The sequence below is a fragment of the Neorhizobium sp. NCHU2750 genome (genome assembly GCF_003597675.1).
In the GTDB taxonomy this organism is placed as follows: Bacteria; Pseudomonadota; Alphaproteobacteria; order Rhizobiales; family Rhizobiaceae; genus Neorhizobium.
The window spans coordinates 3972501-4029461 of record NZ_CP030827.1; the positions used below are offsets into that span (position 1 = coordinate 3972501).

Annotated in this window: 48 protein-coding genes, 1 tRNA gene, 2 rRNA genes and 1 pseudogene (1 of these 52 cut by a window edge); 26 read left to right on the forward strand and 26 right to left on the reverse strand. The window is 61.4% G+C overall.

The window, feature by feature from the left end; all coding sequences use genetic code 11:
* Nucleotides 1-250: 250 nt before the first annotated feature.
* The 12 genes and pseudogenes from NCHU2750_RS19085 (at nucleotide 251) to NCHU2750_RS19140 (ending at nucleotide 14061) form a co-directional block, all read left to right on the forward strand.
* Nucleotides 251-3049: ribosomal RNA gene (locus NCHU2750_RS19085) — 23S ribosomal RNA — on the forward strand.
* A gap of 239 nt (nucleotides 3050-3288) precedes the next feature.
* Nucleotides 3289-3403 (forward strand): 5S ribosomal RNA (gene rrf / locus NCHU2750_RS19090).
* A 254-nt stretch (nucleotides 3404-3657) separates the two neighbouring features.
* A tRNA-Met gene (locus NCHU2750_RS19095) sits at nucleotides 3658-3734 on the forward strand.
* A 448-nt stretch (nucleotides 3735-4182) separates the two neighbouring features.
* Nucleotides 4183-4362 (forward strand): annotated as a pseudogene (locus NCHU2750_RS31305) (helix-turn-helix domain-containing protein); the annotation flags it as partial.
* A gap of 452 nt (nucleotides 4363-4814) precedes the next feature.
* Nucleotides 4815-5804: a sugar phosphate isomerase/epimerase family protein gene (locus NCHU2750_RS19105; RefSeq protein ID WP_119942172.1), complete on the forward strand. Its 990-nt coding sequence runs from the start codon at nucleotides 4815-4817 to the stop codon at nucleotides 5802-5804.
* 47 nt (nucleotides 5805-5851) lie between these two features.
* Nucleotides 5852-6916 (forward strand): sugar ABC transporter substrate-binding protein, encoded by a 1065-nt coding sequence (locus tag NCHU2750_RS19110; RefSeq protein WP_119942174.1) that lies wholly within the window; start codon nucleotides 5852-5854, stop codon nucleotides 6914-6916.
* A gap of 177 nt (nucleotides 6917-7093) precedes the next feature.
* Entirely contained in the window at nucleotides 7094-8626 is a 1533-nt protein-coding gene (locus tag NCHU2750_RS19115; protein WP_119942176.1) for a sugar ABC transporter ATP-binding protein, read from the forward strand.
* Nucleotides 8619-9593, forward strand: coding sequence for an ABC transporter permease (locus tag NCHU2750_RS19120; protein WP_119942178.1), 975 nt, complete (start codon nucleotides 8619-8621; stop codon nucleotides 9591-9593). The genes NCHU2750_RS19115 and NCHU2750_RS19120 overlap by 8 nt, the downstream gene beginning before the upstream one ends.
* Before the next feature lie 11 nt (nucleotides 9594-9604).
* Nucleotides 9605-10480 carry a MurR/RpiR family transcriptional regulator gene (locus tag NCHU2750_RS19125; protein ID WP_119942180.1) on the forward strand — a complete coding sequence of 292 codons (876 nt, stop codon included), beginning with the start codon at nucleotides 9605-9607 and terminating at the stop codon, nucleotides 10478-10480.
* Nucleotides 10477-11358, forward strand: a complete 882-nt coding sequence (locus NCHU2750_RS19130; RefSeq protein WP_119942182.1) for a ribokinase — start codon at nucleotides 10477-10479, stop codon at nucleotides 11356-11358. Before NCHU2750_RS19125 ends, NCHU2750_RS19130 begins: the two co-directional genes overlap by 4 nt.
* Nucleotides 11359-11402: 44 nt before the next feature.
* A complete protein-coding gene (locus tag NCHU2750_RS19135) occupies nucleotides 11403-13166 on the forward strand; it encodes an alpha/beta hydrolase (protein WP_119942184.1) in 1764 nt (587 codons plus the stop codon).
* 235 nt (nucleotides 13167-13401) lie between these two features.
* Nucleotides 13402-14061: a peroxiredoxin gene (locus tag NCHU2750_RS19140; protein WP_119942186.1), complete on the forward strand. Its 660-nt coding sequence runs from the start codon at nucleotides 13402-13404 to the stop codon at nucleotides 14059-14061.
* Between the two features lie 91 nt (nucleotides 14062-14152).
* Here the strand turns inward: NCHU2750_RS19140 and NCHU2750_RS19145 are convergent, their stop codons facing one another.
* The 7 genes from NCHU2750_RS19145 to NCHU2750_RS19175 form a co-directional block, all read right to left on the reverse strand.
* Nucleotides 14153-14932, reverse strand: coding sequence for a siderophore-interacting protein (locus NCHU2750_RS19145; RefSeq protein ID WP_245480287.1), 780 nt, complete (start codon nucleotides 14930-14932; stop codon nucleotides 14153-14155).
* Between the two features lie 212 nt (nucleotides 14933-15144).
* Nucleotides 15145-15978 carry a GNAT family N-acetyltransferase gene (locus tag NCHU2750_RS19150; RefSeq protein ID WP_119943550.1) on the reverse strand — a complete coding sequence of 278 codons (834 nt, stop codon included), beginning with the start codon at nucleotides 15976-15978 and terminating at the stop codon, nucleotides 15145-15147.
* 8 nt (nucleotides 15979-15986) lie between these two features.
* Nucleotides 15987-16733, reverse strand: coding sequence for an aspartate/glutamate racemase family protein (locus NCHU2750_RS19155; protein WP_119942188.1), 747 nt, complete (start codon nucleotides 16731-16733; stop codon nucleotides 15987-15989).
* Nucleotides 16734-16742: 9 nt separating this feature from the next.
* The gene (locus NCHU2750_RS19160; RefSeq protein WP_119942190.1) at nucleotides 16743-17561 is read right to left on the reverse strand and encodes an ABC transporter permease; all 819 of its coding nucleotides are present in this window, start codon (nucleotides 17559-17561) and stop codon (nucleotides 16743-16745) included.
* A gap of 1 nt (nucleotide 17562) precedes the next feature.
* Entirely contained in the window at nucleotides 17563-18471 is a 909-nt protein-coding gene (locus NCHU2750_RS19165; RefSeq protein ID WP_119942192.1) for an ABC transporter permease, read from the reverse strand.
* 163 nt (nucleotides 18472-18634) lie between these two features.
* On the reverse strand, nucleotides 18635-19924 hold the full coding sequence (locus NCHU2750_RS19170) for an ABC transporter substrate-binding protein (RefSeq protein WP_119942194.1): 1290 nt from the start codon (nucleotides 19922-19924) through the stop codon (nucleotides 18635-18637).
* A gap of 33 nt (nucleotides 19925-19957) precedes the next feature.
* Complete coding sequence (locus tag NCHU2750_RS19175; protein ID WP_119942196.1) at nucleotides 19958-21049, reverse strand: ABC transporter ATP-binding protein; 1092 nt, start codon at nucleotides 21047-21049, stop codon at nucleotides 19958-19960.
* A gap of 237 nt (nucleotides 21050-21286) precedes the next feature.
* Between NCHU2750_RS19175 and NCHU2750_RS19180 the strand changes: the two genes are divergently transcribed.
* The 6 genes from NCHU2750_RS19180 to NCHU2750_RS19215 all read left to right on the forward strand — a co-directional run bounded on the left by NCHU2750_RS19180 (nucleotide 21287) and on the right by NCHU2750_RS19215 (nucleotide 27658).
* Complete coding sequence (locus tag NCHU2750_RS19180; protein WP_119942198.1) at nucleotides 21287-22003, forward strand: GntR family transcriptional regulator; 717 nt, start codon at nucleotides 21287-21289, stop codon at nucleotides 22001-22003.
* 370 nt (nucleotides 22004-22373) lie between these two features.
* Nucleotides 22374-23462 carry an ABC transporter ATP-binding protein gene (locus NCHU2750_RS19195; protein ID WP_119942200.1) on the forward strand — a complete coding sequence of 363 codons (1089 nt, stop codon included), beginning with the start codon at nucleotides 22374-22376 and terminating at the stop codon, nucleotides 23460-23462.
* Nucleotides 23463-23528: 66 nt separating this feature from the next.
* On the forward strand, nucleotides 23529-24674 hold the full coding sequence (locus NCHU2750_RS19200; RefSeq protein WP_205583868.1) for an ABC transporter substrate-binding protein: 1146 nt from the start codon (nucleotides 23529-23531) through the stop codon (nucleotides 24672-24674).
* A 292-nt stretch (nucleotides 24675-24966) separates the two neighbouring features.
* On the forward strand, nucleotides 24967-25788 hold the full coding sequence (locus tag NCHU2750_RS19205) for an ABC transporter permease (RefSeq protein WP_119942202.1): 822 nt from the start codon (nucleotides 24967-24969) through the stop codon (nucleotides 25786-25788).
* A 14-nt stretch (nucleotides 25789-25802) separates the two neighbouring features.
* Entirely contained in the window at nucleotides 25803-26636 is an 834-nt protein-coding gene (locus tag NCHU2750_RS19210; protein ID WP_119942204.1) for an ABC transporter permease, read from the forward strand.
* Between the two features lie 5 nt (nucleotides 26637-26641).
* Complete coding sequence (locus NCHU2750_RS19215; protein ID WP_245480288.1) at nucleotides 26642-27658, forward strand: LacI family DNA-binding transcriptional regulator; 1017 nt, start codon at nucleotides 26642-26644, stop codon at nucleotides 27656-27658.
* 12 nt (nucleotides 27659-27670) lie between these two features.
* Here NCHU2750_RS19215 and scpA read toward each other — a convergent pair whose 3' ends face one another.
* On the reverse strand, nucleotides 27671-29842 hold the full coding sequence (gene scpA / locus NCHU2750_RS19220) for a methylmalonyl-CoA mutase (RefSeq protein ID WP_119942206.1): 2172 nt from the start codon (nucleotides 29840-29842) through the stop codon (nucleotides 27671-27673).
* Nucleotides 29843-30380: 538 nt separating this feature from the next.
* On the opposite strand from scpA, the gene NCHU2750_RS19225 reads away from it, so the two are divergent.
* Entirely contained in the window at nucleotides 30381-30650 is a 270-nt protein-coding gene (locus NCHU2750_RS19225; RefSeq protein ID WP_119943556.1) for a ribbon-helix-helix domain-containing protein, read from the forward strand.
* Here the strand turns inward: NCHU2750_RS19225 and NCHU2750_RS19230 are convergent.
* The 5 genes from NCHU2750_RS19230 to NCHU2750_RS19250 form a co-directional block, all read right to left on the reverse strand.
* Entirely contained in the window at nucleotides 30645-31331 is a 687-nt protein-coding gene (locus NCHU2750_RS19230; protein WP_119942208.1) for a DUF2161 domain-containing phosphodiesterase, read from the reverse strand. The two genes, NCHU2750_RS19225 and NCHU2750_RS19230, sit on opposite strands and share 6 nt — an antisense overlap.
* A gap of 225 nt (nucleotides 31332-31556) precedes the next feature.
* Complete coding sequence (locus NCHU2750_RS19235) at nucleotides 31557-33575, reverse strand: acetyl-CoA carboxylase biotin carboxylase subunit (protein ID WP_119942210.1); 2019 nt, start codon at nucleotides 33573-33575, stop codon at nucleotides 31557-31559.
* Between the two features lie 4 nt (nucleotides 33576-33579).
* Nucleotides 33580-34005 (reverse strand): hypothetical protein, encoded by a 426-nt coding sequence (locus tag NCHU2750_RS19240; RefSeq protein ID WP_245480289.1) that lies wholly within the window; start codon nucleotides 34003-34005, stop codon nucleotides 33580-33582.
* A gap of 95 nt (nucleotides 34006-34100) precedes the next feature.
* Complete coding sequence (locus tag NCHU2750_RS19245) at nucleotides 34101-35219, reverse strand: NnrS family protein (protein ID WP_162939681.1); 1119 nt, start codon at nucleotides 35217-35219, stop codon at nucleotides 34101-34103.
* The gene (locus tag NCHU2750_RS19250; protein WP_119942214.1) at nucleotides 35212-36774 is read right to left on the reverse strand and encodes a UbiD family decarboxylase; all 1563 of its coding nucleotides are present in this window, start codon (nucleotides 36772-36774) and stop codon (nucleotides 35212-35214) included. The genes NCHU2750_RS19245 and NCHU2750_RS19250 overlap by 8 nt, the downstream gene beginning before the upstream one ends.
* Nucleotides 36775-36884: 110 nt before the next feature.
* On the opposite strand from NCHU2750_RS19250, the gene ubiT reads away from it, so the two are divergent.
* From ubiT to ubiV, 3 genes are read left to right on the forward strand one after another with little or no spacing between them, the layout of a single operon-like run.
* Nucleotides 36885-37424: a ubiquinone anaerobic biosynthesis accessory factor UbiT gene (gene ubiT / locus NCHU2750_RS19255; RefSeq protein ID WP_119942216.1), complete on the forward strand. Its 540-nt coding sequence runs from the start codon at nucleotides 36885-36887 to the stop codon at nucleotides 37422-37424.
* A complete protein-coding gene (ubiU, locus tag NCHU2750_RS19260) occupies nucleotides 37415-38392 on the forward strand; it encodes a ubiquinone anaerobic biosynthesis protein UbiU (RefSeq protein WP_119942218.1) in 978 nt (325 codons plus the stop codon). Before ubiT ends, ubiU begins: the two co-directional genes overlap by 10 nt.
* A gap of 5 nt (nucleotides 38393-38397) precedes the next feature.
* Nucleotides 38398-39336, forward strand: coding sequence for a ubiquinone anaerobic biosynthesis protein UbiV (gene ubiV, locus NCHU2750_RS19265; RefSeq protein ID WP_502703806.1), 939 nt, complete (start codon nucleotides 38398-38400; stop codon nucleotides 39334-39336).
* 27 nt (nucleotides 39337-39363) lie between these two features.
* On the opposite strand, the gene NCHU2750_RS19270 is transcribed toward ubiV, so the two are convergent.
* Entirely contained in the window at nucleotides 39364-39741 is a 378-nt protein-coding gene (locus NCHU2750_RS19270; RefSeq protein ID WP_119942222.1) for a hypothetical protein, read from the reverse strand.
* Nucleotides 39742-39752: 11 nt separating this feature from the next.
* The gene (gene yghU, locus NCHU2750_RS19275) at nucleotides 39753-40658 is read right to left on the reverse strand and encodes a glutathione-dependent disulfide-bond oxidoreductase (protein WP_119942224.1); all 906 of its coding nucleotides are present in this window, start codon (nucleotides 40656-40658) and stop codon (nucleotides 39753-39755) included.
* Between the two features lie 269 nt (nucleotides 40659-40927).
* On the opposite strand from yghU, the gene NCHU2750_RS19280 reads away from it, so the two are divergent.
* Nucleotides 40928-41170: a hypothetical protein gene (locus tag NCHU2750_RS19280; protein ID WP_162939682.1), complete on the forward strand. Its 243-nt coding sequence runs from the start codon at nucleotides 40928-40930 to the stop codon at nucleotides 41168-41170.
* A 136-nt stretch (nucleotides 41171-41306) separates the two neighbouring features.
* On the opposite strand, the gene NCHU2750_RS19285 is transcribed toward NCHU2750_RS19280, so the two are convergent.
* Nucleotides 41307-42839 (reverse strand): acyl-CoA carboxylase subunit beta, encoded by a 1533-nt coding sequence (locus tag NCHU2750_RS19285; RefSeq protein ID WP_119942228.1) that lies wholly within the window; start codon nucleotides 42837-42839, stop codon nucleotides 41307-41309.
* A gap of 246 nt (nucleotides 42840-43085) precedes the next feature.
* Between NCHU2750_RS19285 and NCHU2750_RS19290 the strand changes: the two genes are divergently transcribed.
* Complete coding sequence (locus NCHU2750_RS19290; RefSeq protein ID WP_119942230.1) at nucleotides 43086-44123, forward strand: NAD(P)-dependent alcohol dehydrogenase; 1038 nt, start codon at nucleotides 43086-43088, stop codon at nucleotides 44121-44123.
* Between the two features lie 5 nt (nucleotides 44124-44128).
* On the opposite strand, the gene NCHU2750_RS19295 is transcribed toward NCHU2750_RS19290, so the two are convergent.
* The 10 genes from NCHU2750_RS19295 to NCHU2750_RS19340 all read right to left on the reverse strand — a co-directional run bounded on the left by NCHU2750_RS19295 (nucleotide 44129) and on the right by NCHU2750_RS19340 (nucleotide 54311).
* A complete protein-coding gene (locus NCHU2750_RS19295; RefSeq protein ID WP_119943560.1) occupies nucleotides 44129-44848 on the reverse strand; it encodes a ParA family protein in 720 nt (239 codons plus the stop codon).
* A 113-nt stretch (nucleotides 44849-44961) separates the two neighbouring features.
* A complete protein-coding gene (locus tag NCHU2750_RS19300; RefSeq protein WP_119942232.1) occupies nucleotides 44962-46044 on the reverse strand; it encodes a protein-glutamate methylesterase/protein-glutamine glutaminase in 1083 nt (360 codons plus the stop codon).
* Between the two features lie 10 nt (nucleotides 46045-46054).
* Nucleotides 46055-46927: a CheR family methyltransferase gene (locus tag NCHU2750_RS19305; protein ID WP_119942234.1), complete on the reverse strand. Its 873-nt coding sequence runs from the start codon at nucleotides 46925-46927 to the stop codon at nucleotides 46055-46057.
* The gene (locus NCHU2750_RS19310) at nucleotides 46924-47412 is read right to left on the reverse strand and encodes a chemotaxis protein CheW (protein WP_119942236.1); all 489 of its coding nucleotides are present in this window, start codon (nucleotides 47410-47412) and stop codon (nucleotides 46924-46926) included. Before NCHU2750_RS19310 ends, NCHU2750_RS19305 begins: the two co-directional genes overlap by 4 nt.
* Nucleotides 47413-47416: 4 nt before the next feature.
* Nucleotides 47417-49207, reverse strand: a complete 1791-nt coding sequence (locus tag NCHU2750_RS19315) for a methyl-accepting chemotaxis protein (RefSeq protein ID WP_119942238.1) — start codon at nucleotides 49205-49207, stop codon at nucleotides 47417-47419.
* A 147-nt stretch (nucleotides 49208-49354) separates the two neighbouring features.
* Nucleotides 49355-51058 carry a methyl-accepting chemotaxis protein gene (locus tag NCHU2750_RS19320; protein ID WP_119942240.1) on the reverse strand — a complete coding sequence of 568 codons (1704 nt, stop codon included), beginning with the start codon at nucleotides 51056-51058 and terminating at the stop codon, nucleotides 49355-49357.
* 1 nt (nucleotide 51059) lies between these two features.
* Nucleotides 51060-51599 carry a chemotaxis protein CheW gene (locus tag NCHU2750_RS19325; RefSeq protein WP_119942242.1) on the reverse strand — a complete coding sequence of 180 codons (540 nt, stop codon included), beginning with the start codon at nucleotides 51597-51599 and terminating at the stop codon, nucleotides 51060-51062.
* A complete protein-coding gene (locus NCHU2750_RS19330; protein WP_119942244.1) occupies nucleotides 51596-53620 on the reverse strand; it encodes a chemotaxis protein CheA in 2025 nt (674 codons plus the stop codon). The genes NCHU2750_RS19325 and NCHU2750_RS19330 overlap by 4 nt, the downstream gene beginning before the upstream one ends.
* A complete protein-coding gene (locus NCHU2750_RS19335) occupies nucleotides 53617-53985 on the reverse strand; it encodes a response regulator (protein ID WP_119942246.1) in 369 nt (122 codons plus the stop codon). The genes NCHU2750_RS19330 and NCHU2750_RS19335 overlap by 4 nt, the downstream gene beginning before the upstream one ends.
* Nucleotides 53982-54311 (reverse strand): STAS domain-containing protein, encoded by a 330-nt coding sequence (locus tag NCHU2750_RS19340; RefSeq protein WP_119942248.1) that lies wholly within the window; start codon nucleotides 54309-54311, stop codon nucleotides 53982-53984. Before NCHU2750_RS19340 ends, NCHU2750_RS19335 begins: the two co-directional genes overlap by 4 nt.
* Nucleotides 54312-54679: 368 nt before the next feature.
* Between NCHU2750_RS19340 and NCHU2750_RS19345 the strand changes: the two genes are divergently transcribed.
* The gene (locus NCHU2750_RS19345; RefSeq protein WP_119942250.1) at nucleotides 54680-56380 is read left to right on the forward strand and encodes a methyl-accepting chemotaxis protein; all 1701 of its coding nucleotides are present in this window, start codon (nucleotides 54680-54682) and stop codon (nucleotides 56378-56380) included.
* A 198-nt stretch (nucleotides 56381-56578) separates the two neighbouring features.
* A protein-coding gene (gene rbfA, locus NCHU2750_RS19350; protein ID WP_119942251.1) for a 30S ribosome-binding factor RbfA crosses the window boundary here: on the forward strand, nucleotides 56579-56961 show its 5' portion. The gene runs 22 nt beyond the window's last position; 383 of the gene's 405 nt are visible here — the first part of the coding sequence; its start codon is at nucleotides 56579-56581; its stop codon lies beyond the right edge, outside the window.

Consider the following 56961-nt stretch of genomic DNA (forward strand, 5'->3'; position numbering starts at 1 on the left):
TTGAACCTTCGGGTTCATCTGATGACTTATTGATGTCCGGTTGCTAACCGCACGGACCCGGATTTAATCTCGAGAAGCTGGTCTTATGATCAGACGCAAGTAGGTCGCTCGGCGTGACCTCGATAAAGCGATCTGATCGAGAAGAACACGTCGATGTCATCATGAGATGGCGGGGTTGTAAAAGGTAGCCCTGCTGCTGCTCGTTTCTGACGAAACGGCAGCTAGACTGATGAGCATTGGCAATGAGAACGATTAAGTGTCGTAAGGGCATTTGGTGGATGCCTTGGCATGCACAGGCGAAGAAGGACGTGATACGCTGCGAAAAGCCGTGGGGAGCTGCGAATAAGCTTTGATCCATGGATCTCCGAATGGGGCAACCCACCTTAAATACCTAGAAAGTTTAAGCCGTGTTTAGGCACGGTTTAGGTTTCTAGGTATTGTTATAAGGTATCTACACCTGAATACATAGGGTGTTAGAAGCGAACGCAGGGAACTGAAACATCTAAGTACCTGCAGGAAAGGACATCAACCGAGACTCCGCAAGTAGTGGCGAGCGAACGCGGACCAGGCCAGTGGCAATCAGGAATAAAGCCGAACAAGTTGGAAAGCTTGACTATAGTGGGTGACAGTCCCGTAGGCGTAGAACACTGATTGTCCTTGAGTAGGGCGGGACACGTGAAATCCTGTCTGAACATGGGGAGACCACTCTCCAAGCCTAAGTACTCGTGCATGACCGATAGCGAACAAGTACCGTGAGGGAAAGGTGAAAAGCACCCCGACAAGGGGAGTGAAATAGAACCTGAAACCGGATGCCTACAAGCAGTCGGAGGGCGCAAGCCTGACGGCGTACCTTTTGTATAATGGGTCAACGACTTAGTGTAACTAGCAAGCTTAAGCCGGTAGGTGTAGGCGCAGCGAAAGCGAGTCTGAACAGGGCGTTCAGTTAGTTGCATTAGACCCGAAACCGAGTGATCTAGCCATGAGCAGGCTGAAGGTTGGGTAACACCAACTGGAGGGCCGAACCCGCATCTGTTGCAATAGATTGGGATGACTTGTGGCTAGGGGTGAAAGGCCAATCAAACTCGGAGATAGCTGGTTCTCCGCGAAATCTATTTAGGTAGAGCGTCGACCGAATACCCCAGGGGGTAGAGCACTGGATGGGCTATGGGGACTCACCGTCTTACTGATCCTAACCAAACTCCGAATACCTGGGAGTACTAGTCGGCAGACACACGGCGGGTGCTAACGTCCGTCGTGAAGAGGGCAACAACCCTGACCTCCAGCTAAGGTCCCCAAGTCATGGCTAAGTGGGAAAGGATGTGAGGATCCCAAAACAACCAGGATGTTGGCTTAGAAGCAGCCATCATTTAAAGAAAGCGTAACAGCTCACTGGTCTAAATAAGGGTCTTTGCGCCGAAAATGTAACGGGGCTAAAGCCATGCACCGAAGCTGAGGATGTGGATTTATCCACGTGGTAGCGGAGCGTTCCGTAAGTCTGTGAAGGGGGACCCGTGAGGGCCCCTGGAGATATCGGAAGTGCGAATGTTGACATGAGTAACGACAAAGAGGGTGAGAGACCCTCTCGCCGAAAGACCAAGGGTTCCTGCTTAAAGTTAATCTGAGCAGGGTTAGCCGGCCCCTAAGACGAGGCAGACATGCGTAGTCGATGGGAACCACGTTAATATTCGTGGGCCTGGTGGTAGTGACGGATCGCGTAGCTTGTTCATTCTTATTGGATTGATTGGGCAGGGAAGCGGTTCCAGGAAATAGCTCCACCGTTATAGACCGTACCCGAAACCGACACAGGTGGTCAGGTAGAGTATACCAAGGCGCTTGAGAGAACTATGCTGAAGGAACTCGGCAAATTGCACGCGTAACTTCGGAAGAAGCGTGACCCCTTTTTACGCAAGTGGATTGGGGTGGCACAGACCAGGGGGTAGCGACTGTTTATCAAAAACACAGGGCTCTGCGAAGTCGAAAGACGACGTATAGGGTCTGACGCCTGCCCGGTGCTGGAAGGTTAAGAGGAGGGGTGCAAGCTCTGAATCGAAGCCCCAGTAAACGGCGGCCGTAACTATAACGGTCCTAAGGTAGCGAAATTCCTTGTCGGGTAAGTTCCGACCTGCACGAATGGCGTAACGACTTCCCCGCTGTCTCCAGCATAGACTCAGTGAAATTGAATTCCCCGTGAAGATGCGGGGTTCCTGCGGTTAGACGGAAAGACCCCGTGCACCTTTACTATAGCTTTACACTGGCATTCGTGTCGGCATGTGTAGGATAGGTGGTAGGCTTTGAAGCGGGGACGCCAGTCTTCGTGGAGCCATCCTTGAAATACCACCCTTATCGTCATGGATGTCTAACCGCGGTCCGTCATCCGGATCCGGGACAGTGTATGGTGGGTAGTTTGACTGGGGCGGTCGCCTCCGAAAGAGTAACGGAGGCGCGCGATGGTGGGCTCAGACCGGTCGGAAATCGGTCGTCGAGTGCAATGGCATAAGCCCGCCTGACTGCGAGACTGACAAGTCGAGCAGAGACGAAAGTCGGTCATAGTGATCCGGTGGTCCCGCGTGGAAGGGCCATCGCTCAACGGATAAAAGGTACGCCGGGGATAACAGGCTGATGACCCCCAAGAGTCCATATCGACGGGGTTGTTTGGCACCTCGATGTCGGCTCATCGCATCCTGGGGCTGGAGCAGGTCCCAAGGGTTTGGCTGTTCGCCAATTAAAGCGGTACGTGAGCTGGGTTCAGAACGTCGTGAGACAGTTCGGTCCCTATCTGCCGTGGGTGTAGGAATATTGACAGGATCTGTCCCTAGTACGAGAGGACCGGGATGGACATATCTCTGGTGGACCTGTTGTCGTGCCAACGGCATAGCAGGGTAGCTATATATGGAAGGGATAACCGCTGAAGGCATCTAAGCGGGAAACCCACCTGAAAACGAGTATTCCCTATCAGGGCCGTGGAAGACGACCACGTTGATAGGAGGCGTGTGGACGTGCAGCAATGCATGAAGCTTAGCCTTACTAATAGCCCGATTGGCTTAATCGCTCTCATTGATCAATGCTCATCATCGCCGCTTCCGCGGCGACGATAAGCCTTAAACCTTGTCCTGACGGCGTACGCATCCTTCGGATGCTGCCTGCGGACGGCCCGCCGAACGATCGGCGACGGCCTGAAGGCCTGTATGGGTGCCAAAAGCATCGATGCAGACTGCAAAGGTTCATCTGACGTGTTCAATCAATCACTCTTCGAGTGAACCAGCTTCTCTTCACATTGCCCTTAAATGACCTGGTGGTTATGGCGGGGCGGCCGCACCCGTTCCCATTCCGAACACGGCCGTGAAACGCCCCAGCGCCAATGGTACTCCGTCTTAAGACGCGGGAGAGTAGGTCGCTGCCAGGTCTTTTAAAGGCAATGAATGCAACACGCATGAAAACAATCTTCTCAACACATCTCGGCCCAAGCCGAAACTCCGATTGGGCCGCCTAAAGCGGCCCTTTATTGTTTGCAGAACGAAATAAATGAAGGTTGGCCCACAGGCTTCGGCCGGTGCCCACCTTACAGGAGACAACGAGCTCACCTCGTTGCTTCGGCAGAAAGCATCACAGCATAGCTGTGACGCTACCGCGATAAATCCCATAGGGATTTACGCTTGGCGCGGGGTGGAGCAGCCCGGTAGCTCGTCAGGCTCATAACCTGAAGGCCGCAGGTTCAAATCCTGCCCCCGCAACCAATCTTTCCCCAAAGACTAGTCATCGCCAGCGCGACGACTCATCCGCGATGACTTTCCAAAAGCTCGGAACTGAAGAGATATCGCACCTCGATGCTGACGATATCCCCCGAGGGCAAAATCGTCCGCTCAGCCGCCAGACCGCGTTTGGGGGCTAATATGTCGTCAACACGGGGAGCCGCGCCGCCGTATAGCGGAGGATGAAGTCGGGAATGTCAGCCGCTCTTCATGTGATATCTAGCGAAACTCGCAGCCGATTCCGAGAACGAACAGGCCATCGACACCACCTGCTACCAGATGGTCGATTGACCGCAGCCATCCCCATCTCGTCGAGCTGCCTTCGTCGGTTAAAATGGTTTGTACCGCGGAATGATGTGCCCGACCTTGAAGATTGGTGACATTTCGTGCCGATGGCATGGGTTACACTTTTCGGTTTTATCGGGAGGTGTCGATGCCGTGGAGAGAGACTTCGGTCATGGACGACCGCCTTCGATTTGTCGTCCGCTTGCTGGAAGGCGAGCGCATGAACGATGTGTGCCGTCCATTCGGCATTTAGCGCAAGAGCGGCTGCAAGATCTTCAACCATTACAAGGATGAGGGGCCGGAGGCGCTTGCAGATCGGCCTCCACGAGGCTCTTGAGTGATCGAGCCGGGCGCTCTCCCCTTGGTCTCGTTCGCCCGGTCTCCGCACTGGCCGGGCCGCAGACGATGGAGCACAGCGTCGCGGAGGGTGCCTTGGGCCCAAGGCGCATCGCAGGAATGCGAATGAGCGTCCATTCCGAGCGGTTTTCTTGTCGGCAGATGTCTATTTCTATCCTTGCGCGCTGTGCACGCCCGGCAGCGCCCGTTCATCCGGGCTATGCCGAGAAGGAAGGTCCGCCGGGTTACTAATGGATTTAAATGTGCCCGCGGCCGCGGTTTCTTGCCTAAATTTCGCGCACGTGTGGGCTAGCCATGCGCCTTTCGCATGCAGGTATGAAGTCCGCCGCTCAGTTTTGATGCAGCGTCGGAACTTTTTTAGTTTACAAATATAGATATTTTTGTGAAGTTCGCGGCCGACGCTCATTGTATAAGGTCAGAACATTGTCCAGCCCCCGTTTCGCCACCCGCCTGAACTCCTTCGCCTCCAACGCCCAGGCCGAGTGGCCGGACCTCAAGGGCAAGCCGACGGTCATGCAGATGGCGGCTCGCGCCGCCAAGATAGCGGGCCTGACTGATCTCGACCTCAACTACCCCGATCATGTATCGGAAAATCCGAAGGAAATCGCCGCCAAGCTCGGCGATCTCGGTCTTGCGATTAATGGCTTTGCGATGCGCTACTACACCAATCCGGCGTTCAAGCTCGGCGCTTTCACCCACCCGGATGCCAAGGTCCGCCGCGAGGCGATCGACCTGACCAAGGCGGGCATTGACGCAGCACGCGAGGCCGGCACCAACCTGATGACCATCTGGCTCGGTCAGGATGGCTTCGACTACGCTTTCCAGGCTGACTATGACCGTATGTGGCAACACGAAATCGATGGCATCCGTGAAGTTTGCGAACACGATGCGGATTGCCTGATTTCGATCGAATACAAGCCAAACGAGCCGCGCTCCTATAGCCTCATGCCAGACTGCGCCACCACGCTTCTGGCCATCAGGGATGTCGGTGCCAAGAACCTCGGGGTCACGCTCGATTTCGCCCATGTTCTCTATGCCGATGAACAGCCGGCCTTTGCTGCTGCCATGATCGCCCGCCACAGCCGCGTGCTCGGCGTCCATCTGAACGACGGTTATGCCAAGCGCGACGACGGCCTCATGGTCGGCGCCGTCCATTCCGTCCAGACGATCGAACTGCTGCGCCAGATCAAGCGCGACGGTTATGAAGGTGCCATCTATTTCGACACTTTCCCCGATATGACCGGCCTCGATCCGGTTCACGAATGCGAGGTCAACATCAAGACCGTCCAGCGGATGCTGAAGGTAGTTGATCGCCTCGAGCAGGATAACCGACTGTCCGGCGCCATCGATCGCCAGGACGCCGTGTCCGCACAGGCCATTCTCCAGGAAATCATGCTGGGCGAAGTGGCTTGACCCCCACCAACGAGAAACCTTTCAAATATCCATCCGGGAGGAACCGAATGAATAAGTTCATCGCATCGGCAGTTGCCGCCGGTCTCGCCGCAACGCTTTGGGCAAGTGCCGGCTTCGCACAGGATCTTGCGCCCCTGAACTCGGACACCGAAAAGGACCGCATTGACTGGTCTCAGCTGGAAGCCAAGTTTGGTGCCGTGCCCAAGCTGCCGGCCGATACCCGTATCGGCGGCGTGTCCAAGACGCTGACCAACGAATACTGGCGCTCTCTCGGTGATGGCTACAAGGCTTATGCCGACAAGGCCGGTGTCTCGGTCGCCTACCAGGCTGCCCAGAGCGAAGGTGACCAGCTCGGTCAGCTGACGATTGCCGAAGGCATGATCACGACCGGCGTCAACGCCCTGCTCGTCTCCCCGCAGACCGATGCCAATCTCGAGCCGGTCATGGAACAGGCCAAGGATGCCAAGATCCCGGTCGTCAACGTCAACGACGCCGTCATCCCCTCGGTCGAGCATTATGTCGGCACCGTGCAGCGCGACAACGGTGTGCGCGTCGCCAAGTGGTTCATCGAGAAATACCCGAACGGCGGCAAGGTGGCGATCATCGAAGGTCAGGCCGGCGTTTATGCTGCCGTACAGCGCACCGATGGCTTCAAGTCGACGATTTCCGCCGACAACAAGTTCCAGGTGGTCGCCAGCGTTCCCGGCAATTGGGATCGCCAGCAGTCCTATGACGCCGCAACCAACATTCTGCAGCAGCATCCCGACCTGATCGGCTTCTACTGCAACAATGACGGCATGGCGCTTGGCGTTGTCGAGGCGGTCAAATCCGCCGGTCTGCTCGGCAAGGTCGCCGTCTTCGGCACGGACGGCATTTCCGACGCCTACAAGTCGATCGCAGCCGGCGAACTGACCGGAACGGTCGATAGCTTCCCGGTTCTGACCGGAGAAGTGGGTATGGAGACGGCTCTGCGCCTCGTTGGCGGCCAGAAGCTGCCCCGCGTTGTCGCAACGCCCCAGGCACTGATTACCAAGGATAATCTCGCCAAATACAGCGGCGACGGCGTCAACCTCCGCGCCGTGCTGATGAAGGACGCAGCGTCCGCCCAGTAATGGTGCATAATGACTGGAAGGAAGGAGCTGGCATACCGGCTCCTTTCTCCAACCTCCACACCTGTCGCGCAGCGCCGCTTGGCGGTTCGTTGCAGACAGGGTGAGAGACTGACAGCGTGACACGGCGATCGTCGGAACTGCCCCACGCCTTAGCCCCCGAAAGCATCGGAAATGCCCATGACAGCCCGTCTTAGATTCAGCGGCATCACCAAGACATCCCCCGGCGTCAAGGCGCTGACGGATGTCTCCTTCGAGATCGCTCCCGGCGAAATCCACGCGCTGCTCGGTGAAAACGGCGCAGGCAAGTCCACGCTGTTGCGCATCCTCTCGGGCGTCGCCAAGTCGACCAGCGGCGAATTCCATGTCGATGGCGAGCTTGCCGCGTTCAGGAAGCCGGAAAGCTCCAGGCTTGCCGGCATCGCCATGATCCATCAGGAACTGCAGCAGGTGCCGAACCTCACCGTGGCGCAGAACATGTTCCTCGGTCACCAGATCAAGTCCGCCGGCGGCATCCTCGTCAATCGTCGCGAGCAGGAGCGGCGCGCCGCCGAAGCTCTGGCCATGATTGACCCGACCATTGATCCGTCCGTGCCGATCAAGACGCTGAAGGTTGCCCAGCGCCAGATCGTCGAGATCGCCCGCGCGCTTCTCGACAAGGCGAAGATCATCGCCATGGATGAGCCGACCTCCAGCCTCACGCCGGCGGAATTCGAGCGGCTGGCGGTAATCGTCGAAAAGCTTGCCGGTCTTGGCGTGTCGATCATCTACGTGTCGCACAAGATGGATGAGGTATTCCGCATCTGCCACCGTGGCACCGTCATGCGCGACGGCCATGTCGTCGGCACAGTCGACCTGAAGCAGACCGCCGAAGCCGATGTAATCGCCATGATGGTCGGCCGCGAACTTCAGCATGAAGAACACAATTCGTTCGTGAAGGAGGACGTTCGCGTCGAATTGCGTGATCTCTCCTCCCGTGTCACGCATGTGAGCGACGTCTCCTTCACGGTCCGCCGCGGCGAAGTGCTTGGTATTGCCGGTCTCGTCGGCTCCGGCCGCACCGAACTGTTGCGCCTGATTGCCGGCGTCGATCCGATTGCCTCGGGCACGATCCATGTCGATGGCAGTGAGCTGAAGCTGACCAATCCCCGTTCGGCGATTTCCGCCGGCATCGGCCTGCTGCCTGAAGAACGCAAGCGCGAGGGGATCATTCCCGGCCGCTCCGTTTCGGTCAACATGGCGCTACCTTCCTTCGGCAAGTTTTCGAAATCCGGCATCGTCCGGCACGGCGCCGTCAAGTCGAAGGCCGAGGAGTTGCTGAAACGCGTCAATCTGCGCCCCTTCCAGATCGACCGTGCCATCCGGCTGTTTTCCGGCGGCAACCAGCAGAAGGCGATCATCGCCCGCTGGCTGGCGGCCGGTTCCGAAATCCTTCTCTTCGACGAGCCGACCCGAGGCATCGATGTCGGCGCCAAGTCGGAAATCTATCACCTGATCGAAAACCTTGCCGCCGAAGGCAAGTCGATCATCGTCGTGTCCTCCGAGCTTCCGGAAGTCATCCGTCTTTCCGATCGCGTCATCGTCATGCGCAACGGACGGATCGCCGCCCAGCTCGAACGTCACGAACTCTCGGAGCAGGCCATCGTCGCCCATGCCGTCGGCGATAAAGCTCAAAAGAACAAACAGGTCCAGCAGGAGCCCAGTCATGTCTGATATCTCGTCCAGCGCCCCTGCGCGGTCTACCAACATGTTTTCGTCCTTCTCCGTCCGAGATGCCGGCACCCTGATCGGCCTGATCGTCATCATGGCCGTGTTTGCAGCCCTCGTTCCCGGCTTCCTGTCGGAGCGCAACCTCATCAACATCCTGCAGCAGTCGAGCATCAACGCCTGCGTCGCGCTCGGCATGACGCTGGTCATCATCTCCGGTGGCATCGATCTCTCGGTCGGCCCGACGGCTGCGATCGCCGCGGTCCTGAGTGCAACGCTGCTGGTCGCCGGCTATCCTGTCCCGGTGGCGATTGCGGCCGGTCTCGGCATCGGCATGGTCTGCGGCCTCGTCAACGGCGTGCTTGTTGCCTATGTCGGCCTTCAGCCCTTCATCGTCACGCTCGGCACGCTGTCCACCTACCGTGCGCTGGCGCTGATCTATACCGGCGGTAACCCGGTCCTCGGCATTCCGGCCTCCTTCCGTTCGCTCTTCAACGGCTCCATCGCGGGCCTGCCCAACTCGGTCTGGATCGTCGCCGTCGTTGCGATCGTCGCCTGGATCGTGCTGAAGAAGACGCCGATCGGTGAATATCTCCTGGCCGTCGGCGGCAATGAGGAAGCTTCCTACGTGGCCGGCGTGCCGATCGCGCTTACCAAGATCACCGCCTATGTCATTTCCGGCCTGTTGGCGGCGCTTGCCTCGCTGATCCTGATCGGTCGCCTCGGTGCCGCCGAACCGATCCTCGGCAACCTCTGGGAACTCGATGCGATTGCCGCGGCAGCCATCGGCGGAGCCTCGCTGATGGGCGGCAAGGGTTCCGTCATCGGCACCATTCTCGGCGCCATCATCCTCGGTGCGATGCGCAACGGTTTGACGTTGATGAACGTCCAGGCTTTCTATCAACTTCTCGCAACCGGCCTTATTATCCTCGTCGCAATGATGATCGACCGCGTCACCCGCGGCCGCGGATAAGGGGAACGCGCATGAATTCCGATCACCTGGACCTCAAGGCCGTCGGACCGCGGATCAGGATGCGCATGCCGCTTCTGACGCCGCTCGAGGCCCGGGTGGTGGAAACCGTCTTCGCGCTCAGGAGCTTCGACGACGAAACATCGCTGAAGGAGATTGCCACCGAAGCCGGCGTCTCCGAGGCGATGGTGGTGAAGATCACCAAGAAGCTCGGCTTTGCCGGCTATCGCGAATTCCGTGCAGCCCTTGCACAGTATAATCGCCTGCCGACCGCTGAAATGCATCAGGAACTGTCGCCAGACGATACCTCGCAGGAAATCATCCAGAAGGTCTTCCGCACCTCGATCCAGGCACTGGAGGAAACCCAGTCCATCCTTGATGTCGAGGCCTTCGACCGCGCGGCCGACATGCTTCATTCGGCCCGCCAGCGCGATTTCTACGGCGTCGGCGGCTCGGCCCAGATTGCCCGTGACGTGGCGCACAAGTTTCTGCGCGTCGGTGTCAGGGCAAGCGTCTTCGACGACAGCCATATGATGCTGATGTCCGCCTCGCTGCTCGGCTCCGATGACGTGGCGATCGGCTTTTCCCATTCCGGCAATACGGTTGCGGTGATCGAATCGATCCAATTGGCCCGCAGGAACGGCGCCCGCACCATCGCCATCACCAATTATAACGGCTCGCCCCTGGCGCAGCAGGCGGATGTCGTCCTCTGTTCAACCGCGCAAGGCTCGCCGCTGATGGGCGAGAACGCTGCCGCCCGCATCGCCCAGCTCAACATACTGGATGCCCTCTTCGTCGCCGTCGCCCAGCGCGATTACAAGGCTGCCGAGAGAAATCTCGAAAAGACGATGACGGCCGTCGCCTCCAAACGGAAAGACAAGTTTTTATGAATGCCACCAGCCCCGCCGTCGTCACCTTTGGCAGCCTGCATTACGATATTATCGTCAAGGGTCCCGCACGGCCGAGAAAGGGCGAGACCGTCACCGGCTCCGCCTGGCATCCGGCCTGCGGCGGCAAGGGCGGCAATCAGGCCGTCTCCGCCGCCAGGCAAGGCGTGCCGTCGGCGATGATCGGTGCCGTCGCCGATGACCAGTTCGGCTCAGCGCTGCTCTCCAATCTCGATCGTTACGGGGTCGATCGCGGTTTCGTCCGCACCATTCCGGGTATCGGCTCCGGCATGAGCGTGGCGATCTTCGATTCGGAAGGCGATTACGGTGCAGTGATCGTTTCGGGCAGCAATCTCGAACTCGGCGAGGAAGATGTCGAGGCGGCCAAGAACCTGTTCCGGCCGGGCGCGATCCTCGTCCTGCAGAACGAGGTTCCCGATGCCGCCAACGTGCTCGCTGCCGCAGCCATGAAGAAGGCGGGCGGTCGCGTCATCCTCAATGCCGCCCCGGCCAGAAAGCCTTCGGCCGAGCTGGAAAAGCTGGTCGATATCGTCGTCGTCAACGCCGTCGAGGCGGAAGCCCTGTCCGATGTGCCCGAGGTCAATTCGCTCGACAGCGCGCTTGCCGCCGCACGCACCCTTTCCAAAGCCTATCCCGTTGCCGTGGTCACGGCCGGCGGTGATGGTGTCGCCTGCGTCGAGCGTGACAGCGGCAAGGAAACCGCCATTCCCGCCATCAAGGTACAACTTGTCAGCACACATGGCGCCGGTGACGAATTTATTGGTGTTCTTGCCGCTCAACTTCTGCAAGATGCTCCGGTCGAGGCAGCCCTGATGAAGGCAAACGAGGCAGCCGCGATCCTGGTCAGTAAGCAGCGGTAACTATCGCCGCGCGACCGGGCTGAAGCAACAGAACCGGAGCGCTGATGACCGACCAACAGAATGGCCGATCCGATCCGGCAGAAGAGGCAAGGCCGCGTCGCCTTGCGCTTTTTTCGCCGCTCTCCCTGCCGGGACTGATCCTCGGTGCCCTGCTGTTTTCCGCGGCGCTCACGCCGAGCCTCATCCCTCGCGATCATCTGTCTCAGGGCGCGCTCGCCGGCCTCTGCTTCTTTGCCGGCTACGCGATCGGCGCCCTGTTCTCCTGGATATGGACCTATCTCGGCCTGCCTGAAATCCGGCGATTGTCGTGGCGCGTCCGCGGCCTGTTGCTCCTTCCCTTTGCCGTCATCGCGCTGATCTCGCTTGCCCACACGGCAGGCTGGCAAAATTCGGTCCGGTCGCTGATGGGCATGCCGCCGGTCGAGACGGCGCATCCCTTCATCGTCTGCGTCGTTGCTTTGGCCCTGTTCGTCCTGCTTCTCGCCATCACCCGCCTGATCGGCGCGCTCGCAAGTCTCCTCGATCGCTGCATGCGCCGCTATGTGCCCGTCCGGCTGGCCGCTCTTTTGTCGATTGCGCTCACCGCCATTGTCGTCTGGCTGCTGGCGAGTGACATTCTGGCCCGCTCGGTCTTCCGCCTGCTGGATTCCTCCTATCGAACCTATGACGCATTGCTTGAACCGGATGCACCCAAGCCGACCGACGGCGGCCGCACCGGCAGTGCCGCCTCGCTGATCGACTGGAACGAGCTTGGCCGCATGGGCCGCCGCTTCGTCGCCTCCGGTCCAGATGCCAGGGACATATCGGCCGTGACCGGCAGGCCGGCGATGCAGCCGATCCGGGTCTATGTCGGTCTTCAATCCCGCCAGACACCGGAAGAGCGCGCCCGCCTGGCGCTCGACGAGCTGAAACGCCAGGGCGGTTTCGACCGCTCCGTGCTGGTCGTCATCACGCCGACAGGCACGGGATGGGTCGATCCAGCCGCAATCAACGCTGTGGAATATCTGCATGACGGAGATATCGCGAGCGTTGCCGTTCAATATTCCTATCTCAGCAGTCCGCTGTCGCTGGTCGCCCAGTCCGAATATGGCGCCGAGACGGCGAGGGCGCTGTTTACCGAAATCTACAATTACTGGACCGCCCTGCCGAAGGATGAGCGGCCGAAGCTCTATCTCCATGGCCTGAGCCTCGGAGCGCTGAACTCGGAAAAGTCCGCCAGCCTTTTCGAGATGATCGGCGACCCAGTCGATGGTGCGCTCTGGAGTGGTCCTCCCTTCGTCACGCCGCAATGGCAAACGATCAGCCGCGAGCGTAATCCCGGCTCGTTGCAGCGCCTGCCGCAATTTCGCGACGGACGGCTCGTGCGCTTCATGGATCAGCACGGTTTTGCCGCGCAGGCCACGGCCGACTGGGGGCCGATGCGGATCGTCTATCTGCAATATGCAAGCGATGCGATCGTCTTTTTCGACGACCGGGATTTCTACCGCGCCCCGGACTGGATGAAGGAGCCGCTCGGCTCGGATGTCTCGCCGGATCTGCGCTGGCATCCGATCGTCACTGCCCTGCAGCTTGGTCTCGACATGCTGCTCGCCGCCGGCACGCCGCCGGGCTTCGGTCATGTCTATGCCGCCGAACACTATGTCGATGCCTGGATGGCCGTGACCGACGTGAAGGGCTGGTCGCCGCAACAGGTTGATGCCCTGAAGCAACGGCTCGCTGCCCAGTCTGCCTGCGACGGCCATCCGTGCGCCAGCCCGGATGCAGCCGTGGATGAGAAGCGGGATGTCTATGAGGGCCGGGGCGGCTGAGATTGCAACCATAGGGCGATTTTGGTTTTTTGTGGCGCAGGCCGGTGCGGCGGCATGAGGCGGAAAAATAACAGTCAGGAATGGCTTGACCTCCGCCGCGCAGAAGCGGAAATATCGCGCTGCCTTTCCCTAATATAAGCGAGTTTATTTCCATAGCCGACAGTGAGAAGAGCAAATCGAAGCTCCTGTTGCGGTTGGTTCTGCGGTTAAATCCCTCATCCAATGGAGAGCTGAAATGAGCCTACGTATCAACGACATTGCCCCCGATTTTCAGGCCGACACGTCCAAGGGCCCGATCTCCTTTCATGACTGGATCGGCGACAGCTATGCGGTGCTGTTCTCGCATCCGAAGAATTTCACCCCCGTCTGCACCACCGAACTAGGCACCATGGCCGGCCTTGCCGGCGAGTTTGCCAAGCGCGGCGTCAAGATCATCGGTATTTCGGTCGATCCGGTCGAAAGCCACGAAAAGTGGAAGGGCGATATCCGCACCGCGACCGGCTTCGACGTCGATTATCCGCTGATCGGCGACAAGGACCTCAAGGTCGCCAAGCTCTATGACATGCTGCCGGCTGGTGCCGGTGAAAGCGCCGAAGGCCGCACGCCCGCCGACAATGCCACCGTCCGCTCGGTCTTCGTCATCGGCCCGGACAAGAAAATCAAGCTCGTTCTCACCTATCCGATGACGACGGGCCGCAACTTCGACGAAATATTGCGGGCGATCGACAGCATACAGTTGACTGCCAAGCATCAGGTCGCAACGCCTGCCAACTGGAAACAGGGCGAAGACGTGATCATCACCGCAGCCGTTTCCAACGAGGACGCCATCCAGCGCTTCGGCTCCTTCGATACCGTCCTGCCTTATCTGCGCAAGACCAAGCAGCCGACGGCCTGACCGGCCCATACATCGAATGAAAAAGGGGAGCCGTTGCTCCCCTTTTTTGTGGCCGCTATTGGCTCATCTTGTATCAGGCGTGAGCCCCGCCTCAGTCGACGATCTTCATCGCGGTGTCGGCCATGCCGCGGGTCCAGTAGCCGGCTGCCTTGATCCAGGGCAACGGATGGTTGCGGGTGGCGGTCAGATAGGTCTTGATCGCACGCGCAACCGAGGCTTCGGCCGCGACCCAGACGAATGTGTCGGCCGTCAGTTCTATCCCGTCGAGTGCCGCGATGATCGGCGCCGGATCGGTGATGGCGGAAGCCGGGCGGTGGACCCAGTTCATCCTGAGACTCGCTGTGCTGGCAAACTCCTGCTCTTCGCCCTTGTCGGTCACGACGCCGATGGCGGTGATCCTGTCGCCGGCCTTGGCTTCCTCGATACGGCGGCCCATGGCCGGAAGCGCAGTTTCGTCGCCGACCAGAACCCAATTGCTGACGCCGGAAATAACGGCCGATCCGCGCGGCCCGGCAATGGTGATGGTGCTGCCGATCTTGGCCTCCAGCGCCCATTTGGTCGCCGGTCCGGCTTCATGCACGGCAAAGTCCAGCACCAGCCGGCCGGCCGCATTGTCATAGGAACGCGGTGTGTAGTCGCGCATCTCCATCTCGCCGTCTGCACCGGGAACCACGACCTTGATATGGTCGTCGGCGCCGAGGCTGGTGAAGTCCGAAAGGGCCTCGCCGCGAAGCGTGATGCGCAGCATGAGCGGCGTCACATAGTCCAGCGCCTCGACAGTCAGCTCGCGCCGCTTGAGTTCGTGGCGCACGCGATCGATCTGCGGAAAGTTCTGCGAGGGTTTGGATGTCGGGGTCAGGCTGTCCATCATTGTCCTGTTCTGCGGTAGGACCACAGTCTGCCGGACATGACCGCGCAGACCGTTGGTCGCTCCAATCGATCCTGCGCGTTGATTGACGTGAACGCTTACGTGCCGATCTCCGGATCGACAATATGAGAGTGACCTAACGCGAGCGCCGCGGACACGCAAGCACCCGGGTCAAAAAACTTTCGTGAATGAGTCATCTTATCCGACTGATTGGCTCAGCCAAGCTCCAGTGTCGTTACGCCGAAAACGCCAGCAAGATCGAACACCGGTGCCGCGCCGCGATACATCCGCGTTGTCTGAAAACCCCTGGCAAACCCGCGATCTTGCAGATCGGCGGAAAATTCCGCTTGCCCCTCCGGCACGTCGAGATGCAGCATCTCTCCCGGTAGCTCGGCAGCACAGGCTCTCAGCAAGGCCTTGGCTCCCGCCACATCGGTCGCAAACAGCGGTCCGATCTTGTAGCCCTCATGGCATGGCCGCGCCACCGCATAGCCGGCGATGGTGCCGTTGCGGATCAGCACTTTCGCCAGCCGCGGCGCCTTTATCCATTCGTGCAGAAAATCCGCACGCCTTCCGGCAAAATGCTGGCTATCGAAGTCGAGTAATTGCGACATGTCCGCGTCATCGGCCGGGCGGATATCCGGATCCGACCGGCCTTCAGCCGCGCCGCTCCAGCGCCAGGTCTCGTAGTCGGGCGTAAACCCCATGCTTCGATAATTGGCCTGCTGTTCCGGCACTCCGTCGAGGCCGATGGTCCGACCTCCAAGATGCGCCATGCCCGCATCCCAAACCCGTCGCCCATACCCCATCCTGCGAAAATCCGGATGGGCGATGTAAAGCCCGATGAAACCGAAATCCTGGCCGTAGCGCACCGCCGATAGGCCGGCCGCCATCACGCCGTCGACAAAGCAGCCGATAAAGCCCTGGCGGTCGGCCGCCTGAAACGGTGCCGCATCGGCGAGACCCGGATTCCAGCCCTCGACCTTCGCCCAGCCGATCAGCACCTCGATTTCCTCAAGATCGAGCGGGCGGATCACGATCCCGGTCATGGGCGAGGTCATGAGCCGGTCAGCCGGCCGGGTTCGAAAGCCTCCAGCATGCCGCGATAGGGCTTGGAAATCGGTGTCGCATAGGCCCCCCGCTTGGCAGTCGAAAGGCCGAGCGTCACCAGCATCTCCGCCTGCTTCACAGCGGCGGCGACACCGTCCACCACGGGCACGCCGAATTCGGCCCTCAGTTCGGCGGTGAGATCCGCCATGCCGGCGCAGCCGAGCACGATCGCCTCGGCCCGGTCTTGCTCGAGAGCCAGCGAGATTTCGCTGCGCAGCCGGTCTCGGGCGTTCGATGCCGGGTCTTCCAGCGACAGGACCGGAATGTCGGCCGCGCGCACCTTGCAGCGCGACGACATGCCGTAGCGATGAACGAGATGTTCGAGCGGCAGGCGCGAGCGCTCCATCGTCGTCACCACGGTGAATTTCTGGGCGATGAAGGCGGTGGCGGAAACCGCTGCCTCGCAGATGCCGATGACAGGCACGTCGGCCAGCGCACGCGCCGCATCGAGCCCGGTATCGTCGAAACAGGCGATGACCACGGCATCGATACCGGCCTTCTCGCCGGCGGCGATTTCCTTCAACAGGCCGGGAATGGCGAAAACCTCGTCATAATAGCCTTCGATGGAAACCGGTCCCATCGACGAGGTGACGGGGACGATGTCCGTCCCGTGCCCGGCAACGCGCCGCGCACTGTCGGCGATCGTCGCGGTCATGCTGGCGGTCGTGTTCGGATTGACGATCAGGATACGCATGGGCTGAACTTACGACCGCTGCCGGCGGCGGTTGACATGGACGATCAGGCCGAGCGTTCCGGCAATGACCAGGAAGGAGAAGATGGTGGTCACCGTGCCGAGCGCATAGAGAACCGGCGTCGTCACATTGGTGGTCATGCCGTAGATTTCCAGCGGCAGCGTGTTGAACGAACCGGCCGTCATCAGCGTGCGGGCGAATTCGTCATAGGAAAGCGTGAAGCCGAACAGGCCGACACCGATCAGGCTCGGCGCGATCATCGGCAGCACGACATGGCGGAACGTCTGCCATGAGGAGGCACCAAGGTCGCGGGCGGCTTCTTCGTAGGAGGGCGAGAAGCGATTGAACACGGCAAACATGATCAGCACGCCGAAGGGCAGCGTCCAGGTCAGGTGCGCGCCGAAGGCCGACGAATACCAGGCCGGCTCCAGTCCGAGCTGGGTGAACAGCACGCCGATGCCGAGCGACACGATGATCGACGGCACGACGAGGCTCGCCACCGCCAGGTAGAACAGCGCCGTCGCACCGATGAACTTGCGGCGGAAGGCAAGGCCGGCCAGCAGCGACACCAGCACGGTCACGATCATCACCATGATGCCGAGCATGGCGGAGCGGCGGAACGAGCCGCCGAAATCGCCGACCGCCTGCGTTTCGAACAGGTTGGCGAACCAGTGCAGCGACACGCCGTTGAGCGGGAAGGTAAGGCCGCCATTCGGCCCCTGGAAGGACAGGATCAGGATCGCCGAAAGCGGTCCGTAGAGAAACAAGACGAAGACGGCAAAGAAGACGGCGAGAAGGTAGAATTCGCGGGAGCGTTTTTCGCGGTACATCTCAAAGCTCCTTCCGGATATCGACGATGCGCAGGATGCCGGCAACCATCAGAAGCACCAGCACCAGAAGCACGACGGCATTTGCGGCGGCGGCGGGATATTGCAGGAGCGACATCTGGTTCTTCATCATCAGCGCCACGGATGCGCTCTGTCCGCCGGACATCACCTGCACGGTGGAGAAGTCCGCCATGACCAGCGTCACGACGAAGATCGTGCCGATCGCCATGCCCGGCTTGGCGAGCGGTATGATGACGTTCCAGATGATCTGCCAGGAGGTGGCGCCGGCATCGCGCGCCGCCTCGACCAGAGATTTGTCGATGCGCATCAGCGTGTTGAAGATCGGCGTCACCATGAACAGCGTGTAGAGATGCACCATGGCCAGCACGACGGCGAATTCCGAATAGAGCAGCCATTCCACCGGCTGGGACACGATCCCGGACCCGACCAGTGCCGAGTTGACCAGCCCGTTTCGCCCCAGAACCGGGATCCACGAGATCATCCGGATGATGTTCGACGTCAGGAACGGCACGGTGCAGACGAGAAACAGCACCATCTGCATCGATGTCGTGCGGATGTGGAAGGCGAGGAAATAGGCGACCCAGAAGCCGATGAAGAGCGTGATCGCCCACACCAGCACGGCATATTTCAGCGTGTTGAGATAGGTCTTCCAGGTAACCCATGAACCGAGCGTCTCGGTATAGTTCATCGTCAGGAAGTCGGGATACATCTGGGCGAAATCATAGTCCCAGAAGCTGACCACCGCGATCATGATGATCGGCAGAAGCAGGAAGAAGCCGAGGATCAGCGCCAGCGGCAATGACTGGAGATATGAGATGACGGCAAGCGGCAGCCGAAAGCCCCTTTTCGGGTTTTCGATCTTGTCCGTCTCGGAGGATGTCATCGTCGCCATGTCTCGTATCCCTCTTCGCGGCTGAACTTCGTTTGAGGCGCAGGCAGTGCCGCAATTTTCCCTCCCCCTTGTGGGGAGGGTGGCCGGCAGGCCGGGAGGGGTTTTCGAAAGGCCCCTCCCTAACCCTCCCCACAAGGGGGAGGGGACTGGTCGGCGAATGCCGTTAAGCCGCGATGAACTCGTTCCAGCGGCGGACCATGTAGCGGTCCTCGTCCATGACGGAGTTCCAGCAGGCGACATGGCCCATGCGTTCCTCGAAGGAACCGCCGTCGCGCACGGCACCGGCCTTTTCCATCACCTTGCCTTCCGGCGAGAGGATGTCGCCCTTGGCCGCCTTGCCTTCGATCCAGTAGCCCCATTCGTCTTCCGACATGAAGCCCTTGGCGGTATCCATGCAGGCGGAATAGTAGCCCTGGCGGTTCAGGTAGGCGCCGACCCAGCCGGACGTGTACCAGTTGATATAGTCATAGGCAGCGTCGAGCTGTGCGCCCTTCAGATGCGAGGCAAGGCCGAGACCGCCGCCCCACGAACGATAGCCTTCCTTGAGCGGCTGGAACTTGCAGGCGATGCCCTTGGAACGGACTGCGGCAACCGCCGGCGACCACATCGACTGGATCACCACTTCGCCAGATGCCATCAGGTTGACCGACTCGTCGAACGACTTCCAGAAGGCACGGAACTGGCCGGCCTGCTTGGTCTTGATCAGGAAATCGATCGTCTTGTCGATCTCGGCCTTGGTCATGTTGCCCTTGTCGGCATATTTGATCTGGCCGGATGCTTCCATGATCATCGCGGCATCCATGATGCCGATCGACGGGATGTTGAGGATAGCCGTCTTGCCCTTGAACTTCGGGTCGAGAATGTCAGCCCAGCTGGTGATCTCGCGGCCGACGAGGTCCGGACGGATGCCGAGCGTGTCGGCATTGTAGATCGTCGGCATCATCGTGAACCACTGGGTCTCTTCCTTGGCGAATTTCTTGTCGCCGGGCTTCTCGACGAAGCCGACCGTATGCGGTGCCGTGCCCTGGGCGATCTTGCTGTCGGGCGTCAGCTTGCCGTTCTTGAACAGCGGCACGACCTTGTCGTAGAATTTCAGCTTCTTGGTATCCATCGGCTGGATGACGCCGGCGGCATAGACCTTCTTCAGGATCCAGTATTCGATATCGGCGATATCGTAGGAGCCCGGCTGAGTGACGGCGCGCTGGGCGGCGGCGTCCGAGTCGGTTGCCGTCATCTCGAGCGTGATGCCGAGGTCGGCCTTGCACTTCTCGGCGATCGCATTGATGTTCGAAACGCCGGTGCCGAACTGGCGAAGCGTGATCGGGTTCTGCGCCCAGATGGTCGGGAAGCCGGTGATGGCGCCTGAACCGGCGGCAAGGCCGGCCGCGGCAGATGCCGTCTTCAGCAGCGAACGGCGGGAAATTCCCTTTGCCGTCTTCTTCGTCTCCGTCATGTCAGTTCTCCTCTTGAGGTCTATTGTTATGGTTCAGTGTTTCAGCCGGCCAAGCACCAATGCGTCCTCGCGCTCCCACGAAAGCGGGATCGCATCGCCCACTTTCACCGGATTGGCGAAATAGTCCCTGTCGCTCAGGATGGCCGTGAAGTCTTCGATACCGGAGCCGTTGACGGTGAGCTTCACCGAAGAGCCGCGATATTCGACGTTGGAGACCGAGCCGATGAAGCCCAGTCCCTTTTCCGTTGCCGGCGTCACGCGCACATGGTCGGTGCGCACGGCGATGTCGGCCGTGTCGGTCAGTCCGGCAGTACCCGCACCGATGGCGAGGAAATCGCCGCCGGCCGGAACCGAGATCATCAGTTCGTCGCCTTCGCTCTTCGTCACCCGGCCGGAAATCACGTTGTGGTCGCCCATGAACTTGGCGACGAAGGCGGTTGCCGGCCGCTCGAACACTGTGCGCGGATGGGCTGCCTGCTCGATACGCCCGTCATTCATGATGACGATGATGTCGGCCAGCGCCATTGCCTCTTCCTGGCTGTGCGTCACATGCACGAAGGTGATGCCGAGCGAGGTCTGCAACTTCTTCAGCTCCGCCCGCATGCGGATCTTCAAGAACGGGTCGAGCGCCGAAAGCGGTTCGTCGAGCAACAGCGCTTCCGGGTCGGTGATCAAGGCGCGGGCAAGCGCCACGCGCTGCTGCTGGCCGCCGGAAAGCTGGGCCGGCCGGCGCGTCGCATAGGCTTCGAGCTGCATCAGCTTCAGCATGTCGAGCGCCTTGGCGCGCCGCTCGTCCTTTTCGACGCCCTTCATCTTCAAGGAGAAGGCGACATTGTCGACGAGATCGAGATGCGGGAACAGCGCATAGGACTGGAACATCATCGCCGTGCCGCGCTTGGCCGGCGGCAGGTCGGTGACGACCGAATTGCCGAGCCGGATATCGCCGGTCGAAATGCTCTCGTGGCCGGCAATCATCCGGAGCGTCGAAGTCTTTCCGCAGCCGGAGGGCCCAAGCAGGCAGCAATAGGTGCCGGCCGGTATCTTCAGGCTGATCTCGTGCACCGCCGTCGTGGTGCCGTAGATCTTGGAAACGGATACGATGTCTATTTCAGCGGCTTTGCTCATAGGCACTCTCCTGCGACATTCTTGTCATGCAGGAGGTGTGCCAGTTCGCTTTGCCGTTGAACTCAAAGGATAATCTGCAAGCCGCTTCGCAAGCGCATGCTGGTTTGCGCAAATTTGCAGCGATCGTTTTCGATCAATGTTCAAATCGTATGCAATCTTGGTGTTGGATTGCAGAACATCCCCACTATGCAGAGAGCTATTCGGCGGGTTACAAGGAAATATACCGGACAACACGCCATGACCCTGCTCGAAAAGACCCCAGCCAGTACCGACCCGCATATCGAAGATCGTTCGCTCGCGATTCGCGAATCCCTGCGTAACGCCATCATCGATCGGCGTCTTGCGCCGGGAACCAAGCTGTCGGAAGCGGAAGTCGGTGCCCTGTTCGATGTCAGCCGCACGGTGGCACGCGCCGCGCTGCAGATGCTGACCTTCGAAGGCCTGGTGAAGACCGAGCGCAATCGCGGCGCCTTCGTTTCCAATCCCTCGCCGGAGGAAGCCCGCCAGATCTTCGCCTCCCGCCGCCTGATCGAGCCGGGCATCGTCGCCGGCGCCGTCGAGCGCATCACGTCCGAGGATATTGCCCGTTTCCGCGAACAGCTGATCGAGGAAGAGCGCTACATGAACGAGCGCGGGCCTGCCGCGCGTCGTGCCGAGATCAAGGCATCGGGCGATTTCCACCTGATGCTGGCCTCGGTCGCCGGCAATGCCATCCTGCAGCGCTTCATGGACGAACTTGTTGCCCGCTCCTCGCTGGTTATCGCGCTCTACGGCCGCTCCGGCGTATCGAGCTGCGGCCATAGCGAACATTTTGCTATTCTCGACCTGATCGAACGCGGCGATGCAAAGCGCGCGGCCGATCTCATGCTGCATCACATCGATCACATCGAAGCCGATCTCGACCTGCAGCCCAAACAGGGTGTCGGTCTCAAGGACGCTCTGCTCCTCGGCTAGAGCCTTTCCTGGTTAAATTGAAACGCTCTGTTGGCTCAAGCGGGGTCGCATGGTCGACCGGCAGGCGCGCGTCGTAGCCAAGGCTTACGGCCAAGCCGGCCGGTCGATCAGGCGGCCCGCTTCAGCCAACCCGAAGGGCCGGGCATCTTTCCGCCAGGATCAAAGGCGATCGGCTCGGACGTACCGTGGGGTATGCCCGTCGCCAATCGCCTTTGCCCTGTCGAAAACCTGCTCCGGCAGAGCGCTTCAATTTAACCAGGAAAGGCTCTGAGCCGGGTTTTGGCTTTCTGGCACGCGACTGTCATGTGCCTGTAAAACTCCCGCTCTAAGAACCTGCTCGAAAGTTGCACGGCTGTGCAAAGGGGGCAGTATGGACGAGGTCGGTTTTCTTCAGTTGCAGGGTGTCGCGAGCCGTTATGGCGCGACCCAGGTGCTCAAGGATATCGACCTGTCGATCGAGAAGGGCGAGTTCGTCGCGCTGCTCGGCTCCTCCGGCTGCGGCAAGACCACGCTTCTGCGCCTGATCGCCGGCTTCAACAGCCCGAGTTCCGGAACCGTCCGCGTTCGTAGCCGGGACGTCGCCCATCTGCCGCCCGACAAGCGCGGCATGGCGCTGGTCTTCCAGTCCTACGCGCTCTGGCCGCATATGACGGTTGCCCAGAATATCGGCTATGGCTTGAAGCTGAAGGGCATGCCCCGGGCGCAGATTGCCGAGAAGGTCTCCGCTATGCAGGCCCTGCTCGGCCTTGGCGGGCTTGAGGCGCGCAAGCCGGCAGCGCTCTCCGGTGGCCAGCGCCAGCGCGTCGCACTTGGTCGAGCGCTCGCCATCGATCCGGAAATCCTGCTTCTCGATGAGCCGCTCTCCAATCTCGATGCCCGCATTCGCCTCACCGTGCGCCACGAACTGCGTGCGCTGCAGAAAAGGCTCGGCATCACCGCAATCCATGTCACCCACGATCGCGAGGAGGCCATGGTGATGGCCGACCGGATCGTCATTCTCGATGCCGGCCGCATCGCCCAAGAGGGAACGCCGGAAGAGGTGTTCAATCGCCCGGCCTCCTCCTTCGTTGCCGCCTTCATGGGTGCCGAGAATGTGCTCACGCTGGATGGCACGCGCGACGGCGAGACCTTCGCCATCGCTGCCGGCCCGGCCAATGCGGCGACTGCCGTTCCGGTTGGCGGCCGCCCGCTGGTCTCGGGAACCGTCGAGGCACGCTTCCGGCCCGAAGCGGCGCGGCTCTATCCCGACGCGCAATCTGTTCCCGATGCCGCCGGCATCGTCTTTCACGGCACTGTCGCAGCCGTCAGCTATCCCGGTGGCCACTGGCGCCATGTGGTGATGCTTGGGCTCGGGGAGAACCATTCGGAAATCCTGGCGGATGCCGATCGCTCCTTCGCGCCGGGTGAAAGGGTCGCCGTCCATGTGCCGGCAGATGCGCTTTTTCTGTTCAATACCTGAGTTTTCATACCCGCAATTTTCCATTCGACAATCGCCATTCCCCAACCGTCACCAGGGAGAAACACCATGAAGAGACTGTCCTACGCCGCCTTCGCGGTCGCCTTCGCGGCCCTGCCGCTCCACACGACCGCCTCGGCCGAAGAGCTGACGGTCGCCACTGCTGGCGACCAGAACATGGTCGACTACATCAACCAGTATCTCGGCCCGCTGTTCGAGAAGACCTATCCGGGCAACACGGTCCGCGCCATCGGCACCGGCCCCGGCGATTCGGGCTCGCAGAAGCTGCTTGAGCGTTTTGATGCCCAGGCTGCTGCCAAGGCCGAAAAGTGGGATGTCGACGTTGCCGTCGTCCACGAAAAATTCGTCGGCCCGATGGTCACCAAGGGCTATCTCGCCAAGTATCGCGGCGATATCGACACCGGCAAGCTGGTCACCCGCGACAACGCCAAGATGGCGCTCGGCACCAATGTCGACGGTTACGTCATGCCGATGTTCAACAGCCAGACGGCCATCGCCTATAACCCGGCTCTCGTTCCGAACCCGCCGAAGTCCTATGCGGAACTTGCCGACTGGGCCAAGGCGCATCCCAAGCAGTTCGGCTATAACGGCATCAAGGGCGGCGCTTCCGGCGTATCCTTCGTCATGGGCTGGATCTATGCCTTTGGTGATGGCGATGCCAAGACGCTGATGAACGGCCCCTTCAAGCAGGAAGAGACCAAGAAGTGGGACGGCGCCTTCAAGAAGCTCGCCGACTTCACCACCAATGCCACGCTGACGCCCGGCAATGCCGGCACGCTCGATCTTCTGGCCCGCGGCGAAATCGCCATGGGTCCGGTCTGGGTCGACATGTTCTATTCCTGGCAGGCCAGCGGCCAGCTTCCGCCGACACTGAAGCTCGTTCTGCCGGCTCCGGGCATGCCGGGCCAGCCGATGCATTACGTCATTCCGGAAAAGACCGCCCACAAAGATCTGGCCGAAAAGTTCGTGGCGCTCGCCACCAGCCCCAAGGTTCAGGCGGAAGGCATCGTCAAGCGCTTCAACTGGTATCCGGGTATCGACGCCGACAAAGTCAAGGCCGAACTCGACGACGCCACCTGGAACAAGCTCTTTGTCGACATTTCGCCGGAAGATCTCGCCACCAAGGGCAAGCCCTTCCCGATCGCACCCTATAACGACGCGATCCTCGAAGCCTACGAGAAGTCGGTCAAGTAAGCCGGCGACTGCCTTCTCCTCGACCGAGAGGGAAGTGCATTCGAAAAAGACCCCTCCCAACCCTCCCCACAAGGGGGAGGGCCTAACCTGGCCGCTCCGTCGAGCCTCTAAATTGAGGCAGCCGGGTGCCGCGAAGTTTCTCCCCCTTGTGGGGGGCTCGAAGAGCGGGTTGAGACACGTGGCTCAATCCAGGTAGGCCGGCCGGCCGGAGGGGGACTTCTCCGACAAGATCGCCGTTTCTCACTGATCGAGAATGGCCCTTAGTAACTCGCCTCGCATCGAGCACAACGAAATGCAAAGACGTCTCCTCGGTCTCATTCTGGTCGCGCCCGCTTTGGCGGTGATCGTCTTCCTGTTCATCCTGCCCCTCGTCATGTCGGCGGTCGGAGCGTTTCAGGTCGACGGTGCCTATGGGCTTGGCAATTTCGAAAAGACCTTCGACCTCTACAGCAAGGATATCGTCTTCACCGTCCTGATCGTCGGCCTGTCGACCGTTCTGATCGGCATATTGTCGATCGCCATCGGCGGTTACCTGACGCTCGGCGAAAACCCGAAGGCCGTCGCCATCCTGCGCTTTCTCTATCGCTGGCCGATGTTCATTCCCTTCATCGTCGTCGGCCAGATCCTGCGCACCTTCCTCGCCAAGACCGGCATGCTCAACAATGTCGCCATCAATCTCGGCCTCCTGTCGCCGATCGATGCCACGAGCTATCTCGACTGGCGCGGCATCGTCATCGCCTTCGTCTGGAAGCAGACGCCCTTCGTCGCCCTGCTGGTCGCCGGTGCCATGGCCTCGATCAATCGCGAGACCATCGATGCCGCCCGCAATCTCGGCGCCTCGAAGCTTCGGGTCCTCATCGAAATCATTGTGCCACAGGTCGCCATGACGGTGACGGTCGGCCTCATCCTGTCCTTCGTCACCATGATGTCGGTTCTCTCGGTACCGCTGATGATCAATGCCCAGTCGCCCACCATGATCACCGCCGATATCGCCTTCCGCATCAATTCCTACGGCGATTACGGCGTCGCCAACGCGCTCGGCCTCATCTCCTTGGCTCTCGCAGCCTCCGTCGCCTGGATCTATCTGAAGGCCAGCCTTAAGGAACGGGCATAGTGGGAGAGCGCATCATGACCGGCCTGAAAGCCAACCACACGCTCGTCAACGCCCTCTGGTGGGTGCCGCGCGGCATCGTTTTCGGCACGCTCGCCTTTTTCATCTCCGGGCCGCTTTTGAATATGCTGCTCTGGACCGTGGCGGAGAAATGGTATTACCCCCACAGCCTGCCGCTGCAATACGGCTTCAGCTCCTGGGCAAGGGTGTTTGCTCCGCGTGGCGGTGCGCTGGAATCGCTCGGCAATTCCATCCTCGTGGCCGTGCTGACGGTGGTCGTGGCCCTGGCTTTGGCCATCCCCGCCGGTTACGCGCTTGCCCGGTTGAAACTGCCCTTGCGCGGCCTCATCCTGCTGGCCTTTCTCATCCCGCAGGCCTTTCCCAACCTCACCGTCTACGTCAACATCGCCCGCATCTTCTACGAGATCGGCCTCAACGGCACGATCCCCGGCGTCGTTCTGGTCCACGTTTCGCACGGTCTCGTTTACGCGGTGTGGATTGCCACCGCAGCCTTTTCGGCGATCGACATCGAGCTCGAACAGGCCGCCCGCAATATCGGTGCCGGCGCCATGCGCACCTTCATGGATGTGACGCTTCCGCTTGCAGCACCGGGTCTCATGGCAAGTGCCATTTTCGTTTTCCTCGAAAGCCTGGATGAATTCACCGGCAGCTATTTCGTCGGCGCTCCCGACGTCAACATGCTGCCGCTCCTGCTCTACACCGCCGGTGCCGGCGGCAATTACCAGATCGCATCGATCACCGCGCTTCTTCTGCTCATTCCCTCGCTGATCTTCATGGCGGTGGTCGAGCGCTTCCTGCGGGCCGATGTTCTTTCCAAAGTGGGGCACTGACGATCATGAAGGACGAAAAGCGCATGGGCTTCGTCAGCGCCGAACAGGTGGCAAAACTTGCCGGCGTTTCCCGCTCGGCCGTTTCCCGCACGTTTACGCCCGGTGCCAGCGTCTCGCCGGCAACCCGCGAAAAGGTGATGAAGGCGGCCGAGGAGCTGGGTTATCACGTCAATGATCTCGCCCGCGGCGTGCTTTTGAACCAGAGCCGGCTTGTCGGTGTCGTCGCCACCAAGCCGGAAATCGGCTTTCGCGCCCACCTGACGGCGGCGCTCACCAAGGCGCTGATCCGCCGTGGTTCGATACCGGTGCTGATCAATACCGGCGAGACCGAGGAGGAATTGCTGGCCGCGCAAAAGATGCTGATCGGCCACCGCGCCGAGGCGACCATCATTCTCTCCGGCTCGCCGCCGGCAAGTTTCTTCGAGCTTGCCCAGCGCAACGGCCAGCCGCTCGTCGTCATCGGCCGCTCCGAGCCGGATGCCGATCATGTTCTGGCCGGCAATGCCGAAGCATCGAGACAGGCGGCATCGGCCTTCATCTCCGCCGGCCGCCGCCGCCTGGCGGTGATCAGCTCGCATTCGGCAACGCCCAGCATCGCCGAACGGCAGGACGCCTTTGTCGCCGCCGCCCGTACCGAAGGTCTTGAGGCGCGGATCGCGACCGGCCGCGATTCCGACTATCACGGCGGAGTTGCCGCTGCCCGTGCGCTGTTTTCAGAAGGCGATCGGCCGGATGCGATCTTCTGCGCCAATGATCTTCTGGCCTTCGGCGCGATGGATGTCATCCGCCGCGAATTCGGCCTGAACGTGCCGGACGACGTGGCCCTGATCGGCTTTGACGACGTGCCGGAATCGGCCTGGATGAGCTACGAGCTAACCACCTTCCGGCAGGATCCGGTGGTGATCGCTGCCCGTGCCGTGATGCTGATCGACCAGCGCCTGCAGAACCCGGCTGCACCCCGCGCCTGGGAAAGGGTCGCTCCCGAACTCCGCATCCGCAAGAGTTTTGTTCCTGCCCGGTGATGACGGCGCCGCTCAGGCCACTGCATTCCTGCGCTTGCCTTCAAGCAGGTCGATGATCGAGTTGGCCGCATCGAGCACATTGGTGCCCGGCCCGAACACGGCGGCAACGCCATGGTCCAGCAGATAGTCATAGTCCTGCCGCGGAATGACACCGCCGACCACGACGATGATATTCTCCGCGCCCTTTTCCTTCAGCGCCTCGACCAGCTGCGGCGCAAGCGTGCGGTGCCCGGCGGCAAGCGACGACATGCCGACGACCTGCACCTTCTCGCTGACCGCCAGATCCGCAGTTTCTTCCGGCGTCTGGAACAGCGGACCGGCGAGCACCTCGAAGCCGATATCGCCGAAGGCCGACGCAATCACCTTGGCGCCGCGGTCATGCCCGTCCTGCCCGAGCTTGGCGACGAGGATCTTCGGACGGCCCTTGCCCGAGGATTTCCCGTAATCCGATAGCCGGCTTACGATTGTCCGGTATTCCGGATCGTCCGCATAGGCGGGGCCGTAGATATCGCCCACCACCTCCGGTCGGGCAGAGTGATCGCCGAAAGCCTGGCGCATTGCATCGGAAATCTCGCCGACGGTCGCACGGGCGCGGGCGGCCTCGACGGCAGCTTCCAGCAAATTGCCTGTGCCGGATTTGGCCACTTCGGAAAGGGCGGCTAGTGTCTCTTCGACACGTTTCGGATCGCGTTGGCGGCGCACTTTTTCCAGCCGGTCGACCTGCGCCTTGCGCACGGCCGTGTTGTCGATCGCCAGAACGTCGATCTCGTCCTCGTTTTCCAGCCTGTATTTGTTGACGCCGACGATCACCTCCTCCGCCCGGTCGACCTTCGCCTGGCGCAATGTCGCCGCTTCCTCGATCAGGCGTTTCGGCAGGCCCTCGGCCACCGCCTTGGTCATGCCGCCCAGCGCCTCGATCTCCTCGATCAGCGCCCAGGCCTTTTCCGCCAGTTCATTGGTCAGGCTCTCGACATAGTAGGAACCGGCCAGCGGATCGACCACCTTGGTGACGCCGGTCTCATGCTGCAGGATGAGCTGCGTATTGCGGGCGATGCGGGCGGAAAAATCCGTCGGCAGCGCCATCGCCTCGTCCAGCGCATTGGTATGCAGCGATTGTGTGCCGCCGAGCACCGCCGACAGCGCCTCATAGGCGGTACGGATGACGTTGTTATAGGGGTCCTGCTCGGCAAGCGACACGCCGGACGTCTGGCAATGGGTCCTCAGCATCAGAGAACCGGGCTTCTTCGGCTCGAACTCCTCCATGATCCGCGACCAGAGCAGCCGCGCCGCCCTGAGCTTCGCCGCCTCCATGAAGAAATTCATCCCGATGGCGAAGAAGAAGGACAGTCGCCCAGCAAAGTCGTCGACATTGAGGCCCTTGGCGAGCGCCGCGCGCACATATTCGCGACCGTCGGCCAGCGTGAAGGCAAGCTCCTGCGTGAGCGTCGCCCCTGCCTCCTGCATGTGATAGCCGGATATCGAAATGGAGTTGAAGCGCGGCATTTCCCGCGCCGTATAGTCGATAATGTCGGCAACGATCCGCATCGAGGGCTCGGGCGGATAGATATAGGTGTTGCGGACCATGAACTCCTTGAGGATGTCGTTCTGGATCGTGCCCGACAGCTCGGCGCGCGAACAGCCCTGTTCCTCGCTGGCAACGATGAAGGCGGCAAGGATCGGGATCACCGCGCCGTTCATCGTCATCGACACAGACATCTCTTTGAGCGGAATGCCGTCGAACAGGATCTTCATGTCCTCGACGCTGTCGATCGCCACGCCCGCCTTGCCGACATCGCCCTCGACGCGCGGATGGTCCGAATCGTAGCCGCGATGGGTGGCAAGGTCGAAGGCGACGGAAAGCCCCTTCTGTCCGGCGGCAAGATTGCGCCGATAGAATGCGTTGGACGCTTCGGCGGTGGAAAAGCCGGCATATTGCCGGATCGTCCAGGGCCGGCCGGCATACATGGTGGCCCGCGGCCCGCGCAGGAAGGGTTTGATGCCCGGCATCGTGTCGAGATGGGAAATGCCGGCAAGATCATCCGCCGTGTAGAGCGGCTTGATGTCGATCCCCTCGGCCGTGTGCCAGGTCAGCGTGTCGGGCGAGGCCTTCAACTCCTTCTCCGCAAGCTTTTCCCAATCGTCCCTGTTGGCCTGCCGATCGGTCTTCGAGCTGTTGTCCGACACCGGTTTCTCCTCACCATGCGGTTTCGTTCACGCGCGTCGCAGACGCCGTGATGTTCAATATAGAACTTGGACAGGGCGCTGAAAGCTGCCTCTTAGTTTAAGTTTAAATGTGACACCTCTCAGCGCCCCGTTCGGCAGTTTTTATCCGCAGCCCGATCGGTTCGAAGCAAACAACATCGGCTCTATCCGATGCCTCATCCGGAAGCTTCAACGCGGCCTTGATACGCCGTCGCTTCCGGGCTTTACGGGACGACGGTCTTTCATCCGCCGCCGTTTGCCCTATGGGCCGAGCCCAAACCGGAATTTTTGGTGTCCCGGCTGCCAATCCTTTCGCGGACCCCGGTGATGAAGACTTACGTCCTTCCTTCACCCCCGGAACCGATCCCGCCTCGCCGGCACGACTGCCAGTGTATCCGCGACGGAACGGCATGATTGTAGGCACGGGTTTTGAGGCCGGGGATGAAGATGGGCGAAATTTTTCCGGAAATTGAAACGGGAGCTTCCCGGTCGTATCCTCTGCGAAGAAAAGGAGCCCGTCATGTCCGTGAAAGCCTCCATCTCGATGACCGACCAGCAGGATGCCTTTGCCCGAAAGCTGGTCGAGGAAGGGCATTATGAAAACCTCAGCGAGGTCGTCCAGCACGGCCTCGAGCTTCTCCGTGCCGAGACGGAATGGCCGGAAGAGGACATCGAGGACCTGAAAAAACTGCTCAACGAGCGGATGAATGGCGAGTTCATTACGATGGAAGAAAGCGAGCGGCGGATTGACGCCATGATCGAGGCGAACCGCAAGGCCTATGGTCTATAGCGACAGAGGACCCGCAGGCGCTTTTGCACCGTCGCTCGTTCTCCACATCTCCACCGCCCTGATCCCGTCGTCGCTCAGCGCATAGACGCCCTTGTCGATCTTTTCGAACCAGCCGTAATAGTTGTCGCGAAGGATCTGTCCGGCCTTGTCGGTGATCGTCTTGAGATCTCGCGGACGAAGCGGACCATCGGTGAGGGCCGATGCGCAGGCGAGTGCCTGCTGCCGGTAGGCCGTCATGATCGGCACCTTGGTCGAGCCGCCTCTGGCAGGATCCCCCTGCCGCTTGCGGTGTTCCTTGATCAGCTTCGTGCGCCGTTTCGGATTGCTGCGCGGCATCGGCGAGACGGAACTGACGAGGATGCTGACCTCGCCTCCATCGGACACGCCGAGCATGCCGATGCCGAGCCGCCGGCAGAGATCGCGGTAGCGTTTGTCGGCTTCGCGGCCTCGTCCCTTTGCCGAAACGCGGGCGGCAATCCACACCTCGTCAGCGGCTGTGGCACGGTCGACCGCCTGCAGGATCAGTTCCAGATTGAAGGAGAGTTTCAGCTCGCAGACCACCATGACGGTCGGATCGCCCTCGCTGATCCCGACGATGTCGCAACCGCCGATCTCCCCCTTCACCGAATAGCCGGCCTGTTCGAGAAACTGTTTGACGGGCAGATAGAGCGAGGTTTCCATAAAAGTCCAATCATGCGATCGGCCGGACCGATAGCATGATTTTTATCTGAAAGCAGCGGCGGCAAAACTGCGTCGCAGTTTTGCAGTTCGGGACTGCGCCGAAGAAGAATAGGGCGACTTCGCGTTTCGAAGAAAAGCGGAGTTGCTCGAAAAACCCAGTCTCCAACCCGCGCTAGAGGGGACGGAGCAACGAGCCGACCCAATCCCGCTTGGCTGAATGCGCGACTATTCGAATTCGAGGATCAGCTCGTCCACGCCAAGGCTCTGGCCGGGCGTTGCGGCAACCCGTTTCACCAGTCCCTGCCGCTCGGCCTTCAGCACGTTTTCCATCTTCATCGCCTCGACAGTCGCGAGTGTCTGGCCTGCCTCCACCCGGTCGCCGGCTTCAACCGTGACCGAGGTAATCACGCCGGGCATCGGGCAGAGCAGCATTTTCGATGTGTCCGGCGGCACTTTCACCGGCATCAGCCGCGCCAGTTCGGCAATGCGCGGCGAGCGCACGCGGGCCGTCACGTCCATGCCGCGCCAGCGCAGCCGGATTGCCGATCCCGTCCGATCGACCTTCACCATCATCGCCTCGCCGCCGATATGGAAATCCGCAAGGCTCTGGCCCGGCAGCCATCCTCCCGCCGCAGCCAACCTCTCGCCATCGGCAAACAGGATGAACGCGCCGTCGGCGGAAGCGTCCAGCGTGATGGCTTCCTCATGGAGCATTTCGGTGCCGCCGGACAGGGTCACCACCCAATCGCGGCTCACCATCCGGCGCCGTTTCGACAGCGTGCCCGAAATCCACGTCGCACGCTCCTCCAGCGCCTGATGGACCAGTACCGCGATGGCCGCAAGTTTCCGCCCGTCCGAAGGCGCCGGCTTGACGCCGGAAAACCCGTCCGGAAATTCTTCCGCGATATAGGCGGTCGTCAATTGCCCGCTGCGAAAGCGCTGCTGGTCCATCACCGCCGAGAGGAACGGCAGGTTATGGCCGATCCCCTCCACCTCGAAGGCATCCAGCGCATCGCGCATGGCATCGATCGCGGTGATGCGATCTGCCGCCCAGCTGCACAGCTTGGCGATCATCGGATCGTAATACATCGAGATCTCGCCGCCCTCGAACACGCCGGTATCGTTGCGCAGGATCGCGCCGCTATCTTGCAGCCCCTCCACCGGCGGGCGATAGCGCGAAAGCCGGCCGATCGAGGGTAGGAAGTTGCGATAGGGGTCTTCGGCATAGAGGCGGCTTTCGATCGCCCAGCCGGTCAGCGCCACATCCTTCTGGCCGAAGGATAGCCGCTCACCGGCGGCAACCCGGATCATCTGCTCGACAAGGTCTACGCCGGTGACAAGCTCGGTCACCGGATGCTCCACCTGCAGCCGGGTGTTCATCTCGAGAAAGTAGAAGTTGCGTTCGCCATCGACGATGAATTCCACCGTGCCGGCGGAAAAATAGCCGACCGCCCTCGCCAGCGCCACAGCCTGCTCGCCCATCGCCTTCCGGGTCTCTTCGTCGAGAAACGGCGAGGGCGCCTCTTCGATGACCTTCTGGTTGCGGCGCTGGATCGAGCATTCCCGTTCACCGAGATAGAGCGTCGATCCGTGCTGGTCGCCCAGCACCTGGATCTCGATATGGCGGGGCTGGGTGACGAATTTCTCGATGAAGATGCGGTCGTCGCCGAAGGCGCTTTTCGCCTCGTTCTGCGACGAGCGAAAGCCTTCGCGGGCCTCGTCGTCATTCCAGGCGATCCGCATGCCCTTGCCGCCGCCGCCGGCCGATGCCTTGATCATCACCGGATAGCCGATCGACGCGGCGATCCGCACCGCTTCTTCCGCATCGCCGATCAGCCCCATATGGCCGGGCACGGTGGAGACGCCGGCCTCTGCGGCAATCTTCTTCGAGGTGATCTTGTCGCCCATTGCCTCGATCGCCTTGACCGGCGGCCCGATGAAGGCGATGCCGGCCTTTTCGAGCGCTGCGGCAAAGGCGGCATTTTCCGACAAAAAGCCATAGCCGGGATGAACCGCATCGGCGCCGGTCTTACGGATTGCCTCAAGAATGCGGTCGATGACGAGATAGGACTGGGCCGAGGGCGCCGGCCCGATATGCACGGCCTCGTCGGCCTGTTTCACATGCAGCGCGTTGGCATCGGCATCGGAATAGACCGCCACGGTCTGAATGCCCATCTTGCGCGCCGTCTTGATCACGCGGCAGGCGATTTCGCCGCGATTGGCGATGAGAATTTTCTTGAACATCGGGTCAGCGCTCGCCTTCGGTTTCGTCTTCGTCGCGGTACTTCCGGTCATAGGGAAGCATCAGGATCGCCGAGGCTGTCGCGGCCGCCCCGAACAGCGAGGCAAACGGCACCGTCACCAGAAGAAAGGGAGGAAGCGGATTTGCGGCGCGTGACAGCAGCCGCCCGAGCCCGCCTATGTCGAGCACGATCAGCGCCACGCCCACGGCAAGACCGATCAGCGCGCCGATTGCGGCATGAAGCGCCAGGAATTGCAGCATCAGCCGGTGGTCGCGGCGGGCCTCCTCCGGCGTCAGTCTCGGTTTGCGGGAATTATGCAGAAAGGCCTCGCGCGCCTTCTGTCTTGCGATACGCTGCCTGAGAAAGCGCGGCTTGAGCCAGCCGAACGGGTCGGGTGGTCCGGCCATCGTGAACACGAAGGGAAACGGCATTGTGTTGAACTCCTCACCAACACGCCATTTGTCGCGCGACCGGACGACGCGCTCAAGTGCTATTTTCGTCGTGTCTGATAAAGAGGTTCGTCAGGTCAATCGGCGCAGCGCGTGGGGGCTTTTCGCAAAATGAGGACGGCATAGCCCGCAAAGCCGAGAAGCCAGAATGCCTGCGCGACCGTCAGCAACAGCGATCGGTCGGGCAGGGCAGCATAGCCGACGCGTAGCGCCAGCGCGGCCGCAAGGCAGAGATAGGTCGCCGAACCGAGGGCTGAGCGGCGAAAGGACTGGCCGTTCCGCTTGCGCACGATCGAGGTGGCGATGGCGACTGCAAGCGAGGCGAGCCCGCCGATGGCAAGCACATGGATGGCGATGGCCGGTGGAAGCGGGCAGTCCGGAGCCGCATCCGCTGCAAGCAGCAGGAAACCGATGCGTTTGGCCGCAATCGCAAAGGTCATGAAGCGCACGCCGCCATGCCGGAATGCCTGCCAGGGTCTGATCCACGCCGTCCAGGCAAGCCCGCTGATACCGGCGATGGCTGCCGGCAGGGCGTGCGGCAGGCCGAAACCATAGAGCAGCAGGGTGGCAAGGCTCGCCACGCGCTGGATGATCGACAGCCATGCGGGGGGAGGTGGGCCCGCCGGCCGACCATCCAGCGCTCGGCCGGCCTCGATCACCATCGGAAAGATGCGGTTGCCGACTTCGAAACAGATCGACAGGATCAGGGCAAATCCCAGCATGGTGGCGCCCGGCCATAGGTCAAAAGCCGCCAGGATCCCGGTGCCGGCATGGGCGGCGGCAAGTGCCAGAAGCGGATAGACACGGGTCGCCCGTGCCCTGATCGCCGTGCCGGAGAGACAAAGCACCGTGATGAAGCCGACGATCGAACGGATCTCGGCCCCGATGCCGAGGTCGTAAAACCCGGCAAGAAACGCAAGCGCCTGAGCCGCAAGCATCAACCGGGTCAAGGCCGGTGAAAGGATCGGCCGGCCGATCTGGCGCGGCAGCGATTTCAGCATGAAGCCGAACAGCTGCACCAGCATGAAGCCGAAGATCAGTTCGTCGGCATGGCTCGAATAGTCGCCGTTCCAGATCTTGGGCGGGAAGGCAAGCGCCCGCATCGCCGTCAGCGCCGCAAGCAGAAAGGCCAGCCGGAAGGCATCGAACGGCATTCTTGGCGAAGGCGCGCTTTGCGGCGCGCCTGCCTCAGCCATCGCCATCGCGTGGGCGGGCTCGCTCGCCGAGGCCGAGTTCGTGCCACATGGCCGAGACGCGATCCTTCACCTCGGGCGCCATGTCGAGCACCTTGCCCCATTCGCGATCGGTTTCCGGTCCGATCTTGTTCGTCGCATCGAGGCCGAGCTTGCCGCCGAGGCCGGGTTTCGGCGAGGCGAAATCGAGGTAGTCGATCGGTGTATCGTCGAGCACCACCATGTCGCGCGAGGCGTCGAAACGGGTCGAGAGGGCCCAGACGACATCCGGCCAGCTGCGCACATCGACATCCGGATCGACGACGATGATCAGCTTCGTGTAGTTGAACTGCGCCAGCATCGACCACAGGCCCATCATCACCCGCCGCGCCTGGCCGGGATAGCGCTTGTCGATCGACACTACGATCACCCGGTAGGAACAGGCGTCCGGCGGAAGCCAGAGATCGACGATTTCCGCAAACTGCTTCTTCACCAGCGGAATGAAGAGCTCGTTCATCGCCTCGCCCATCACCGAAGGCTCGTCCGGTGGCCGGCCGGTATAGGTCGACAGGTAGACCGGCTTCTTGCGCATGGTGATGGCGGTGACCCGCATCACCGGAAACCGTTCGATGGCGTTGTAATAGCCGGTATGGTCACCGTAGGGGCCTTCCTCCGCCGTCTCTGTCGCCGAGACGATGCCCTCGATGACGATCTCCGCATTGGCGGGAACGAGCAGTGGCTGGGTTCTTGCCGGCACGACACGGGTTCGCCGTTGCCGCAGGACGCCGGCGAAGGAAAGCTCGCTCATCTCTTCCGGCAAAGGCATGACGGCGGACAGGATCGTCTGCGGGTCGGCACCGATGGCGATAGCGACCGGCATGTCCTGCCCCTGTCTCTGCCATTGCCGGTGATGGCCGGCCCCGCCGCGATGGTCGAGCCAGCGCATGATCAGCCGGTCGGGCCCGAGCTTCTGCATCCGGTAGACGCCGAGATTGACGTCATTGGCGTTGTCGAAACCGCGGGTCACGACAAGCGGCCATGTGATCAGCGGCGCAGGCTCACCCGGCCAGCACCACTGGATCGGCAGACGCCCAAGATCGATCTCGTCACCGGTCAGCACCACCTCCTGGCAAGGCGCCGAGCCGAGCTTGCGCACGCCGAGAGACAGCGCCGAGCGCAGCATCGGCCATTTGCCGATCGCCTCCTTCAGCGATGCCGGCGGTTTCGGCTCGCGCAGGTCACCGAGCAGGCGGGCAAGGTCGCCGATCCTGCCGGGCTGAAGTCCGAAACCGAGCTCGATCCGCTCGCGCGTGCCGAACAGATTGGCCAGAAGCGGCATGGCGACGATTTGCCCATGCTCATCCACCGGCTTTTCGAACCACAGCGCCGGCCCGCCCTCGGCCAGCACCCGCCGGTGGATTTCCGTCACCTCATGGACAAGGCTGACGGGCCTGGAAATGCGCTTCATCAGCCCACGATCCTCGAGCGCGCGGGCAAAATGCTGCAGGTCGTCGTACCGGGCAGGGGCGCCGGGGGCAGCCTCAGGGGCATCGATATCGGTGGTGGAAGTATGGGCCATGCTTCTCTGTGCCGGGAGAAACTCGCCAAGTCCTTGTCATAGCTCAAGTCGTTGGCCGGCGGGCGGCATTACCTTTTGCCGGATACAGATTTGAAAACCCCGGTCCACCCATGCAGATACCCCCCATTTTTGCCGCACCCCTCACCATGATCCCGATCCCGTTGATCGAGCGGATCTGCAAGGTCATGTTCGGCCGCATCGCCAAGGCCCATCCCGGCCTTTTCGAAAGGCTGGACGAGCACAGGGCAAAACGCTTCGCCTTTCTCCCGACCGATTTGCCGCTGGCCTTCGTCGTCGTGCCCGAGCGGCAGGAAATCTCGGTCATGCGCAAGCCTGCCGAGACCGGAACATTGGATCTGCGGGCCGATGCGGTCACCGAGGCACCGCTCTTCCTGCTTCTGGCGCTGATGGAGGGGCGCTGTGATGCCGATGCGCTGTTCTTCTCCCGCGATCTTTCGGTCACTGGCGACATGGAGGCGATGCTGGCCATGCGCAACGCACTCGATGCCAGCAGCATCGACCTGAGCGAGGATCTGGCCCGGCTTGCCGGCCCGTTTGCCCCGATTGCCGGCCGCATCATCGGTGAGATCAGAGATCGGGCCCTGAAGGACGACACTCTTTCGGCAAGGGAGAGCGCCTCATGGAACTGATCTGTCCCGCTGGCACGCCGGCCGCCTTCCGCGAGGCGGTCGATGCCGGAGCCGATGCCGTCTATTGCGGTTTCCGCGACGAGACCAATGCCCGCAATTTTCCCGGCCTCAATTTTTCAAGAGAAGAACTGAGGGAGGCGATCGCCTACGCAAAGAGCCGGCGCACTCAGACCTTCGTCGCGATCAATACTTTCATGCGCGCTGGTTCAGAAGAGATCTGGTACAGGGGCGTCGCCGATGCCGTGGCGCTCGGTGCCGATGCGTTGATCCTTGCCGATTTCGGCCTGATGGCCCATGTGGCCGAAAAACACCCTCAGCAAAGGCTGCACGTCTCCGTGCAGGCGTCCGCCTCCAACCCGGATGCGATCAATTTCCTCGTCGACGCCTTCAATGCCCAGCGCGTCGTCCTGCCACGCACGCTGACGATTGCCGACATCGCCCGCATCGGCAAGAATATCCGCTGCGAAATGGAAGTCTTCGTCTTCGGCGGGCTCTGTGTCATGGCCGAAGGCCGGTGTTCGCTCTCCTCCTATGCCACCGGAAAATCGCCCAACATGAACGGCGTCTGCTCGCCGCCGAGCCATGTGCGTTACCGCAAGGATGGCGGCGATCTCGTCTCCGAGCTCGGCGAGTTCACCATCAACCGTTTTCCGGCCAGTGAGGCAGCAGGCTACCCGACGCTCTGCAAGGGCCGTTTCGATATTGCCGACAGCAATGGCTATGCCTTCGAGGATCCGGTCTCGCTCGACGTCATGGGCGAGCTCGAGGCGCTCCAGGCCGCCGGCGTCAAGGCGTTGAAGATCGAGGGAAGGCAGCGCGGCAAGGCCTATGTGGCGGAAGTCGTGTCGACGATGAAGGCGGCCTTGAACAGCCCACCAGACCGGCGTGCCCCGCTTCTGGCACGTCTGCGAAGCATGAGTGAGGGCCAGAAGACGACGTCCGGCGCCTACGAGAAACGCTGGAGATGACATCCGTGACGAAGAAGATCAAAAGCGGGCTGACGCTTGGCCCGGTCTATTATCTCTGGAACCCGGAAAAATGGCGCGACTTCCATTTCCGCATTGCCGACGAGGCCCCGGTGGATCGCGTCGTCATTGGTGAAACCGTCTGCTCCAAGCGCCAGCATTTCATCGAGCCGCATCTGGCCGAGGTCGTCGAGCGGCTGGAAAAGGCCGGCAAGACGGTCATTCTCTCGACGCTCGCGCTGGTGACCCTCAACCGCGAGGCCAGGCAGATCCGCGATATGGCGGAGGTGAGCGAACATCTGATGGAGGCGAACGACCTCTCGGCACTGGCGATCCTGAAGGGCAAGCCGCACACGGTTGGGCCGCTGGTCAATGTCTACAATGCGCCGACGGCCCGGCTGCTCGCCAGCCGTGGCGCCACCCGCATCTGCCTGCCGCCGGAACTGCCATTTGCCTCGGTGAAACAGATTGCCGCCGAATGCCCGGATATCGACTGGGAAGTGTTCGCCTTCGGTCGCATGCCGCTGGCGATTTCGGCACGCTGCGCCCATGCCCGCTCCAAGGGGCGTATCAAGGACAATTGCCAGTTCGTCTGCGGCGAGGACCCGGACGGTCTTCCCGTCCGCACGCTGGACCGGCAATCCTTCCTGGCGCTCAACGGCGTGCAGACCGTGTCGCATGCCTGCCAGTCGCTGATCGGCGAACTGGACCAGCTTGTCGCATCAGGTATCCGTTCCTTCCGCCTGTCGCCGCAGGATTGCGACATGGTGGCGGTGGCAAAGCTCCATCGGGCCGTGCTTGACGAGGCGCTGGACCCGGACGAGGCAGTTGCCCGGTTGCAGAAGATCTATGCCGCTGCACCGCTGGCCAATGGTTTTCACCACGCTCGCGAGGGAGCCACCTGGGTGGCGCGCAGCCGCAGTCTCCAGGCAGCCTGGCCGGCTTGAAAAGGCCGGCTTCCGCCTGCGCTGCGGTCAGACCTCGAAAATGTCGTCAAAGCTTTCCGGAAAATTCTGCCGGGCGACCTTCTCGTTGATGATCAGCAGCGATTCATAGGAGAGGGGATCGAAATCCTTGTCGGCCGGGAGCACTTCCCGGCCGAAGAGAAGGCAGAGCCGCGCGGCATCGAGATTGCCCCGCTCGAACGGCTCCGTGCCGAAATGGTGCCACAGCGCATGCAGGAAGGCCGCATCGACACGGTGTTCCTTCGTGCCCGGTCGGGCCTTGCGCGGTATCGCCTTCAGCGGCGTCACGCCTTTCGGATTGGCGCGGCGGATGGTGAACTGGATCCCCGTGCCCGGCAGGCCACCCGGAAATCCCCGATGTTTGGTCATGTCAGGCAGGTTTGCCATGTTTCTTTTCCTCAGGCTTTCGCCAGCTTGTCAGCGGTTTTCGTATCGAAATCCGCTACGTCGTGACGTTCGTGCAATTGTTCCGACAGATCGCCGGATGTCCGGTTGACCATGCGGCCGCGCTGAACCGCCGGGCGTTCGCCGATCTGCTTCGTCCAGCGCTGCAGGTTCTTGTACTCGTCGACAGACAGGAAGTCGCCTGCGTCGTTATAGGCATCCTTGAGCGCCAGACGCCCATACCATGGCCAGATCGCCATGTCGGCAACCGAATACTCCTTGCCGGCCATGAATTCGTTTGCCGCCAGATGCCGGTCGAGCACGTCGAGCTGGCGCTTGACCTCCATCGCATAGCGATCGATCGCATATTTGATCTTCATCGGCGCATAGGCATAGAAATGGCCGAAGCCACCGCCGAGGAACGGCGCCGAACCCATCTGCCAGAACAGCCAGTTCATCGTCTCGGCGCGAACGCGCGCATCGGACGACAGGAAGGCGCCGAACTTGTCGGCCAGATAGACCATGATCGAGGCGGATTCGAACAGCCTGACAGGCGCGCCGCCATCCGCCGGCCGATGGTCCATCAGCGCCGGGATCTTCGAGTTCGGGTTGACGTCGACGAAGCCGGAGCCGAACTGGTCACCCTCGCCGATCCTGATCAGCCAGGCGTCGTATTCCGCGCCCGTATGGCCGGCGGCAAGAAGCTCCTCCAGCATGATGGTGACTTTCACGCCGTTCGGGGTGCCGAGCGAATAGAGTTGCAAGGGATGCTTGCCGACCTGCAGTGGCTTGTCATGCGTCGGCCCGGCGATCGGCCGGTTGATATTGGCAAACTGGCCGCCATTGCCCTTTTCCCATGTCCAGACCTTGGCCGGCTCGTATCCGGCAGGAAAATTGTCGGCGGAGGATTTCTCGGTCATAAAAATCGGTCCTTGCTTGGATTGGCATTCAGGCTGAGCGCCCGCGAATCCCATCTATATAGAAACAAAAAAGCGCCTTGCCCGCAGACAAAGCGCTTTTCAAGCCATGTTCAATTTTATTCAGCAGCTTGGGCGGGGGGCTTGGCACTATGATTTGGTGGTTGGTTCGCTGAACCCGCCCCAGCCTAAATGGATGGATTTCTCTTTGTTGCTCGTCAAGATTGTGTAAATTGGGCCGATAAGCCTATCCTTGTAGTTGAGGAGCCCAAGTGTCGAAAATGTCCGAAAATGAGCGTCTCAAGCTCAAGGCTACTGCTTTGGATCGGATATCTACGGTCGTCGTTTCCACCGCATTCATTGTTCCGCTGATTAATATCACGATAGAAGCAAGTGGTGATGGACTTCATCGGGACATCTCGGTGGCAACACTCCTGGTAGCCTGTGCTTGGATAATACCCTCGGCCCTGCTACATTTGGGTGCAGCAGAATTCCTGAAGGGTTTACAAGAATGACCGTGAATCTCTGGGATATCTATGTTTACGGGCCTTGGGTTCTCTCGCTCGTGGCGTTGGGAATATTGCTTTATGCCCGCTACCAAAATTCCAAGTGAGGCCTGGAACCTCAGCCGCTGATCTGCCCCGGCAACCTCTAAAGCGGTATCGTGTCGTGCTTCCTCCAGTGGGTCGCAATCTGCTTGTTCTTCAGCGAGGCAAAGGCCCGCGTGATCCGGCGGCGTGAGGAATGCGGCATGATCACCTCGTCGATGAAGCCGCGTTCTGCAGCGACGAACGGGTTGGCGAAGCGTTCTTCATACTCTTTCGTTCTGGCGGCGATCTTGTCCGGATCGGCAAGTTCCGACCGGTAAAGGATCTCGGCCGCCCCCTTGGCCCCCATCACTGCGATCTCGGCGGTCGGCCAGGCATAGTTGATGTCGGCACCGATATGCTTTGAGGCCATCACGTCATAGGCGCCGCCATAGGCTTTCCGCGTGATCAGCGTCACCATCGGCACGGTCGCCTGCGAATAGGCGAAGAGAAGCTTGGCGCCATGCTTGATGACGCCGCCATATTCCTGCGCCGTGCCCGGCAGAAATCCCGGCACATCGACCAGCGTCAGGATCGGGATCGAGAAGGCGTCGCAAAACCGCACGAACCGTGCCGCCTTGCGCGAACTGTCGATATCGAGGCAGCCGGCCAGCACCATCGGCTGATTGGCCACCACGCCCACCGTCTGGCCCTCCATGCGGATGAAGCCGGTGAGAATGTTTTTCGCAAATGCCTGCTGGATCTCGAGGAAATCGCCTTCGTCGGCGAGCGCCGTCACCAGCTCCTTCATGTCGTAGGGTTTTGCCGCGCTATCCGGCACCAGCGTGTCGAGCCGCATCTCCACCCGGTCCGGATCGTCGTGGAACGGACGGCTCGGCACCTTGTCGCGATTGTTGAGCGGCAGGAAGTCGAACAGCTGACGCACCGCCTCCAGCGCCTCGATATCGTTGTCGAAGGCCGCATCGGCAACCGAGGATTTCTGCGTATGGGTGCCGGCTCCACCGAGCTCCTCGGCCGTCACGATCTCGTTGGTCACCGTCTTCACCACATCCGGTCCGGTGACGAACATGTAGGACGTATCACGCACCATGAAGATGAAATCGGTCATTGCCGGCGAATAGACCGCGCCACCGGCGCACGGCCCCATGATCACGGAAATCTGTGGAATGACGCCCGAGCATTCGGCATTGCGGCGGAACACTTCGGCATATCCGGCAAGCGAGGCGACGCCTTCCTGGATGCGGGCGCCGCCCGAATCGTTGAGCCCGATCACCGGCGCCCCGACGCGCACCGCCATGTCCATGATCTTGCAGATCTTCTGCGCATGGGTTTCCGAAAGAGAGCCGCCGAGCACGGTGAAATCCTGGGAGAAGACATAGACCTGTCGCCCGTTGATCGTGCCCCAGCCGGTTACCACGCCGTCGCCGGCTATCCTGTTGTCCGCCATGCCGAAATCCACCGCGCGATGGGTCACATACATGTCGAATTCTTCGAACGAGCCCTCGTCGAGCAATACTTCGATCCGCTCGCGGGCCGTCAGCTTGCCCTTCGAATGCTGTGCGGCGATCCGCGCACTTCCACCGCCAAGCCGCGCTTCCGCACGGCGACGTTCGACCTCGTTCAACACTAAGCGCATATTTCCTCCCCGAAATATTTCTCATTTGTAGCGCAGTCGCGTCGTCCTGCAATGGCCGGCAAGCGCTTGTGATCGCCGCGGCGTGGAAAATTCGTATTACTCAAGCCGCCAAATCCGAACTTCCAGAAGCCCTGCCGGGGCAGTATGTATGTCGGCGCCGAATTCGCATCCCATGCCTTGGTCTCGTCACAGAGGCTGGGACGGGCTGGGGAAGGATGGCGCGACAACCTGAGAAGAGGACAGGATATGCAGGCTCTCGTACTGGAGCAAAAGGGCAAGCTGGCGCTGAGGGAGATCGATCTGCCGCTCGATGTCGGGCCGGGCGACGTCAAGATCGAGATCGATACGGTCGGCGTCTGCGGCAGCGACGTGCATTATTACACCCATGGTGCCATCGGCCCCTATGTTCTGCGCGAGCCGATGGTGCTCGGCCACGAGGCTGCCGGAATAGTCGTCGAGGTTGGCGCCGACGTTAAGGACCTGAAGGTCGGAGACCGCGTCTGCATGGAGCCGGGCATTCCGAACCTCTCCTCGCGCGCTTCCAAGCTCGGTCTCTACAATGTCGATCCGGATGTGCGTTTCTGGGCCACTCCGCCGATCCACGGCGTGCTGGCGCCCTACACCGTCCATCCGGCCGCCTTCACCTACAAGCTGCCCGACAACGTGTCCTTCGAGGAAGGCGCGATGGTTGAGCCGTTTGCCATCGGCATGCAGGCGGCAACCCGCGCCCGCATCCAGCCGGGCGATGTGGCCGCCGTCATCGGCGCCGGCCCGATCGGCATCATGGTGGCGCTCGCCGCACTTGCCGGTGGCTGCGCCCGTGTCTTCATCTCGGACCTGAGCGCCGACAAGCTGAAGATCGCCGGCCAGTATCCGGGCATCATCCCCGTCAACATCCGCGAACAGCCCTTTGCCGAGGTGATATCGGAACAGACTTCAGGCTGGGGTGCGGATGTCGTGTTCGAGGCGAGCGGCAGCCCCAGGGCCTATGAGGGCATGTTCGATCTGGTGCGTCCGGGCGGCGCCTTCGTCCTCGTCGGCCTGCCGGTCGAACCGGTCAAGTTCGACGTCGCCAGCGCCATTTCCAAGGAAGTGCGTATCGAGACGGTGTTCCGCTACGCCAATATCTTCGACCGGGCGTTGGAACTGATCGCGTCCGGCAAGGTCGACCTGAAGCCCTTGATCACCGGCACCTTCGATTTCAAGCAGTCGATCGAAGCCTTCGAACGCGCCGCTGCCGGACATGCCTCCGACGTCAAGCTGCAGATCAAGCTGAAGGGCTGAGACCCTCAGGCCGCCTGCCAGAACCGGCGGGTGGCCGTCGTCTCCGAAATCGGCTTCGTGCCCTTCAACGGCACGTGCCTGAGCATTTCGAGCGCGAAGGTGCGGGCATTCTGCTGTGCCTTGTCGAGATTGCTGACCCGGCTTTCATCCATCGAATGCAGCGTGCCGCCGAGATCGAAAATGTCGCGGAAGGCGGCACGTTCGATGATCGGGGTGGCGAGAACCTCGACCCCGCGGTTGAGAAGCAGCATCTTCACGGCAAGCAGTGCGCGGGTGGTGACCATCGAGTTGACGCGGGTCAGCACCACCGAGTGCGGCACCTTGATGCCGGCCTTCTCGTCGAGGAAGCGCAGCAGTTCGAGAACGTTTGCCCCGCCCTGGGCATCCATGGCGCAGCCCTGGATCGGGATCAGCACATGGTCGGAAAGCCCGATCGCCTTGGCCAGCAGCGGGCTCTGCGACCCCGGCAGGTCGACGATGAAATAATCCGTCGAATAGCGGTTGTCGGCGATATGCCGCTCGATCGATGCCTGGGTGACATAGGAAATCACGTTGAGCCGCGCCGGAGCATCGCCAATCTGGTGCCAGCGCGAGATCCAGCGCTGCGGATCGGCATCGAGTACGGTGACGCGATAACCGAGATGCGCAAGTTCGGTGGCGAGCAGCAGAACGGCAGTCGTCTTGCCGGCGCCGCCCTTGGTATTGGCGAAAGTGATGACGGGCATCTGGGAAACCCTGTTCGGATGAGGAACGAAAAACGCTTTGACCGCACCCTCATGATGCGCAGCGCCCATTCTTGGCGAACATGGTTAATAGGCAGTGAAGATCGGGCGCTGAGTTATCGCCTGCGATCGGCTGCCAGGATCTCGCGGGCGATCTGGTCGAGCGGCACGACGCGATCGACGCCGCCATGGGCGATGGCCTCCTTCGGCATGCCGAACACGACCGAGCTTGCTTCGTCCTGCGCCACGGTGAAGGCGCCGGCCTGGTGCATCTCGTTCATGCCGCGCGCGCCGTCATCGCCCATTCCGGTCATGATCACGCCCATCGCATTCGCCCCGGCGGAGCGGGCGGCTGAACGGAACAGCACGTCCACCGAAGGCCGGTGCCGGCTGACGAGAGGGCCGGCTCTGACCGAAACCTCGTAGCGTGCGCCGCGGCGCTCGAGCAGCATATGCTTGTCGCCGGGCGCAATCAGCACATGGCCGCGCAATACCGGATCGCCATCCTCGGCTTCCTTCACCTCGACCTCGCAAAGGCTGTTCAGCCGCTTGGCGAAGGCTGCGGTGAATTTCTCCGGCATGTGCTGCACGATCACCATGCCCGGAGAGTTCGCCGGCAGGGCTTCGAGAAGTTCGCGCAATGCCTCGGTGCCGCCCGTGGAGGCGCCGACACAGACGATCATCTCGGTTGTCTTGGCCATCGCGCCGACCTTCGGCGGCGGCAGGACTGCATCCGCGGTCAGCTTGCCGGGCACGCTGCGTTCGGTTGTCCGTCCGGCTCTGAGCTTCGAAACGCTGGCCCGCGCAGCCCCCTTGACGGCCTGGCGGATCTGTTCGGCATGTTCGGCGAGATGGTCTGCCGCGCCGATCCTGGGCTTGAGGATGATGTCGACCGCACCGGCATCCAGCGCCTGCATCAGTGTTTCGGACCCGGCTTCCGTCAGCGACGAACACATCACCACCGGGATCGGATGCTGTGCCATCAGCTTGCGCAGGAAGGTGATGCCATCCATCTGCGGCATCTCGACATCCAGCGTGATGACGTCGGGTATTTCCTCGCGGATCTTCCTGGCGGCCATGAAGGGGTCGTTGGCGACCCCCATGACTTCGATATCCGGATCCTCCGAAAGCAGGGTCGAGAGCGTTTGCCGCACGCTCGCCGAATCGTCGATGATCAGGACACGAATTTTTCCGCCCATGCTTTGCCTTTTATACCCGTTTGAAGACTGTGTTGGCGACCTGTCGGATCGGCAGGTTGAAGCCGGAGACCGTCTCGGAATGACCGATGAACAGATAGCCGCCCGGCTTCAGGCAGTCGCACAGACGCGAAAGCACCTTCTGCTGGGTTTCCTTGTCGAAATAGATCAGCACGTTGCGGCAGAAGATGATGTGCATCTGGTCGCCCACCGGATAGCTCGGATCCATCAGGTTGAGGCGGGCAAAGCCCACCTTCTGGCGCAGTTTCGGTGATATGCGCATGTCATGGCGGTGCGCATTGGTGGCGCGCATCACATACTTGCGCATCATTTCCGACGGTACCGGGCTCAGCATGTCGGAAGGATAGATGCCCTTCTGGGCTTTTTCCAGCACATCCGTCGAAAGGTCCGTCGCCAGCACGAAATAATCCCGCTCCGGTGCATGCGACTGGAAATAGTCCGACAGGATCATCGCCAGCGTATAGGGTTCGGCACCGGTCGAGCAGGCGGAACTCCACACCCGGATCCTGCGGTCGGAAAACTGCCGCAGGATGTCGCCGAGCGCATGGTCCCACATGTAGTCGAAATGTTTCGGCTCGCGGAAGAAATCGGTCTTGTTGGTGGTCACCACGTCGATCAGGTAGATCGCTTCCTTGTCGATGCCGCCCTGATTGAACAGATAGTCGCAATAGGCGTCGAAGGTTGCGATGCCGGTCACCCGCAGCCGGCGGCGAAGCCGGCCTTCGAGCATGGTCGTCTTGTTGAGCGGCATCTTGATGCCGCTATAGCCATAGATGAATTTCGACAGCGCATCGAAATTGCGTTTGCTCAGCCTGTCATCCAGCGGCTGGGGCCGTAAGGCCACGTTCACGCCGGGACCCGTCATGCGACCTGGGATGTCGGCGCGACGCCGGCAAGCGCCGGGCCGGCATCGGAAAACAGCCGGGCAAGATCGATGATCACGACAAAACCGCTGTCGCGGCGAACCACGCCGGCAATATAGTCAGACCGCCAGCGGATGCCGATATCGGGGGCATCTTCGATCTGCTCGGGCCTGAACGGCACCACTTCATAGACCCGGTCGGCGACCAGCCCGAGTGCCAGCACCTTTTCACCGATCGGCACGTCGAGAACCAGCATGCGCGTATGCGGCGTCTTGACGGTCGGGCTCATGCCGAGCCGGATTCGGAGGTCGATGATCGGCACGCCCTGACCGCGCACGTCGCGCAGGCCGAGGAGATAATCCGGCCCGTGCGGGATCTTGAACGCATCCTCATGATCGAGGATTTCCCGCACCACCTCCACAGGCACGGCGAAGAGTTCCTCGCCGAGGCTGAAGGTCACGAATTGCTTTTCAGATGATGCGGCCATGGTCTCAAGCACTTTCCCGGAAATCACTGTCCTCACGGTCGGGTCCGCCCATCGACATGTCGAGCGCGAAGCCCTTGGCCCGTGCCTGCTGGTTGGCGATGGATTGTTCCGTCACCGCCCTGGAACGTCCCTGCGGCGCCGACCGGACATTTGCCTGATTCTGGCGGGCGGGCGCATTGGCATTGTTGCGCTCCACCCGGAAGAAGGCAATCGACGCCTGCAGCTCCTCGGCCTGCGCGGCCAGCTCTTCCGAGGTGGATGACATCTCTTCCGAGGCACCGGCATTCTGCTGGATCACCTTGTCGAGCTGCTGGATCGCCTCGTTGATCTGCGTGGCGCCGATATCCTGCTCGCGGCAGGCAGCGGAGATCTCCGAAACCAGCTCGGCGGTCTTCTGGATGTCGGGAACGAGCCGGTTCAGCATGTCGCCGGCCTCTGTCGCTGCCTGCACGGTATCACCGGACAGCGAGCTGATTTCGGCGGCTGCGGCCTGGCTGCGCTCGGCAAGCTTGCGCACTTCGGAAGCGACGACGGCAAAACCTTTGCCATGCTCGCCGGCACGGGCGGCTTCGACGGCGGCATTGAGCGCCAGAAGGTCGGTCTGGCGGGCAATTTCCTGCACGATCGAGATCTTCTGGGCGATCGTGCGCATCGCGGCAACGGCCTGTGCAACAGCCTGGCCGGAGGCCTCGGCATCCTTCGACGACTGCCGGGCGATCTTTTCCGTCTGGGCGGCGTTATCGGCATTCTGCTTGATGTTGGCGGCCATCTGCTCCATCGAGGCGGAAGCCTCTTCGGCGGCGGCTGCCTGTTCGCTCGCCCCTTCCGAAAGCTGTTCCGAGCCGGCCGACAGTTCCTGGCTGCCGGAAGAGACGTTGTCGGAGGCCGACAGCGCGTCGGCGACGACGCCGCGCAGGCGCTGCACCATGCTTTCGAGCGAGATCCCCAGCGTGTCGCGGTCCGAAAGCGGCTTCGGCGTCACGGTCAGGTTGCCGTTCGAGATCTGGTCGGCAATGGCGGCCGTGTTGCGCAGGTTGGAGGTCATCACGTTGACCTTGGTGACAAGGTCGCGGATTTCGTCATTCGACTTGATCTCGACCGTGTGGTTGAGATCGCCGATGCTGACGGCTTCTGCAACCGACATGACCCGGGCAAGGCCGCGGCTGATGCCGAGTGCGATCCAGATGGCGGCCAGTGCGGCGAGCAGCAAAGCCCCGGCGGCGACCGCGATCATCACCAGGCGGGTATGGGCATAAAGATCGTCGCCCGCCGCATCCGCCTGTGAGAGCCGGGTCTTTTCCATCGAAACGATCTGGGTGAAAAGATCATCCATCGAGGCGGTCAGGTCGCGGGCTTCGACGGTGGAGACACGCAGCGCGGTGGCACTGTCGCCGCTTGTGACTGCGGAGCGGATGCGATTGTCTTCGATACGGAACTGCCCGGTCATGCTGGCGAGCTTCTGCCAGATCGGCTTGTCCTCGTCGGTTGCCTTTGACAGTGCCTGCTGCAGCGTGTCGTCGAAATGCGACCGAGCCTCATCCGAAAGCGAGATATATTTCTGGATCTCGGCTGCGTTCTGCGCAGTCAGCAGGCTTTTCTGCTCTCGGATCTGCTGCAATTGCCCGACATCCAGCTCCTGCGCCAGCTCAAGCCGCGCCGCAGGGCCCTGCAGCACGTCGCCGAGATTGTCGTTGAGATTGCCGAGACTGAGAACTCCGTAGCCGGCGGTTCCGATCAGCATCAGAATGATGAGCCCGAAGGCAAGTGCTAGTTTGAGTTTGATGGTGAACCGCATCGCCATATCCTTGAAAAAAATTCATTATCGGGAGCCCCTCGTCGGCTCCTGTGCGAAGATTGATGCACTCACTCTTGCGCCACTAAATTCCATGCCGCCTGCCGAAGGCGGAAATGGATCCGGGCCTTGCGGCCCGGATCATGTCAATCATGCGCTTTCGCGGAAATGATCGTCGTCCGCATCCGGTCCGCCCATCGACATGTCGAGAGCGAAACCCTTGGCTCTTGCCTGCTGCGCATGAACCGCCTGGCTCGGATGCGCGGGCGCCTTGTAAGCAGACTTCGCGGCTGGCCGCGGGGCCGGCGCGTGATGCGCATGGACAGAAACCGCCGGGCGCTTGGCAGCCTGCTTGGCTCCTGCCTGATCGACCCTGAAGAAAGCGATCGAGGCCTGCAGTTCTTCCGCTTGGGAAGCGAGCTCCTCGGAGGTCGCAGACATCTCTTCAGAGGCACCGGCGTTCTGCTGCGTCACCTTGTCGAGCTGCTGGATCGCCTCGTTGATCTGGCTTGCGCCGATATCCTGTTCGCGGCAGGCGGCCGAGATTTCCGAAACCAGCTCCGCCGTCTTCTGGATGTCGGGCACCAGACGGTTCAGCATTTCACCGGCTTCGGTGGCGACCTGCACGGTATCGCCGGAGAGCGCGCTGATTTCGGCGGCGGCAGCCTGGCTGCGTTCGGCAAGCTTGCGCACTTCGGAGGCGACGACGGCAAAACCCTTGCCGTGTTCGCCGGCGCGAGCGGCCTCGACGGCGGCATTCAATGCGAGAAGATCGGTCTGGCGGGCGATTTCCTGCACGATCGAGATCTTTTCGGCAATCGTGCGCATGGCGCCGACGGCGCGGCTGACGGCTCCGCCCGAAAGCTCGGCATCCTTGGACGACTGGCGGGCGATCTTTTCCGTCTGGGCGGCGTTGTCGGCATTCTGCTTGATGTTGGCAGCCATCTGCTCCATCGAGGCGGACGCTTCTTCCGCGGCGGATGCCTGTTCGGTTGCGCCCTGCGAAAGCTGTTCGGAGCTGGCCGAGAGTTCCTGGCTGCCCGAGGAGACGTTGTCGGAGGCAGAAAGCGCATCGCCGACGACACCGCGCAGGCGCTCGATCATCGTGTTGACGTAACCGAGCAGATCGCCGATCTCGTCCTTGCTGCTGATCGTGGCAAAGCGTGTCAGATCACCCTCGGCAACGTTCTGCACGGCGCTGACGGCATTACGCAGGCCCTTGCTGATGCTCATAGCGATCCAAATGGCTGCAAGAGCGGCAACCAGGAAGGCCGCGACTGTGATCGAGATCATCACCGTTCGCGTCTGGGCATAATCGATATCGGCCTGGTCATCGGCGGCCTGAAGACGATCCTCTTCCATCTTGATCACCTCGGCGAGCAGGGAATCAATCTGGTTGGTGACCGAACGCGCTTCGTTGCTGGAGATACGATTCGCGCCGGTGGCATCGCCTGCCAGCATCAGGGAGCGGATCTGGTCGTCTTGCTTGCGGAAATCGGCAACGAAACCAGCGAGCTTGTCCCAGTTGGCACGCCCTTGGTCGGTGGCACGCTCCTGAACCTGCTTGAAGGTCTGGTCGAAATCCTGGCGGGCGGCATCGCTTCGGCCGATATAGGTCTTGACGTCGTCGGCGCTCGTGGAGAGCAGAAGGTTCTTCTGCTGGCGGATCTGCTGCAACTGGTCGCTGTTGAGGATCTGCGTCAGTTTCAGTCGGGTCGCTGGACCCTGGATGACGTCTCCCATGGCGTCGTTCAGGTTGCTGAGGCTCATGATGCCGTAGCCCGCGGTCACGATCAGCATCAGAATGATGAAGCCGAAGGCCGAAGCCAGCTTGAGTTTGATCGAGGCACGCATTTTATCTTTCTCCGTCGGAAGGCGACCAGGAACGAGCTCCACCGGCGGCGGGCTGATCATGCTGGGCCGAGAAAATAACCTGAAGGTTGGGAAGGATGATGAATTCGCTGCCGCGCTTGACGAGGCAGTCGATGAAGTCCGGTCGCCAGCGCATGCCCACGCTTGGCGGCGGTTCGCCGGCCGAGCGCATCAGCGTCGTCACCTCGTTCACCTTGTCGGTGCGAATGCCGGTAAGCACGGGCTCGTCATCGATTTCGATCTCGATGACGACGATACGGCTGTCGATCGTCGGCTTCGTCGCCTCCATACCGAAGGCGAGCCTGATATCGGCAAGCGGAATGACCTTGCCGCGGAAATTGATGACGCTGCCGACAAAGGCCTTGGCGCCCGGCACCGAGGTTTCCGGCAGAAGATCAAGGATTTCCTGAACGATGAAGGCCTCGAGCGCAAAGGTCTCGCCGGCGATCTCGAAGGTCAGCACCTCGAGTTCGTCACGGCCATTCCACAGGTCTTCGGAGACTTTTCTGACCGCTTGGTTCATCCGGCTGCGCGCAGATGCGCCTCCTGTTGCTGTCCTTCGGCGACCAGATGGCCGACGTCGAGAATGAGTGCGACGCCACCGTCGCCGAGGATCGTCGCACCCGAGAAGGTCGCGACGTCATGATGAAGCTTCGACATGCCCTTGATGACCGTCTGGTGGTCGCCGATGATCTGGTCGACGACCAGACCGACACGCTCGGCCCCGGTTGAGACCACCACCACCTTCTGGAACGGATCGGGTGTCGTGCCGGTGCGGAAGAGGTCGCGCAGGCGCAGGAACGGCACAAGGCTGTCACGCAGCGAGATGAAGCTGCGGCCGCGCGAGCGCATGTCTTCCTCGACCGAGAGTTCCAGGCATTCTTCCACCGCCGAAAGCGGGATCACGTAGCGGGCATTGCCGACACGCACGAGCAGTCCGTCGATGATGGCGAGCGTCAGCGGGATGGCGAGCGAGATTTCCGAACCTTCGCCTGGCCGGCTGACGACGTTGATCGTGCCGCGCAGCGCATCGATCGTGCGCTTGACCACGTCCATGCCGACCCCGCGGCCGGACAGGTTGGTGACCTGGCTTGCGGTGGAAAAGCCCGGCTGGAAGATCAGCTGATAGAGTTCCTGGTCGGTTAGCACGGCATTGGCTGCGATCAGGCCGGACGATTCCGCCTTGGCGCGGACGCGTTCCTTGTTGATGCCGCGACCGTCGTCCTTGATGGTGATGATCACTTCGCCGGCCTGCTGGCGGGCGGAGAGATGAATGTGCCCGGCCTCTGTCTTGCCCGCACCGAGCCGTTCCCCGGCCGTCTCCAGCCCGTGGTCGCAGGAATTGCGCACCAGATGCACGAGCGGATCGGCAAGCCGTTCGATGACGCTCTTGTCGACCTCGGTCGTCTCGCCTTCGGTGATGAGCTCGATCCGCTTGCCCGTCTCGATGGCAAGATCGTGGACGAGGCGGCGGAAACGGCTGAACAGATGCGCGACAGGCACCATCCGCAGCACCATCATCGTGTCGCGCAACTCTCCCGACAGGCGTTCCACGTCTTCGGAGACGGCGCGCAATTGCAGGTCGCCACTGCCGCCGGCAAGCTGCGAGAGCCGCGACTGTGCGATGACGAGTTCGCCGACACGGTCCATCAGTTCGTCGAGACGCTCGGCCGGCACCCGGACGTTTTCGCTGGCCTTGGCAGCCTTCGCATCCGTTGGAGCATTGCTCGGGGCAGGGGCTGCTGCCGCCGCAGCCGCGGATGCTGCAGGTGCCGGCATAGTTGCCGCAACGGGCGCTGCTGCCGGGACCGCCGCGACAACGGCAGTGGACGGCGCTGCTGCCGGCGCCTCGGCCGGCGCTGCAACCTCCTCGACCGCAAGCTCCATGTCGTCCATCACGAAGATGAACACGTCGTCGATCGCCGAGCGTGGCTGATCGGTCAGGAGCTCGACGTTCCAGGCGATATGCAGGTCGGTCGGCGCAAGATCGTCGAGCGAGGGGATTTTCGAGCGGTCTGCAACGATCCGGCAGGTCCCGAGGTCGCGCAACTCGTCGAGAAGCGGCAGCGGGTTCGTGCCGTTTGCCATGGCATTGACGGGGAGGGCGAAGCGGATCTTGTAAAGTGTCTGGGCTGGCTTGGCGGCCGCAGGAGCCGTTTCGGTCTTGCTGGTACCGTCCACCGCATGGCGCAGGTTGGCGAGAAGCGCCTCGCTCATCGCCTCATGGTCGCCATTCGGCGTTTCCACCAGCGCTCGCATGTGGTCCTTGGCTTCGAGTACGGCGGTGACCAGTGCATGGGTGGCGGGAACTTCGCCCTTGCGCACCCGGTCGAAGGCCGTCTCGCAATGGTGGGTAAAGGCCGCCAGTGCCTCGAAGCCGAACATTGCGCCCGAGCCTTTGAGCGTATGCAGGCCGCGGAATACCGCGTCGATTTGATCCTTGTCGCCGAGGTTCACGTTCAGGTCGAGCAGCCCTGCCTCGACCTGTTCCAGAAGCTCGGCCGCCTCTGTCCTGAAAACCGCGATAGGATCGGGAAAGCTCATTTGCCGAGCACCTTCCTGACGATCTTGACGAGGCTTTCCGGATCGAAAGGCTTGGTCAGCCAGCCGGTTGCGCCCGCGGCCTTTGCCTGCTGCTTCAGCTCTCCGTCGGATTCCGTCGTGAGGAAGATGACCGGCACGCCCATATGCGCGGGCAGTTTGCGCAGCTCGCGGATCATCGTCAGGCCGTCCATGTTCGGCATGTTGAGATCGGTGACCACCAGATCGAACGCACCGGCATTCAGCTTGGCAATGCCGTCGACGCCATCGACCGCTTCGGTAACCTGGTAGCCGGCATTCGAAAGCGCGACCCGTGTCGTCAGCCGGATGCTTGCCGAATCGTCGACGGTCAGGATGTTGGCGCTCATTGAATGTCCCCTTGGTGAAGCCAGAATTTCGTATCCTCGGCCGACATGTCTTCTAGGAAGCCACTGCGACGCAGCGTCTCGAGCAGTGCCCCGCTTGCGGGTTGCGAAAGCGCAATGCTCTTGCCGGCCGTTCCGGCATAGACGCGGGCAGCTTCGACCACCTGCAGGAAGCTGATGTCGACCTGCACGTCCGCCGCCAGCTCTATCGTGCCGGCGTCGTGCTTATCGATGAATTTGAGCATGTCTTCACGCACGGCGACGATCGCCCGAACGGTGAGGTTTGTCGGCAGGGACAGGCATGCTTCACTATGACCGGTAGTACTCATACCTTTTCCAAACGCCTTCAAATATGCTGAAATCGCTCGTCAAAATTGAGCCATCATACTTAATGACTGGTTAATCAGGGTCGGTGAGTTTTCATGCGGCATTACTGGTAGCCAGCATTTGCAGGCTGTTCATATCTGCTGAAAATTAACCAATCGAACCGAAACCGCCCGAGCGTTTGATGCCGGTTAACCGTCGTCGGCGCAGTTTGTCCGCATGCGAGGACAAGCCGTGCCCGCACATCATCAAGGTGTGACGGGCATATAATTGTCCCAGGAAAGAACAGGGCAAGTTTCGCCGATGCCGATCGGGCATCAGCGGTCATCAGGGGTGGTGGAAAGTGGCAGTCGCGGCAATTTTGGCGAATGAGATGGAGATTTCCAGCGGGTCGGCGCTTGTCGAACGTATGGAAACGGCAAGAGCGCGCATCGAAGAGCGTTTTCTCGAAGGTGGCGCAGCGCTGCTGTCGGTACTCGATGTGCTGAACAAGCTCATCGGCTCTCTCGACCAACTGACCGGCTCGCTCGACGAGGAGACGGCCAATGCGACCATGGCCGAGCTACAACAGACTGTTGGCCGGCTATCGGAACTGAGTGGCATAGAGACGGAACGCCAGACCCGCTTTGTCGATATCTCCGGCGCCGAGCGCAATCTGCGGCCGCATGTCGCGACCATGCTTGAGACGATGCGCTATCTGCGCACCTTTGCGGTAACCGCCAAGATCACCGGTGCCGGTATCGCCGACTTTGCCGGCTTTGCCGAGGAAATCCTTGACCGCATCCAGGCCGGAACCCGCCAGGTCAACGAATTCGGCGACAAGCTGAACCATCTCGGCGATGGGCTCGGCTCGGTCATGCAGCGCGGTCAGGCGACCATCAGCCGCTATGATGAGACCATTCCCGGAATCGTTTCCGATCTGTCGACCGGCGGGGTGGAAATCAGCGGCCAGCGGAAGATCCTTGTCGAGCGTGCTGCCCAGGTCCGCAAGATCGCGGGCGGCATCCAGAACAAGCTCGCCTCGACGCTTTCTGCCATGCAGATCGGCGATATAACCCGCCAGCGCATCGAGCATTGCCAGAGTTCCCTGACGCTTCTGGACACCTATATCGACGGCGAGGCCGCTTCACTGTCGGCCTCCGATCGCGGCAGCCTGTCTGCGATCATCACCAATCTCGTCGCCTTGCAGCTTGGCCAGTCGATCGACGATTTCGAGCGCGATACGGCAAAGATCGTCGAGACGGTCGTAAGCTTCCGTTCCGACCTCGCCAAGATCGATGACCTGCGCCGGCAGATGGGCGGCGGCGAGGGCGACAATGCCATGCGCCGCCTCGAAGGCAGCGTTGGCGCAGCCCGCGAGGCCGTCCGCGACGTCGAGGCGGTTGCCGCCGAGGCCGGAGAAATGAGCCGTTCGACTGCCGCCACCGTTCAGGAACTGATCGATCGCATCGGCGTCATCCAGCTGGTACGCACCGATATTCACTACATGGCGCTCAACACCAATCTCCGTTGCGGCAAGATCGGCGAACACGGCAAGGCGCTGAATGTCGTCACCGCCGAATTGCGCAATTTCGCCGCGGTTCTTGACGAGACGGCGGAAAAGGTTCTGGTCGAGCTGAAGACGCTGGAAAAGGCCTCCGAAAAGCTGGAATCGCTTCAGGACGGCGCCGGCGAGGAACGTCTCGACACACGCCTTGCCAGCGCGATGCAGAAGATCAGCGATGTCGGCGACCGGATGGAGGCCGAGACGGAGGCGCTGAGCGAGCAGAGCCGCGCGGCCACCGAACAGATGAATGCCTCCCTGTCGCGCCTCGATTTCAAGGCCGAACTCGGTGAGGTCTTGCGCGCCTGCGCCCAGGATATTGCGCGGGAAACCCAGGCCTTCGACGACATCGATACGTCTGCCACGCTTGAGCCGGCGCTTGCCGAACTCGGTAGCCGTATCGCCAGGCTCTACACCATGGTGTCTGAGCGGGAACTTCATGCGGCGGTCCTCGGCACCGCTCCGCCTGTCGAAACGGCGGCAGTCGCGACGGTCATGAGCGATGACGATATCGACGATGCGCTCTTCTAGGTCGCCATTCCACTCCACTGTTGTGGCCCCGCGGTGGGCCGGACCGGCGGCTCGGCATGCGATTTATCGCGGGGCTACCTTGACCTTTGCCGTCCGCTTTGTCATTTGACGCCCCTTGATTGACAAAGCGCCCCAGGATCATGCCGGTCATGACCCAGGCGGGACGAACCCCGGCGGCGTTGGCAAAGAGATACGAAAATGACGAAGGCTACATCTTCGGCGCCCTCCCAGCGCATGCTTCGCGTTGGCGAACAGGTTCGCGCCGCCATTACCCAGGTCCTGCAGCGCGGTGAAGTGCGCGACGACCTGATCGAAAAGACGGTGATTTCGGTGTCGGAAGTGCGCATGTCGCCCGACCTGAAGATCGCCACCGCCTATGTGACGCCGCTTGGCGTCCCCGACCATCATACGGTGATCGAGGCCCTCAACCGCCATGCGAAGTTCATTCGCGGTCGTCTCGGCGGCCAGCTTCGGCAGATGAAATACATGCCGGAAGTCCGCTTCCGCGATGACACGAGCTTCGACAATTACAAGAAGATCGATGAGCTTCTTCGCTCGCCCGAGGTCCAGCGGGACCTCGA

Bases quoted from the DNA above. Each gene is read 5' to 3' on its own strand.
- NCHU2750_RS19110 (WP_119942174.1), top strand. From the start codon at position 5,852: ATGAATAAGTTCATCGCATCGGCAGTTGCCGCCGGTCTCGCCGCAACG.
- NCHU2750_RS19115 (WP_119942176.1), top strand. From the start codon at position 7,094: ATGACAGCCCGTCTTAGATTCAGCGGCATCACCAAGACATCCCCCGGC.
- NCHU2750_RS19120 (WP_119942178.1), top strand. From the start codon at position 8,619: ATGTCTGATATCTCGTCCAGCGCCCCTGCGCGGTCTACCAACATGTTT.
- NCHU2750_RS19125 (WP_119942180.1), top strand. From the start codon at position 9,605: ATGAATTCCGATCACCTGGACCTCAAGGCCGTCGGACCGCGGATCAGG.
- NCHU2750_RS19130 (WP_119942182.1), top strand. From the start codon at position 10,477: ATGAATGCCACCAGCCCCGCCGTCGTCACCTTTGGCAGCCTGCATTAC.
- NCHU2750_RS19135 (WP_119942184.1), top strand. From the start codon at position 11,403: ATGACCGACCAACAGAATGGCCGATCCGATCCGGCAGAAGAGGCAAGG.
- NCHU2750_RS19140 (WP_119942186.1), top strand. From the start codon at position 13,402: ATGAGCCTACGTATCAACGACATTGCCCCCGATTTTCAGGCCGACACG.
- NCHU2750_RS19145 (WP_245480287.1), bottom strand. From the start codon at position 14,932: ATGATGGACAGCCTGACCCCGACATCCAAACCCTCGCAGAACTTTCCG.
- NCHU2750_RS19150 (WP_119943550.1), bottom strand. From the start codon at position 15,978: ATGACCGGGATCGTGATCCGCCCGCTCGATCTTGAGGAAATCGAGGTG.
- NCHU2750_RS19155 (WP_119942188.1), bottom strand. From the start codon at position 16,733: ATGCGTATCCTGATCGTCAATCCGAACACGACCGCCAGCATGACCGCG.
- NCHU2750_RS19160 (WP_119942190.1), bottom strand. From the start codon at position 17,561: ATGTACCGCGAAAAACGCTCCCGCGAATTCTACCTTCTCGCCGTCTTC.
- NCHU2750_RS19165 (WP_119942192.1), bottom strand. From the start codon at position 18,471: ATGGCGACGATGACATCCTCCGAGACGGACAAGATCGAAAACCCGAAA.
- NCHU2750_RS19170 (WP_119942194.1), bottom strand. From the start codon at position 19,924: ATGACGGAGACGAAGAAGACGGCAAAGGGAATTTCCCGCCGTTCGCTG.
- NCHU2750_RS19175 (WP_119942196.1), bottom strand. From the start codon at position 21,049: ATGAGCAAAGCCGCTGAAATAGACATCGTATCCGTTTCCAAGATCTAC.
- NCHU2750_RS19180 (WP_119942198.1), top strand. From the start codon at position 21,287: ATGACCCTGCTCGAAAAGACCCCAGCCAGTACCGACCCGCATATCGAA.
- NCHU2750_RS19195 (WP_119942200.1), top strand. From the start codon at position 22,374: ATGGACGAGGTCGGTTTTCTTCAGTTGCAGGGTGTCGCGAGCCGTTAT.
- NCHU2750_RS19200 (WP_205583868.1), top strand. From the start codon at position 23,529: ATGAAGAGACTGTCCTACGCCGCCTTCGCGGTCGCCTTCGCGGCCCTG.
- NCHU2750_RS19205 (WP_119942202.1), top strand. From the start codon at position 24,967: ATGCAAAGACGTCTCCTCGGTCTCATTCTGGTCGCGCCCGCTTTGGCG.
- NCHU2750_RS19210 (WP_119942204.1), top strand. From the start codon at position 25,803: ATGACCGGCCTGAAAGCCAACCACACGCTCGTCAACGCCCTCTGGTGG.
- NCHU2750_RS19215 (WP_245480288.1), top strand. From the start codon at position 26,642: ATGAAGGACGAAAAGCGCATGGGCTTCGTCAGCGCCGAACAGGTGGCA.
- NCHU2750_RS19225 (WP_119943556.1), top strand. From the start codon at position 30,381: ATGTCCGTGAAAGCCTCCATCTCGATGACCGACCAGCAGGATGCCTTT.
- NCHU2750_RS19230 (WP_119942208.1), bottom strand. From the start codon at position 31,331: ATGGAAACCTCGCTCTATCTGCCCGTCAAACAGTTTCTCGAACAGGCC.
- NCHU2750_RS19235 (WP_119942210.1), bottom strand. From the start codon at position 33,575: ATGTTCAAGAAAATTCTCATCGCCAATCGCGGCGAAATCGCCTGCCGC.
- NCHU2750_RS19240 (WP_245480289.1), bottom strand. From the start codon at position 34,005: ATGCCGTTTCCCTTCGTGTTCACGATGGCCGGACCACCCGACCCGTTC.
- NCHU2750_RS19245 (WP_162939681.1), bottom strand. From the start codon at position 35,219: ATGGCTGAGGCAGGCGCGCCGCAAAGCGCGCCTTCGCCAAGAATGCCG.
- NCHU2750_RS19250 (WP_119942214.1), bottom strand. From the start codon at position 36,774: ATGGCCCATACTTCCACCACCGATATCGATGCCCCTGAGGCTGCCCCC.
- ubiT (WP_119942216.1), top strand. From the start codon at position 36,885: ATGCAGATACCCCCCATTTTTGCCGCACCCCTCACCATGATCCCGATC.
- ubiU (WP_119942218.1), top strand. From the start codon at position 37,415: ATGGAACTGATCTGTCCCGCTGGCACGCCGGCCGCCTTCCGCGAGGCG.
- NCHU2750_RS19270 (WP_119942222.1), bottom strand. From the start codon at position 39,741: ATGGCAAACCTGCCTGACATGACCAAACATCGGGGATTTCCGGGTGGC.
- yghU (WP_119942224.1), bottom strand. From the start codon at position 40,658: ATGACCGAGAAATCCTCCGCCGACAATTTTCCTGCCGGATACGAGCCG.
- NCHU2750_RS19285 (WP_119942228.1), bottom strand. From the start codon at position 42,839: ATGCGCTTAGTGTTGAACGAGGTCGAACGTCGCCGTGCGGAAGCGCGG.
- NCHU2750_RS19290 (WP_119942230.1), top strand. From the start codon at position 43,086: ATGCAGGCTCTCGTACTGGAGCAAAAGGGCAAGCTGGCGCTGAGGGAG.
- NCHU2750_RS19295 (WP_119943560.1), bottom strand. From the start codon at position 44,848: ATGCCCGTCATCACTTTCGCCAATACCAAGGGCGGCGCCGGCAAGACG.
- NCHU2750_RS19300 (WP_119942232.1), bottom strand. From the start codon at position 46,044: ATGGGCGGAAAAATTCGTGTCCTGATCATCGACGATTCGGCGAGCGTG.
- NCHU2750_RS19305 (WP_119942234.1), bottom strand. From the start codon at position 46,927: ATGACGGGTCCCGGCGTGAACGTGGCCTTACGGCCCCAGCCGCTGGAT.
- NCHU2750_RS19310 (WP_119942236.1), bottom strand. From the start codon at position 47,412: ATGGCCGCATCATCTGAAAAGCAATTCGTGACCTTCAGCCTCGGCGAG.
- NCHU2750_RS19315 (WP_119942238.1), bottom strand. From the start codon at position 49,207: ATGCGGTTCACCATCAAACTCAAACTAGCACTTGCCTTCGGGCTCATC.
- NCHU2750_RS19320 (WP_119942240.1), bottom strand. From the start codon at position 51,058: ATGCGTGCCTCGATCAAACTCAAGCTGGCTTCGGCCTTCGGCTTCATC.
- NCHU2750_RS19325 (WP_119942242.1), bottom strand. From the start codon at position 51,599: ATGAACCAAGCGGTCAGAAAAGTCTCCGAAGACCTGTGGAATGGCCGT.
- NCHU2750_RS19330 (WP_119942244.1), bottom strand. From the start codon at position 53,620: ATGAGCTTTCCCGATCCTATCGCGGTTTTCAGGACAGAGGCGGCCGAG.
- NCHU2750_RS19335 (WP_119942246.1), bottom strand. From the start codon at position 53,985: ATGAGCGCCAACATCCTGACCGTCGACGATTCGGCAAGCATCCGGCTG.
- NCHU2750_RS19340 (WP_119942248.1), bottom strand. From the start codon at position 54,311: ATGAGTACTACCGGTCATAGTGAAGCATGCCTGTCCCTGCCGACAAAC.
- NCHU2750_RS19345 (WP_119942250.1), top strand. From the start codon at position 54,680: ATGGAGATTTCCAGCGGGTCGGCGCTTGTCGAACGTATGGAAACGGCA.